Raw genomic sequence first — 54,688 nt, forward strand, 5'->3', positions numbered from 1 at the left:
GCAGACCAAAACCCCTGACTCCATAGCCGCCGTCGGTCAGGCTCCAGACCGCCCACGATCACGTGGAATCGGCGCCCACCATCGCCTGGAATGGGCGCCCACGATCACTGGAATGCGCATTCAGGTCGAAGATACTTAGGCTGGTCTCAGGATCTTTTAGCCGAAGCGGGTGGCGGAGGTGTCTTAATGCCAGTGCTTGCCGGTCATGCGCGGTGCCGACTTGAAGTCGATGTACAGGCTGTTTGCGCCCCGTGTCACGGCGTTGTCGAGGTTAGCGAAGAAAGATCGGCCGTGGCGACGGCATGCTGCGGTCGGCCGTGGGGGCACGCGGTTGAACGGCCCAATTTTCAACTGCCGAAACGGTCTCCCCGCTCCGGGCAAGAGGCGCCAGGAGCGGGCACTGATTCATCGCCAGAAAACGGACCCTTAAGCGCCGTTCTGGATGAAACTCCTGAGCACATCAATCAAGCGACCACCACCTCGGCGTGGGAGAATGCATCCTGGAAGGCAGGGGTCAGGAGTAAACACCAGAGCGATTCGATGTGGGGCTAGAGCAGCAGAAGGCGTAGCACCCAATCAGAACCGTCCTCGCCACCGGCGAACACCCAAAGTGGGGCCGAGAGTAGGGCCGAGGCAGTCATAACCTTAAGATTTCAAATGAAATCACCATCTTAAGGTAGGGTGGTGGCGGAGACGGAGTCCCCCGAACTACAATCCAATGACAGTCAGCACTGACTTTTAGATGCCTGATTTTCCTTTGATAATTGTCACGAATTACCCGCCAACCGTCCACCCACGTTCCATTGCGTTCCCATAAAACCGGCGTATCATTGGGGAACTGTTATGGGAACGAAGGTCTGGGCCATGCCTCGCAAGGTGACGAACGCCCTCACGGCGCTAACGGTGAAGGCGGCCTCGCCCGGCCGTCATGCTGATGGCGGTGGTCTGCATTTGCTGGTGAAGACAACGGGCGCGCGTTCCTGGGTCTTTCGCTTCATGCTGCAAGGCAAGTCGCGCGACGTCGGGTTAGGGCCAGCATCGGGCCAAGACGCCATCAAGCTTTCAGAGGCTCGGGATCTGGCGGCGGCGCTCCGCCTCAAGGTCAAGGCCGGTGTCGATCCACTCGATGAGCGCGACACGCTAGCCGCAAAAGCCCTTGCGGCCGCTCAGGCCGCAAAGGTGGCGGGATATTCGTTTCGGGCTGCTGGCGGGGCCTATATTGCCACCAATGAGCCAAGCTGGCGCAACGCCAAGCATCGCCAGCAATGGGCCAACACCCTGACCACCTACGTCTATCCGGTGATCGGTGACATGCCGGTCAGTCAGGTCGATACGGCCCATGTGCTGTCGATCCTTGAGCCGATCTGGGAGGCGAAGCCCGAAACCGCCAGCCGGGTGCGTGGCCGGATCGAAACCATCTTGGACTCAGCCAAGGCGCGCGGCTATCGCGAGGGCGGAAACCCCGCCCGCTGGCGTGGCCATATCGCCCAGATCCTGCCACCGCGTACCCGCCTCTCCCGTGGTCACCACCGCGCCTTGCCCTATGAGAGCGTCCCGGCGTTCGTGACACGCCTTGCCGACCGCAAGGCCATGGCGGCGCTTGCGTTGGAATTTACGATCCTGACGGCGGCGCGGACGGGCGAGGTCATCGGCGCGACGTGGAGCGAGCTTGATCTGGCCAAGGCGATCTGGACGATCCCGGCGGCGCGCATGAAGGCTGGCAAGGAACACCGGGTTCCCCTGTCAGTGCGAGCGCTGGCGATCCTTGAGAAAGCCAAGATCGACGGCTCTGACTTCCTGTTCACGGGCGACAGTGGCGGCAAGCTATCGGGCATGGCCATGACCATGCTGTTGCGTCGGATGGACGTCGACTGCACCGCGCACGGCTTCCGGTCTGGCTTTCGCGATTGGGCGGCGGAGCGCACCGCCTATGCCCATGAAGTCTGCGAAATGGCACTGGCCCATGTCATCGGAAACAAGGCCGAAGCCGCCTATCGGCGCGGCGACCTGTTTGAAAAGCGCCGCCGACTCATGGACGATTGGGCGGCCTATTGTGTCGGCGACGGCGCGGCTGGAGCAAAGGTGACGCCAATCCGGGGAGCAGCGGCGTGAGCGATTGCAACGCCATTGCCCTGCCCTAACACAGCGGATGCATTTTGAAGCGCTCATCGAAACGCTACGGGGGGATGAATGAGCTTTGCCGATGATGCCGAATTTGCCGCGTTCATCGGCGGGGATCATCGGTTGCTAATGGTGACGGTGGACGCGGTTACCAAGGCCCTGCCTGGATCAACCCCACCACTGCGACCACACTTGGATATGAACTGGCTGGCAATGGCCGTAAGGCGCTCGCTCGCCATCACAATGAGAAACACAACTGACGGTCCCGAGCAGATCTCTAATGCCGAAATTCGCGCCAAACTGAAGCGGCTCGCAAACAAAGCAGGATCAACTTGGCTGGAGTTATTTCAATGTGATCAGGCTGTTCGCGACCGCCTATGGAGCCATGCTTGGCACCATTCGGATGGCGAAGACGGGGAAGACCTCAGCGATGGCATCGTTATGGGCGGGCCCTCCGACTATCGCCGCTTCAATGCGGCCTTAGCGGAACTCGATTGGCTGGCAAACTTCATGCGGCGGGCTGCAGAAGGGACTGAAAGCCAGCCTGGCCCTTGGAGGTTTTCAGTGCAAAAGCGGATACGAATAGAGCGAGGGCAATACCTTGCTCGGATATTTGAGGCCGCATTTGACGCCAAGGTCTCGGCCAACAATTTCCCAAGTGACAAACGGCACAAGCAGCCGACAGCGTTCATGGAATTTTACAGGGCGATGGTGACTTTGGCATTCGGCGAGGCGGAAACATTAAATCTGGCTGAAGTCGTCAAAGAGGCTTGTCGGCTACACCAACTTCAGCAGGCTCAATTCGCCGAAGGTATAATTTCCGGCCTGTAGTGGGGTGTGAATCGCTTCTTGTTAAGCCGAGAAGCTCCCCACCATTGGCCAGTTGGTCAGCGGTATATCCCTAGGCGTCCGCACATGTCGTGGACGGCAATATGGATGCCCCTACCGTGACCAAAGCTTACGGCACACTTGCTGAGGCGATCCAGTTTTCGGGAATGTCCCGAACCTCGATCTATGACGCACTTAAACGCGGCGATCTGACGGCCCGGAAGGCCGGTCGTCGCACCCTGATTACCTTTGCCGATATTGAGGCCTATCTGGCCAGCCTGCCCCAATACAAGGGAGGTGCATGAGCCATGGCCTTTATGGTGCAAGACCCGGCCGTGCAGGGCCGGGCCTCGCTAGATCCGTTTTCGACGTTCGGCTCTGGCGACATTTCTATCGCTTCACCCCGCCGGGTGCAAATGCTGGCGGCGAAACATCGCCTCTCGCCTGCGCTGGCCAGACAGGTCGTTTGGCTCTGCTACGGGGAGTGCTGGCATGACTAGCGCCACGCTTCCCAACCACCGCGCGGCGGCCTTGGCACTTCTAAGCGGCGCGTTCGGGCTAGACCGTAAGGAAGCCGGGTTCCTCGGTCATGTCTGCGTCGCGGACGCCTTGAGCCCGCGCCAATGGGCATGGCTTGAAAAACTGTTAGCTCGCTGCGGCCTGCCCGGTCCGGACCTTGGGGGCGCGCAATGACCTGCTATCCCAACGCCCCCGGGCACCGGCGAGTTGACACCTCAGTTGCTGCTGCAAATGACTTGGCACCCAAGCTGGGTCGACTTCAGCAGATGGCCGAGGAGGCTATTCGGGACGCTGGATTTATCGGCTTCACCGCCGACGAGCTCGCCAGCAAGCTCAAGGTGTCGCGGTACACAATCCAGCCGCGAACCTCAGAACTGAAGCTGAAGGGCCTGATCTGCGACAGCGGCCAACGGCGATCAAATGAGACGGGCAAGAAAGCCATTGTCTGGGTTTCAGCCGATCTCGGCGGAGAACCGGGGGTCAAGAAATGACGAGTGCCGCCGCGCGAAACCCGCGCAACCGGGCTCGGCGTGGCGGCTCTTTGAAACTTCACCGGGGCGGTGGTTTCGGTGAAGTTTTAAAGTTGCAAACAGTAGCAAAAAGTCATGCGCCGCAAGGCGTTGCCGCTCTACTGTGCGAGCGGATTGTCCCGCCTATTATTATAGGTGTTGGACCCAATTTGGTTCGCAAGGCCGGTCGAGGCGGAGCCCGCAACCGCGCCGACCGCGTGAGCCATGCACTGACCACCGCCCAGGTGGCAAACCTTTTGGATGCGATCGACCACGCCAAGGCCGTTGGCTTACCCTTAAACCGCATGATCACGATCCACTGGAAGTCAGCGGGTGTTCCACAGCATGGCATTGCCAAGGCAACCGGGCGCTTCACTGATCTGCTGTCGAAATGCCTCGCAAGGCATGGACACCGGGCGGCGTGGGTCTGGGTGCATGAGAACGGCGACTTCAAAGGGTGGCATTGCCATTTGCTGGCCCATGTCCCGCCCGTCGCTGTCAGGCAGATCAGCAAGCTTCAAAAGCGTTGGCTGCGATCAATCACTGGACGCCCCTACAGGGCAAGGGTGATCCATAGCAGGCCCATTGGAGGCCGCTTGGGGGCAGAGACGTCGATCCCGGCCGTTCATGCCTTCAATCTCGAAATAGCCGCCTCTTACATCCTGAAGGGCGCTCAACCCTCCGCGCTGGATCTCTTCGCATTGAGGGGAAGCGCTCCCGGCGGTCTCATCGTCGGAAAGCGCTGCTCGACGTCATCCAACATTGGCGCGGCGGCCCGAAAATCATGGAACCTCGAATGCCAAGGAAGGTAGCGACCAACCCGTCTTTGGTTATGGGGCTCGCAGGGGCCGATCCCGGCCGACCAGTTCACCGGCGAACCGAAGCTCATCCAATCGACTACATGTTGAGCCCGGCCGTGCGTCAAAGACTACGCTCCGCCAACTCGACTTCGAGGGTGGAAGCGGCTGTGGCGACGTTCTCCAAAGGGTTGGCTGCGCAATAGTTGTCCATCCAACCCTGCAGCGCCTCATACTCGACGGTCTTAAGCATGTTTCCCTTTCGCACGTATGCGGCCCGCGAAAGGTAGCCAGAGACCCAGATCATTGCCGTCATGGGAAAGAGGCTATTGGAATCTTTCCTCTCGGACGTGTATTTACCGCAGCTCATGGTCCCGTGCCCGATGATGCTCTTCACCGGGCCCTGAGTGCTCTGCGCGCTGGCCGGCGTGGAGAGGAGCGTGAATAAAATCGCCGAAGCTGCAACCGCCTTGATCATCCCGCCGCCCTCATAGCCGCATTCATCTGGCCCCGCGCCGATTCCAACCGGGCCTTGGTCGTTGGCTCGCCCTGGTCGCGAACGGCCTTCGCCGACTTCAGGTTCAGGGTCGCCGTCTTGAGCCCCATGATCAAGCTGTTCTTGGTCGAGGGAAAGCCGCGCCGCAGGACGGTCGCCGTCTCGCGTGGGGGCATATCCTTTCGGCACAAGGGCGCAGCTACTGGTCGCGTGGACTACGCCGCGACCAAGGGAGCCAAGGGAGCCAAGGGCAGGCCCTGAGCGATCCGACGGGCCATCTAAAATAGATAAGTTTTGATAAGGTCGGGGCGGTGGTTCGCAGCCGAGTTTCTGCCCACATCGCGCGCGTGCGCGTTATCTATCGCCCGCGATTACAGCTGACGGAACGCGGCTTGGCCTGCACCCATCCTCGCGTGCGGCTCAAGCTAAGTAGCCACACGAAGAGTTTTCGGACGCAGTTGTAACCCATCCACACGCGCCCGGGCTGCGGGCCAGATCAGAGGCCAATCCTACAGGCGGACCATCAGAGCTTTGGTTTGCCTTGATCAAACAGACAGGCGGCGAATCGCGCTTCAGGCGCGCGGCATGACGTATTGCAACGCCGGGCCCATTGGGGAGCGATTATGGGAACAGCTTGATTACTTGATAATAAATCAAAGAAAATCAGTGGGTAGTGGCGGAGACGGAGGGATTCGAACCCTCGATACCCTTTTGGGGTATGCCGCTTTAGCAAAGCGGTGCCTTCAGCCTCTCGGCCACGTCTCCTCCTGAGAGGAGCGGCTGGATAGCCTGTTCGCGGCGACATGACAATCACGCGTAAGCGGAAATCGGTGCGTTAACGTGAAGCTCAGACGGCGACGCTAGGATGAACGCTGTTTTACCGGTTCAGAGCCCATGTCGCCCGTCATCACACGTGATCTCCAGGCCCCGAACACCGCGAACCCCGGCTGCCCTGCCGAGGGGAAAACGGATCCCGCCGCGACGCGCGACCTGTCCGCTCGACACTCGCCTTCCAGCGCGCGGCGCGGCCCTTTCCGTCCTGAGCAGCTGGTGCCGGCTCGCGCCCGCATCGAGGCTCGCGCCCTGGCGCGCGCCTTTCGCGGCGTCGATGGACTTGTGGCCGCCGGGTTCTGCGCGGCCATTTTCTGGGTTCAGGCACAGCGCTCGGGAGACGCTTTACTCGCCGTTAACGCCGCCGCAGCCCTGAGCGCGGGCGTCGTGGCGCTGCTCACGTCGCTGCGCGCGCTTGACGCCTATGTTTTCGCGCGACGGGAGCCCCTGCCCCGCCATCTGCTGCGTGTCGTCGCCGCCTTCGGGGCCGCCGCGACAGTCGTTCTGGCGGTCAACACGATCTGGCCGGCCCTGCCGACAAGCTCGTCGTTTCCGGTTCTCGCCTTCATGGGCCTGGTTCCTCTTTTGACGGTGCTTCACACGACGTGGTGGAATCTGATCGCCCAAGGCCGCCGCCAGGGTCGGCTGACCCCCAACATCGTGGTGGTCGGCGCCACGGCAAACGCCCAGCATCTGATCGAAGCCGCCCTGCGGACGGGTGAGGTCAATGTGCTGGGCATTTTCGACGACCGCCTGGATCGCGCGCCCGAGAACCTGCTGGGCGTGCCTGTGCTGGGCGACACATCGGCCCTGATCGACCACCGCGTTATGCCCTATGTCGACCGTGTGGTGATCGCGGTGACCTCGACCGCGCAAGGCCGGGTGCGGCAACTGGTCGACAAGCTCGACGTCCTGCCCAATCCTATCAGCCTGTTCGTCGATGTCGGCCGCGACGCCGATAGAGACGCCGCCATCTCCCGCATCGCCGACGCCGCCCTGACCGAGCTTTCGGGCGCGGAGATCGACGCGCGTAAGGCCTTCATCAAGCGCCTGCAGGACCTGGTCGTCGGGATCGGCGGCCTGATCGTCGCTGCTCCGGTGATGGCCATCGTCGCGGTCGCAGTGCGCCTGGATAGCCCGGGTCCGATCTTCTTCCGCCAGCGTCGCCTCGGCTTCAACAACGAGGAGATCCTCGTCTGGAAGTTCCGGTCGATGCGCCACGAAATGGCCGACGCCAAGGCCGCGCGCCAGATCAGCGCCAATGACGACCGGGTCACCAGGGTTGGCAAGTTCATTCGCAAGACCAGCCTCGACGAGCTGCCGCAGCTGTTCAATGTGCTGCGCGGCGAGATGTCGATCGTCGGGCCTCGCCCGCACGCGGTCGGAATGAAGACCGGCGACATCGAGTCGGCCAAGCTGGTCGAACAATACGCCCACCGGCACCGCATGAAGCCGGGGGTCACGGGCTGGGCGGCCATCAACGGCTCGCGTGGGCCAGTCGATACGCCCCAACTGGTGCGCGACCGCGTCGCGCTGGACGTCGACTATATCGAGCGCCAGTCGTTCTGGCTGGACCTGTACATCATCGTCATGACCATCCCCTGCCTTCTCGGGGATCGATCGACGGTGCGCTGAGACAGGCGATGTTCTGGCGCGGCGTCCTCGGCTACCTGCCGGTCAATATCGCCCAAGGCGTGGTCGGCCTGCTGACCATCGTCCTGTTCACGCGGGTGCTGACGCCCGAGGAATACGGCGCCTATGCCTTGGCCTTCTCGGCATTGAGCCTGACCCAGACCATTCTGCTGACCTGGTCGGAGGCGGCCATGGCCCGATTCTTCGCGGCGAGGGCGGAGGATGGCCGGCTCCCCGACCACTTCACGACGCTGTATCGCCTGTGGGGCGCCTGCGCCCTGGCGACGCCGGTGATCGCCGCCATCGTCCTGTCCGTCCTGCCTCTGGACGCGCCGATGAAGGTCGCCCTGGCCGCCGCATTCGCCGCCGTCGTCGCCAAGAGCCTGACCAAGCTGTCCCAAGAACGCCGGCGCGCGGCCGGTGAAGTTTCCGGCGCGGCTCTGCTCGACATCGTCCAGACTGTCGGCGGCTTCGCGCTGGGCCTGATCCTGGCGCTTGTCGGTCTGGGCGGCGCGGCCCCTTTGCTGGGCATGGGCGCGATCTCGCTGCTGTGCCTGGTGTTTGTGTTGCCTACGGACCTGGGGCGGATGCGCGGCGGCCGGTTCGACCATGTCATGGCTCGCGATTACGCCACCTATGGCGTGCCGGTGGCGCTGTCGCTGATCCTCGCCTTGGTGCTGTCGATCACTGACCGGTTCCTATTAGCGGCCTATCTCGGCGAAGCCACGGTGGGAGTCTATCACGCCGGCTATTCGCTCGGCAGCCGGACCCTGGACGTGGTGTTCATCTGGCTCGGCATGGCTGGCGGCCCCGCCCTGGTCTCCGCGCTCGAGCGTGGCGGCCCATCGGCCCTGAAGGACGCCGCTCGCGAGCAGGCCTCTTTCATGGCCTTGTTGACCCTGCCGGCTGCGACCGGTCTGGCCCTGGTAGCCCCGTCTCTGGTTGAGCTGATGGTCGGCGAGTCCCTGCGCGCCGGCGCGGCTCAGGTGGTGCCGTGGATCGCCGCCAGCGGCTGGCTGTCGGGCGTCACGACCTACTATCTGCTGCAAGCCTTCACCCTGGGCCGCCGCACGCCGATGCTGATCGCCGCCATGGCGATCCCTGCGCTGGTCAATCTGATCCTCAACCTTTTGCTGATCCCGCGGTTCGGACTGGATGGCGCGCTGTGGGCGACAACCGCCAGCTACGGCGGCGGCGCGGTCGCGGCCTGGGCCTTGGGCCGAAGCGCCCAATCCCTGCCCATCCCATGGGACACCTTGGCGAAGGCCGGCGGCGCCTGCCTGCTGATGGCCGGTGCCGTGCTGATCCTGCCCTCGCCGGGCGGAATTCTCGAACTGATCCTGAAAGCCGGCGTCGGGGCCGCTGTCTATGGCGGCGTGGTGCTGGGATTCAATGTAGACGGTCTGCGTGGCAAGCTTTCCGGCCTTGCCCGGCGAAAGGCGCGTCCGGTATGACCTCCACGGCCAACGAGATCGTCGTCAACAACGCCGCCTGGGCGAACGCCACGCCGCGCCTGTCGGTGCTGATCCCAACCTTCCGCGACGATCCATCGGCCCTCCTCAAGGCGCTGGACGACCCGTCAACGCGCGCCGAGATCATCGTGCTGGACGACGGCAGCGGCGACGAGGCCTTGGCCAAGCGCATCGCCGGCCGGATCGAGCGCTTGCGCCTGCCCGCGCGATTGATCCGGCTGACGTCGAACCAGGGCCGCGCGAAGGGCCGCAATCGCCTGGCCAGTCACGCCCGCGCCGGTCACTTCCTGTTCCTCGACAGCGACATGCTGCCGAACCCCGAGAATTTTCTGGCACGCTGGGCCGCCTTGGCCGAGGGCGAGAACACGCCCATCGCCTTTGGCGGCTTCACGCTAGAGCAGACACCGCTGCGGCCCGAGCATGCCCTGCACCGGGCCATGGCGCTGAAGAGCGACTGCACCCTGGCGCCCGAGCGCGCCAAATCGCCCGAAAAGCACGTCTTCACTTCCAACCTGCTGGTCCGTCGCGACGTGTTCGAGACGGTCGAATTCGACGAGGGCTTCACCGGCTGGGGCTGGGAAGATGTCGAGTGGGCCATGCGTGTGGGTCGCCATCATCCGATCCTGCACATCGACAATTCGGCCACCCATCTGGGCCTGGACACCGCCTCGGCCATGGCGGCCAAGTACGAGCAGTCGGCGTCGAACTTCGCGCGCGTGGTCAGCGCCCATCGCGACATCGTCAGCGCCTATCCCAGCTACAGGGTGGCCCGGGCGCTCAAGCCGTTTCCCGGTCGCGACATCTGGCGACCGATGCTGAAGGCCTTCGCCCTGAACGAGGCCGCACCGACGTCGTTGCGCGCCTTTGCCATGCGGCTCTACCGCGCCGCTCTCTATTGCGAGGCCGTCTGATGCAAGTTTCCCACGACAGGGTCGATGCCTACGAGCCGGACCGCACCCTCAAGGGCAAGCTGCGTCGCCGCCTGATCCGCCTGGCCCATCGCCGTCCGGCCCGCGTGAAGCTGGAGCGGCCGATGGTGTCGTTCAGCTTCGACGACGCGCCCGCCACCGCCTGCGAAGCTGGAGCCAAGGTGCTGGAAGCGCGGGGTCTACGAGGGACCTATTATTTCGCCGCCGGTCTGACGGGTCGTGACGGCCCCATGGGCCGCTTCGCCACCAGCGAGGACGCCGCGCGCCTGCACGCCGACGGCCATGAGATCGGCTGCCATACCTTCTCGCACCTCGACTGCGGTCAATCCTCGCAAGAAGCCACCCTCGCCGATATCGATCAGAACGCCGCCGCGCTGAAATCCTGGGGCGCCGGTGAGCCGGTCAGCTTCGCCTACCCCTATGGCGACGTCGGTTCGGGCGCCAAGACGCTGCTGGCCGAGCGGTTCAAGACCGTGCGCGCCCTGCATCACGGCCTGATCGCCAATGGCGCGGACCTGAATCAGGCCCCCGCCGTGGGGATCGAGGGCGAAGATGGCGAGGCCGTCGCCTTGAAATGGCTGGATCGCGCCCACGCCCGCAAGGCTTGGCTGATCCTCTACACCCACGATGTGTCTACGACCCCGTCCCGGTGGGGTTGCTCAGTCGAGGCTCTGGAGCGCTTGGTCGATGGCGCGATGAACGCTGGTTTCGACGTGGTCACCGTCGCCGAAGGCGCTCGCCGGATAGGGCTCTGACCCTTCGACACCCTCCGTCTACGGAGCGCTCGCAGCGAGCCCACTGAAAACTATTGCCGGGCGCGGCGTCAACCGCGCTCTTGTTGCCTATCCGAGAAGGCCAGTTTGGCCGCGAAGGCCACAAAAAGGGCCCAACGGAAGTCGTTATAGACCACCGCTATGCTCTCGGTCAGCGACACGAGGGTGAAAACCATCAGAAACGGGAAGACGAGCAACGCCCCGCGCTCGCGGAATACAGCGATGATCGCCAGGGCCAAGGTCTGGAGGTAAAACAGCCCCCATGCCACAAGGCCAATGATACCCATACCCAGCCACTGCTCGATCCAGGAATTGTGGGCATGGTGAGCCTGGAAGCCGGCGTCCTTGGTGATCCACGCGAACGGACCCCAACCGGACTTGTCGTCCCACACGGCGGCATAACCATAGCCCGTCCAGGGACGTTGCTCGATCTGACGCATGGCCGCGCTCCAGATCTCGGTGCGGCCGGTCAAGGTGGCGTCCTTGCCAAGCAACTCGAAGAAGACGTTCGAAGCGACCAGGAGGAAGCCCCCCAGCAGCATGGCACCGGCGACGCCGGTCCAAGTGATCGCGGAACCCGCCGCCGGGCTGCGCCTGGCGATGAGCACGAAAGCCAAGGCTGCGCCACCGACCACCAGCGAGATCAGGGAGGTCTTGGAGGTCGACATCAGCACCAGCACCAGCGCCAGTCCCGCGAATAGCCACCAGAGCTTGGCCCGTCGCGGGTTGAGGAGAGCCGCAGCGGAAAGCAGACAGAAACCCAGCGCCATCAGCCCGCCCAGGCCATTCTTCTCCATCCACAGGCCGCGCCACGCCCCGGGGAAAAGCTCGGTCATGACGCCGATGGAGGGCACCGCTAGAGCAGCCACGAAGCTGCCGACGATCAGGACGATAAACGTGGCTCCCACCAGCTCGGCCAGCTCGGCCCACTTGTAGCGTGCGGCAAGGGCGAGGCCGCCCAGGGTGGTGCAGGTCACCGCAAAGGCGCGCCGCGTTGTGACGTCCGGCGCAATCGACCAGGCCGTCGAGCCGATCACGACCAGCATCAGGATGATCAGCAGCGGCTGGCGCAGCAGCACGCGCAGCATGTTTCGCGGATTGAGCGCGATCAGCAGGAAGCCGACGGCATAGGCGGGCAGATAGGCCACGCGCATGAACCCCGCCGCCGACTCGTCGGCGTTCTCGCCAAACAAGGGCAGCGCCCAGCCCCCACTGTAGAGCAGCAGCATGGCGACCGAGGCGCAGAAAATCGCGATCTGGGGCAGGAGGAGCGGCGCCCTCCCCGACGCCGTCACGGGAGGATCGCTCGCAGGAACGCTGGCGGCTCGACCGAAGCCTGGTTGAAGAACACGCCGGCGCAGCGACCGCCGGCCGTGGCTAGGGCGTCCCGAAGCTGGGCTGGTGGTTTCACGTCGGGCTGCTGGGCGGAGACAACCATGACAGTCTGGTCCATGTGCTGGGCCACGGTCAGGGCCGCTTGGGAGCGATCAGTCGACGGACTGTCGACGACGATCACCTCGGCGTGTTGGCGAAGGGCCTGCCAGTACTCCGCCCCGGGGATGATGTGGACCTTCTGACGTCCCCTCAACGCGTCGCGATTGAAGCGCGTGACCCAGAGACGGGGTCCTCCGACGCTGTGGGCGGCCAGATACTTGGCGTCGGGCCAGACGCCGCCGTCTGGCCGGGGCGCGGGCGGCTGCACCGTGAAGAAGGCTGAGCCGTCAGGCGACGCTGCTACCGCCGGTCCCAAGGCGCCGAAGCGCTGGGGATCCAAGGCCATCGTCTGGAATTGCGACGAGGTTGCGAGGTCCATGTCCACCAGCCAGGTCTTGCGACCAGCGCGGGTGGCGGTGAAGCGGGCCAGTTCGCGGGCGATGGTCGAAGTCCCCTCGCCCCTCCGGGCGGCGACGATCTGGATGACGTGCGGACGCCCGGGCGCTGGCGCGCCCAGTGAGCTCCACAACTCCGCCATCTCGGCGTTCAAATCCACCATCCGTCGAATCGCCGCGCGTTCAGGGCTTACAAACTAGCGTCATTCCCTTGGCGCGCGAAAGGCGACCAAAGCACTCACCGCAAAGGGCTCGACACTAGGCTGCGCGCTTGTAGCCGGCGGTGGCGAGCACAGGCAGGTTAAGGGTCCGCGCGGCCGAGGCCGGCGTCTGCAAGCCAGGGCGCAGGAACATCCGGACCAGTCCCGCGCAAAGGGCTGTGAAGGCTGCGAACATGATCGTCAGAGCCAGGATCGGCGTCTTCAGGCTCTTGCCCTTCGAGGGCGCCACGGCGCGCTGGACGATACGGATATTGTCGCTGCTTTCCGACGACATCCGTCGCTGAGCCTCGTCCTGCTGTTCCTTGACGGTGAAATCGCGGACGTTCGACGTCAGCACATCGCGATCGCGGGTCAGCTGGTTGAACTGCGGCTCCAGCTCGGCCAGGCGCATCAGGCGCTGGTTGACGTCCGCGACCTGCTGGACGGCCGTCGCCTGGGACTCGCGCAGCGCCGCCACTTCGGCGCTAAGGTCGTTGCGCGAGGTCTGCAAGGTCTGCCAGATCGGGTTCGGGCCGCTGCGCCGCGCGCCTTCGCCGGCCGTACGGCCAGCGGCGATACCCCTCTCGAGCTGAGCAATCTGGGCGTCGATGTCGCGGACCGGGCTGGCGTCCGGCCGATAGCGCGAGAGCAGGCCTTCGCGATCCAATTTCAACTGGTTGAGCTTCGCGGCCGCCGAGGTGTCGGAGTCGCGATAGAGCACGGTCTCGGCCGGCGTGCGCGCCAGTTCGGTCGAGACCGAAGCCAGACGGGCGACGCGATCCTGAAGCTGAGCCTCGATGGAATATCTCTGCTGCTCGACTTGGCTCTGTAGCTGAGTCAGCGTGGCCTTCTGCGAGGTGAAGTCACCGATGTCGTTGGTGCTCAGGAACGACTGATAGCTGGTGTCGGTCTCTTCGAGCTTTTGCTCGAAGATGTCCTTCTGCCGTTGCAGCACGCGATCATCGGCGCCGATCAACAGGCCCCGGCGATAGGTCAAGTATTCCTCGAGCAGAGTGTTGAGGACCTTCTCGGCCATCTCGGGATGTTCGTTCTGATACGACAGGCGGATGATCGAATTGTCGGGCGCGGTCTCGATCTTCAGGTTGCGCGCGATAGCGTCGCGGCCCAGGGCGATCAGCTTGCGCTTACCTTCCGGCGTGGCGCCCGCGTACTTGGCGGCCTCCGACGGAAACACATTGGCAAAACCAATCTTGCGGATCACCCGCTCGCGCAGCTCGCCGCTGCCCAGGATCTCGGCCTCGGACTGGATCACCTGATCGACATCGGGAACCGCTCCGCGGCCGGCGTCGCCAGCCCGGGGCTCGTAGACATATTCCTGGCCCAGACGGACAAACAGGCTGGATTGGGCGGTGTAGTTCTTCTTCAGGGTCGTCGAAAACGCAAAGCCCAGCACCACAATCACCACGAACACGCCCAACATCAGGAAGCGTTCGCGCCACAACAGGGTGATGAAATCGGTCGGCGCATAGCGCGCACGCGTCGCCCAGTCGCGTTGCGACGGGGGATCATGCGGCACACTGGTCCAGGCGCTCGTCGTCGACATACGAATCCGAAGGGTTCACTCTCGACTTCAAACTGGTCCGCCCGCCCTTAAGGCTTCGTTACCCATTCCTGTTAAGACTTGTCGCATGCAACCGCGCACGCATCTCTCGACGGCCTTGGCCATCATGCTTTTGAGCAGCGGCGTGACCGCCTGCGGCCACGTGGACCACGAGCCTCTTACGCCGGCTCCGCGTCCGAGCGCGAACTTCCCCAATATCGGCTATGCGGACTGGACCGAGCAGGAGCCTTCCTATCGGTTCTATCCCGGCGACGAGGTCGAGGTGACCGTGGCTTCCGCTTCGGAATTGAACAAATCAGCCGTCGTCCAGCCAGACGGGCGGATCGTCCTGCCCCTGCTTGGGCCGGTGATGGCTGCAGATCGTTCGATCTTCGAGCTGGAAGACGCGATCACCGATGCCTATGGCAGCCAGCTGTTGCGGCCGCAGGTACAGGTGTCGGTCAAGGCCACTACGCCCCTGAAGGTATTCGTCGGTGGCGAGGTCGGCAATCCAGGCGTCTACGATATGCCGGGCGACGTGGACGCGCTACGCGCCGTCATCCAGGCTGGCGGCTTCAAGACCTCTTCCAAGCGTAGCCAGGTCGTGATCATTCGTCGCGGCCCGGACGGTCGCGCCATGCTGCGCACGGCGGATCTTCTGAAGGGGATGACCAATCCCGGCGGCGTGGACCTGATTCCGCTTCGCCGGTTCGACATCGTCTATGTGCCGCGCAGCGGCGCAGCCGAGACGGGATTGTTCATGCAGCAGTATTTCCGCGAACTGCTGCCGCTTAACTTCAGCTACGCGATCAACGGCGTCGGCAAGTAGCCTTCGGCGTCGAAGGCCGGACGCTGAACCCGGAAACCGGATTCAGCCGTGGGCCAGCCATTCGCGCGCGGCGCGCTGGGCTTCGGCGACGTCTTCGCTGGCCATCTCTTGCGACAGTTCCTTGCGATAGACCTTGGCTTCGACCGAACCGCGCATGGCCGCCAGGTTGAACAGCATATGCGCCGAGACGTAGTCGACGGGGGCGCCGCCCTGACCGGTCGAATACAGCAGGCCCATGCGGAACAGTTCGTCGCCGGAGGACTCGGGGGTCGGCAGCGGCAGCACGTGGGCAGCCGGCGGTTCGATGCTCATCATCATGGCTTCTTCTCCTCTTCCAGGCCCCTCTGACATTTTGTCGGATCACAGGCCTGAACGCAGAAAAGTCCCCCGCCGCTGAATATATAGTTAAGCGCCGCAACATCATGAATTTAGGGACGAATACATGGTTTCTTCAGGGGTGTTACTCGGCGTAAACGCCTATATACAGCGAGTTAACGCGCTCGCTGTCCGAAGAGCATCTTTCGAGCCTCTTCTGCCGCCTTCCCCGAGGCCTGAAGCCCTCCAGAACGCAGTTCAGCCCCCAGTTTGAAGCCTTTCTGAACGCTTTCGCGGGCGCCGACCCTTTCGAACCACGCCTTCAGGTTCGGGAAGTCTTCCAGGACGATGCCCTGATTTTTGTACGGCACAACCCACGGCCAGCACGCGAAGTCGGCAATGGACAATTGGCCGCAGATGAAATCTCGTCCCGCCAGTTGCTTGTCGAGCACACCATAGAGGCGGTTGGTCTCGTTGGTGTAGCGGACCGCTCCATAGGCGATCTGGCGTTGATCGCTGATGATCGCGGGGGCGTATTGTCGGAAATGATGGGTCTGGCCGGCCATGGGACCCAGGCCGCCCATCTGCCACATCACCCACTGGTCGATATCGACGCGGTCCCGCTCGGTCCCGCCATGGAACTGACCGGTCTTGCGTCCCAGGTACTGCAGGATCGCCCCGGACTCGAAGACCGAGATCGGCTGGCTGTCTGGACCGTCCGGATCGACGATGGCCGGCATGCGGTTGTTGGGGCTGATGGCCAGGAAGTCAGGCTTGAACTGCTCGCCCTTGCCGATGTTCACCGGGATCATCTCGTAGGGCAGGCCCATCTCTTCCAAGGCGATGGAGATTTTCCAGCCATTGGGAGTGGGCCAATAGTGCAGTTCGATAGGACGGTTCATCGGTTTGCTTTCCCGGAAATCTCTGCGTTGGACTCAGCATGGTCGCCGGATCGCTCCGCGCCAAGGGAGCCCCTGCGGAAACAGCGCGTTCGTCTGACAGGGTCATTCAGGCTCGGTTCAGCCGCACCGAATGAAAATGGCTTCAAAGGTCGAGGGACTTGGCGGCGTGAAATCCGCCTGACGAGAAGGAGTGGACGAGATGAAACGTCTGTTGCTCACCATCGCCGCGATCGCTTCGGTGGCCGGACCCATGGTCGTCGTGGCCAGCGACGCGTCCGCTCAGGACCGTGGCCGCTGGGACCGTCACGAGGATCGCTGGGATCGCCGGGAAGATCGGCGTGACTATCGCGAGGATCGCCGCGAAGATCGCCGTGATCGGCGCGAAGATCGTCGGGACGCGCGGGGTCGCTGGGACGGCGGCCGCCACAACGGCTACTATTACGACAACCGCTTCCACTACGGCGCGCCGCCGGTCGCCTATTATGGACGCCCGGGCTATCGCCCAGGCTACGAGTCCTGGCGGCGCGGGGCCTATCTGCCGCCCTATTACCGGGACCGTGGCTATGTGGTGCACGACTACGGGCGTTATCGCCTGCGCGCCCCGCCCCGCGGCTACTATTGGTACCGCACCGGCGACGACTATGTGCTGGCGGCGATCGCCAATGGCCTGATCTTTGACGTGATCGGCGGCCGCTACTAGAGCATTTTCCGATAAGTGTGAAACGGTTATCGGATCGAAAAATGCTCTAAACTTCTGATTTAGAGCCCTTTTCGCCCGACCCTGATGAAGCCATCAGGTCGGAAAGGGCTCTAGCGGCTGAGAAACAAGACACCCCGGAGGAGACCTCCGGGGTGTCTTTGGCCTCTGACCGCTACAGGCCCAGCTTGGACTTCAGCAGTTCGTTTACGGTGGCGGGATTGGCCTTGCCGCCTGTTTCCTTCATCACCTGACCGACGAACCAGCCGATCGCCTGAGGCTTTTCCTTCACGGCCGAGGCCTTGTTGGGATTGGCCGCGATCAGGGCGTCGATGGCCGCTTCGATGGCGCCGGTGTCGTTGATCTGGACCAGGCCGCGCTTCTCGACAATCTCGGCCGGACGCCCTTCGCCGGCCCACATGTGCTCGAAGACCTCCTTGGCGATCTTCGACGAGATCGTGCCATTCTCGATCAGCTCGACCAGCTGGGCGATATCCGACGCGGGGAGCGGTGACTGAGCGATCTCGTGACCGCCCGAAGACAGCTTGGAGAGCAGCTCGTTGGTCACCCAGTTGGACACCAGCTTGGCGTCACGCCCTTTCGCGGCGGCCTCGAAGTAGTCCGCGCGGTCGCTCTCGATGATCAGCACGCCGGCATCATAGGCCGACAGGCCGTACTGGCTCTGCAGACGGGCCTTCTTGGCGTCTGGCAGTTCCGGCAAGGTCTCCTCGATCTTCTTCACCCAGTCGGCGTCGAGGATCAGCGGCAGCAGGTCCGGATCGGGGAAGTAGCGATAGTCGTGCGCCTCTTCCTTGGACCGCATCGAGCGGGTCTCGAGCTTGGTCGGATCGAACAGACGAGTCTCTTGGTCGATCTTGCCACCGTCTTCCAGGATCTCGATCTGGCGACGGGCTTCGTACTCGATGGCCTGCTGGATGTAGCGATACGAGTTGACGTTCTTGATCTCGCAGCGCGTGCCCAAATGGCTGAGGCTGCCGGTCTCGCGGAACTTCTCGTAGGCGCCGGGACGGCAGACCGAGACGTTGACGTCGGCGCGAAGGTTGCCCTTGTCCATGTCGCCGTCGCACGTGCCCAGATAGACGAGGATCGTGCGGATCTTCTTCACATAGGATGCCGCCTCTTCCGAGGTGCGCATGTCGGGCTTGGAGACGATCTCCATCAGCGCCGTGCCCGCGCGGTTCAGATCGACATAGGTGGCGTTCGGATCTTGGTCGTGCAGCGACTTGCCGGCGTCCTGCTCCAGATGCAGGCGCTCGATCCGCACGTCGAAGGTCGTGCCGTCGTCGCGTTCGACGGTGACGACGCCCTCGCCGACGATCGGCTGGTCGAACTGGCTGATCTGATAGCCCTGCGGCAGGTCGGGATAGAAGTAGTTCTTGCGGTCGAAGCGGCTCTTCAGATTGATCTGCGCTTTCAGGCCCAGACCCGTCTTGACCGCCTGCTCGACGCAGAAGCCGTTCAGCACCGGCAGCATGCCGGGCATGGCCGCGTCCACCAGGCTCACCTGCTCGTTGGGGCCCGCGCCAAAACCGACGGCGGCGCCGGAGAACAGCTTGGACTTGCTGGCGACCTGGGCGTGGATCTCGAGGCCGAGAACGATTTCCCAGGGACCGGTGCGACCTTGAATGGTTTTGGAATCTTGCGTCATGCGCCTCTCTTACACCGACCGCGCCATGGCCGAAAACCCTTAGGCCGCAGGGTTTCGACCCAATGCGCCAGCGCCCCCGGCGGATAGGCTGGCCCCCATGCCTCGGGCTGTCTCGCCCGAGCGCGGCGCCAAAACCAAATAAGGCGCCTTCTTGTCAGAAACGGCGCCATTCCGTGGTCTGCGGAACCTCGCCGGCGCCGAACGGTTACCTTCCTTGAGAAATAAAGCTGAGGAGGACATCATGCCCGCTTTTAATCAAACCCTGAATCTCGACTCTATCGACACTGTCGATACGAGCCGTCCGCGCGCCGAGATCAGGTCTGCGCCCGTGTCCGCTACGACGGATGCTTCACCGTTGTTCCCCGCCGCGCCAGTCTATGCTCGCACCCCCCAGAAGAAAGCGTCCAGCAATCTTGCGCTGCTGGTTGGCGCTCCCGTGGTGCTGATCGCCGCCGGCGCCCTTGCCTGGTCGATGATGGCTAGCCCGGATCAGGCGCCAGCCCTGACCGAAAAGCCGGCACAGATGGCTGTCGCTGACACGGCGCCACTGACCCCGCCCCTGGCCCCAGCCGCCATGCCAGCTCCAGAACCGGTTCAAACGGCCGTCGCCTCACCTGTGCCGCTCGCCACCGCCCCGGCTCGGCTCCGCGCCGCGCCTCGCGCCACGGCCGCCCGCCGCGCCGCGCCCGCTGCAGCCGTGACGGCCCCCGACGCCACTACGGCTTCAGCCAATGTGAGCGCGACGGTGCCCGCGCCGGCGGTGGCCCCAGAACCGGCTCCGATCGTGATCGCGGCTCCGGTCGCCCCCACACTGACCGTGACCCCGGTCACGCCGATCGATCCGCAGTAACGGATCGAGCGTAGCGAAGAAGGGCGGCTCCTCGCGGGGCCGCCCTTTTTATTGGATCACCACCAGCGGGCAGCCTTGGCGTTGAAGCCGGCCGCCTTTTCCAGCGCTCCGGCCACCGAGAACACCGTTCCCTCGTCCAGCGGCTTCCCGATGATCTGCAGACCTAACGGAAGCCCGTTGGCGTCCAGGCCGGCCGGCAGCGAAAGACCCGGCAGACCCGCCAGATTGGTCGTCACCGTGAACACGTCGTTCAGGTACATGGCGATGGGATCGCTCGAGTTCTCGCCCAGTCCGAACGCCGCCGACGGCGCCGTCGGGGTCAGGATGGCGTCGCAACGCTCCCAGGCCTTGTCGAAGTCCTCAGCGATACGGCGACGCACCTTCAGGGCCTTCAGGTAGTAGGCGTCGTAATAGCCGGCGCTCAGCACATAGGTGCCGATCATGATGCGGCGCTTGACCTCGTCACCGAAACCCTCGGCCCGGGTGTTTTCATAGACCTCTGTGAGATTGGCGCCCTGCGCCCGCAGGCCATAGCGCATGCCGTCATAGCGGGCGAGGTTCGACGACGCCTCGGCCGGGGCCACGATGTAATAGGCCGGCAAGGCGTATTTGGTGTGCGGCAGGGAGATGTCGACGATCTCGCAGCCGGCTTCCTTCAGCCAGGCGACGCCGTCTTCCCACAGCTTCTCGATCTCGGCCGGCATGTTGTCGACACGGTATTCCTTGGGAATACCGATCTTCAGACCCTTGATCGACTTGCCGACAAACTGGCTGAAATCCGGAACCGGCACGTCGAGGCTGGTCGAGTCCTTGGGGTCGTGACCGCACATCGAGGTCAACAGCAGGGCTGCGTCTTCGACGGTCTTGGCGATCGGGCCGGCCTGGTCCAGCGAGCTGGCGAAGGCCACGACGCCCCAGCGCGAGCAGCGGCCATAGGTCGGCTTGATCCCCACCGTGCCGGTAAAGGCGGCCGGCTGGCGGATCGAGCCGCCGGTGTCGGTGGCGGTGGCGCCCAGGCACAGGTCGGCGGCCACCGCGGCGGCTGAACCACCCGACGAGCCGCCGGGAGTCAGGGCCTTGTTGCTGGCCGTCGAGCGCCAGGGATTGGTCACCGGACCATAGGCGCTGGTCTCGTTGGACGAGCCCATGGCGAACTGGTCCAGATTCAGCTTGCCCAGCATCACCGCGCCATCGCGCCACAGCTGGCTGGTGACGGTAGATTCGTATTCGGGGACGAAGCCTTCGAGGATCTTTGAGGCGGCCGTGGTCTGGACGCCCTGGGTGCAGAACAGATCCTTGACGCCCAGCGGCGCGCCGTCCAACGGACCGGCCACGCCAAGCGCGCGGCGAGCGTCCGAGGCGGCGGCCATCGACAGCGCCTGCTCCGGCGTTTCGACGATGAAGGCGTTCAGAGCGCGCGCGGCCTCGATGGCCTCGATATGGGCCGTGGTCAGCTCGACCGAACTGAATTCACCCTTTTCCAGGCCATCCATTGCGCCCTTAAGGGTCAGGGAAGTCAATGAGGTGGAGTTGGGGGCGCTCATTATTCGACAACCTTGGGCACGACGAAGAAGCCGTCGACGGACTTGGGGGCGTTGGAGGTGATTATCGAGGCGTCGCCGCCCATGGTCACTACGTCGTCGCGCAACGGGGCGCCGGCGCCCACGACGCTGGTCAGCGGCTCAACACCATCGGTGTCGACCTCGGCCAACTGCTCGATCCACGCCATGATGCCGTTCAGTTCCTGGGCCAAGGGCTCCAGACGATCTTCGGGCGTAGCGATCCGCGCGAGCCGCGCGACCTTGCGCACTGTGGCGACATCAATGGCCATGGGGGCCTCCTGAATTCCAAGCGCGTGGGTTAGCCGTCAGAGGGGCGCTTTGACAAGGGTTCCCTGCTTCGGAGGGGGGCCTTGTTTGTAGGGGTTCCCTTGTTTGGAGGGCGCCTCCCCGTGTTATGAGGAGCGATGCCCGTTCTCGACATTGAAGACTTCGCCGCCGCTCTCCCCGACTACCTGCCGATTGTCGGGCTGGATCCGGGCGAGAAGACCATCGGCGTGGCCGTCTCCGACGTCACCCTGACGGTCGCCAGCCCCCTGGCCCTGATCAGGAAAACCAAGTTCAGCGAGGACGCCGCGACCCTGTTCCAGCTGATGGGCAGCCGCAAGGCGGCCGGGATCGTCATTGGCCTGCCGATGAACATGGACGGCACCGAGGGCGTCCGCTGCCAGTCCAACCGGGCGCTGGGCCGCAACCTGCTGCGTCTGCAGCCGCACGTGCCGATCACCTTCTGGGACGAGCGCCTCTCCACCGCCGCCGTGACCCGGGTGCTGATCGAGGAACATGACGTCAACCGCAAGCGCCGCGCCGAGGTGGTCGACAAGATGGCCGCTGGCTGGATTTTGCAGGGCGCGCTGGAGCGGATGCGGGGGATACGGGAAGCGGCGGGCAAGGTTTGATCGGCAGATCCTCCCCCTGAAGGGGGAGGTGGTCGCGTAGCGACCGGAGGGGGAAGTCGCGAGGCGTTCATGGCATCCCCTCTCCGTCGGCTTCGCCGACACCTCTCCCACGAGGAGAGGATCTTCGACACGGCTTCGCAGCCTCGCGCGGGAACCGCCGAGTTGGTGGAAGGGTCGCGGAGCGTCCGGACCACGTCCGGAGTTGAATAGAAATAACCGTTTCGACGAAGCCGTCCGCTCCGCGCGACCGTTATCTATCAGCGTCCCGTCGGGTGGCCCTGTTGAGGCCTTACCGGGAGCCGAGCCGTTCCGTTTCCGGAACCGCTCGACGGTCGGAGCAGACGGGCCCTTGCGGACTATCACGCCTGTTTGTCTCCATCCACGCCAACGGCGGGCGGGTCCTGCAACGCCAGGATCCCCGGACCGGTCGAGTATCCCCCTCGACCCCAGCCCCGCTCGATCACCCCCCGCCGCCGCATCGGTCGCTGGCCTTGCGCCCTTCCCCTGCGACGAGGTGGGTCAAGAATACAGGAGGTTTTATGGCGGCTGCGTCGATTGTCGGGATGCCCGTCTGGGTCCTCCCCCTGAAGGGGGAGGCGGCCGAAGGCCGGTGGGGAACACCGCATTGATTCAGCGGGACTTCCCCCTCCGATCGCTTCGCGATCTCCTCCCCCGTTAGGGGAGGACTTAGACGCCGATCCCCGTGCCCATCCGGGGATAGCGCGATCCCGATCCCCATGGTCGCACCCTCCACCTTCCCTCTCCCGGCAAAGCCGCCTAAGACACCGTTTCATGACGGCCAAGCCCCATGATCCCGCCCGCGTCGCCCTCGACGCGATCCGCGCCCGCGCCTTTGCGTTCCCAAAGCGCCATTTCCTGTCCGCCGGCGACCTCAACGCCCCGCAAGCCGCCGACCTGCTGGACCTGGCCGAGGCCTTCGTCGCCTTCAACCGCCAGACCTCCAAGTCGCTGGACCTGCTCAAGGGCCGGACGCTGATGAACCTGTTCTTCGAGAACAGCACCCGCACCCAGTCCAGCTTCGAGATCGCCGGCAAGCGCCTGGGCGCCGACGTCGTCAATATGAGCCCGCGCACCTCGTCGATCACCAAGGGCGAAACCCTGATCGACACCGCCGTGACCCTGAACGCCATGCGGCCCGACCTGCTGGTGGTGCGCCACGCTTCGTCAGGCGCGGCGTCCCTGCTCAGCCAGAAGGTCAGCGGCCATGTCATCAACGCCGGCGATGGTCAGCACGAACACCCGACCCAGGCCCTGCTGGACGCCCTGTCGATCCGCCGCGCCTTTGGCCGGGTTTCGGGCCTGACGGTGGCGATCTGCGGCGACGTGCTGCACAGCCGCGTGGCCCGCTCCAACGTGTCCCTGCTGCACACCCTTGGCGCCAGCGTGAGGCTGGTTGGCCCCGCCACCCTGATGCCGGCCCAGGCCGAGCGCTGGGGCGTCACCGTCCACCACGACATGAAGTCGGGCCTGGCCGGTGTTGACGTGGTGATGATGCTGCGCCTGCAGCTGGAGCGGATGCAGGGCGGCTTCGTGCCCTCGACCCGCGAATATTTCCGCTTCTATGGCCTGGACCGCGAAAAACTGGCCCGCGCCGCGCCGGGCGCCAAGGTCATGCACCCCGGCCCGATGAACCGGGGCGTGGAGATTGACAGCGACGTCGCCGACGATCCGGCCGTCAGCCTGATCCAGGACCAGGTCGAGATGGGCGTCGCCGCCCGGATGGCGGTTCTCACCAGCCTCGCCACGCGCCTGGAGGCCGACCAATGAACGCCCCCCAGCCGCTGGCCTTCACCAATGCCCGCTTGGTCGATCCCGAGAGCGGCTATGACGGCCCTGGCGGGGTCATCGTCTCCGAGGGCGTGATCGCCGACGTCGCCAAGGGCCGCGAGTTCGGCAAGCTCACCAAGGGCGTCCGGGTTATCGACTGTGGCGGGGCCCTGCTGGCGCCGGGCCTGATCGACCTGCGGGTCAAGACCGGCGAGCCCGGCGCCGAGACCAAGGAAACCCTGGCCTCGGCCGCTCGCGCCGCCGCCGCCGGTGGCGTGACCTCGATCGTCGTCCAACCCGACACCGACCCGGCCATCGACGATCCCAGCGTGGTTGACTTCATCCTGCGCCGGGCCCGCGACATCGACAGCGCCCGCATCCTGTGCGCTGGCGCGGCGACCAAGGGCCTGCGCGGCGAGCAGATGGCCGAGATCGGTCTGATGCGCGAGGCAGGTTGCGTCTACATCACCGACGCCGACAAGCCGATCGTCGACTCCAAGGTGTTTCAGCGCATCCTGACCTACGCCAAGGGCTTCGACACCCTGCTGGCCCACCGTCCGATGGACATGTGGCTGGCCAAGGGCGGGGCCGCGATCAGCGGCGAATTTGCTGGCCGGATGGGCCTGCCCTCGATCTCGCCGATGGCCGAGCAGATCATGCTGGAGCGCGACATCGCGCTGCTGGAGGCCACCGGCGGCCGCCTGCTGGTCGACCAGATCACCAGCGCCGGCGCGCTGGAGACCCTGGCGCGCGGCAAGGCTCGCGGTTTGCGTCTGCACGCCAGCGTGTCGATCAACCACCTGTCGTTCAACGAGCTGGACATCGGCGACTACCGAACCTTTGCCAAGGTCACCCCGCCCCTACGTGGCGAGGACGACCGACAGGCACTGATCGAAGCGCTCGCATCGGGTCTGATAGACATCGTCGTCAGCGCCCACGCCCCCGCCCCGGCCGAGGACAAGCGCCTGCCGTTCGACGAGGCGGCGCCAGGCGCCATCGGCGTCGAAACCCTGCTGCCGGCCCTGCTGTCGCTCTATCACGACGAACGCCTACCGCTTGTGGATCTGATCCGCGCGGTGACCTTGGCCCCTGCTGAGCTACTGAACCTGCGCGGCGGCCGCATCGCGCCCGGCGCGCCGGCCGACCTGGTGCTGTGCGACATCGACGCGCCGATCATCGTGGATGCCGGGAAGCTGCTGTCGAAGTCCAAGAACTCGCCGTTTGACGGCCGGCGGCTGCAGGGACAGGTGCTGATGACGCTGGTCGATGGGCGGGTTGTGCACCGGGCCGAGGGGTAGAGACCCGCCCTTCTCCCCCTGCGGGAGAAGGTGTCGCCGTAAGGCGACGGATGAGGGGTCGCGCGGACAGATCGAGTGGACCCCTCATCCGTCCGCTCCGCGGCCACCTTCTCCCGCAAGGGGAGAAGGATCAGCGGCGCGTTTTGCCCCCGCCCCGAGTCTGCTGCTACACCTTCCCCACTCGCAACTCTTGCGTAGCGGTTGAAATCGCGCGCAACTCGCCTTAGGGTCGAAACGTGCAAGATCTCGCTCAAGCCGTCTATCTCACGCTCGGTATCGCCGTGGTCGGAGGCTACCTCCTCGGCTCGATCCCATTTGGCCTGATCGCCATGCGACTGGGCGGGGCGGGCGACATCCGCAAGATCGGCTCCGGCAATATCGGGGCGACCAATGTGCTGCGCTCAGGTCGCAAGGACCTGGCGGCCATCACCCTGATCGGCGACGCCGGCAAGGGCGTGCTGGCCGTGCTGCTGGCCCGCTGGCTGACGAACGACACCGCCGCCATTGTCGCCCTGGCGGGCGGCTCGGCGTTCCTCGGCCACCTCTTTCCGGTGTGGCTGAAGTTCAAGGGCGGCAAGGGCGTGGCCACCTTCTATGGCGTGTTGCTGGCCGCCGCATGGCCTGTGGGCGTGCTGGCCGCCATCGCCTGGCTTGCCATGGCGGCCCTGTTCCGCATCAGCTCGCTGGCCGCCCTGACCGCCGCCGCCCTGGCCGCGCCGTTCGCCCTGGCGACAGACCAGCCCTATGCCATGCTGGTGCTGGCCCTGTTCATGGCCGTGCTGATCTTCGTTCGCCACCGCGAGAACATCGCCCGCCTGCTGAAGGGGCAAGAGCCCAGGATCGGCGGCAACAAGAACAAGCCCGATCCCGCATGACCCTGGTTTTTGCATGACTCTGGGCCGCCTCTCGGACATCCAGCGCCTGGCCTGGCTTCGGCTGGCGCGCACCGAGACGGTCGGCCCCGTCGCCTTCGACCATCTGCTGACCCGCTACGGCACGCCCGAGCGGGCCCTGAGCGCCCTGCCCGACCTCTCCCGCAGCGGCGGTCGCGCCACGTCTTTGACCCCGCCGCCCCGTGACGTGATCGAGCGCGAACTGGAAACCGGCGCGGCCATGGGGGCCCGGTTGCTGTGCGGCTGCGAGCCGGACTTCCCCGCCCGCCTTGCCGCCCTCGATCCGCCGCCGCCGGTGCTGTGGGCGCTCGGCCGCGCCGAACTGCTGCCCCAGCCCAGCGTCGCCATCGTCGGAGCCCGCATCGCCTCGGCCGCCGGCCAGCGCTTTGCCCGTCAGCTGGCCGCCGAACTGGGCGAGGCCGGCCACGTCATCGTCAGCGGCATGGCGCGCGGCGTGGACGGCGCGGCCCATGAGGGCTCAATGCGCACAGGCTCGGTCGCCGTGCTGGGCGGCGGTGTCAGCGACATCTATCCGCCCGAACATGCGTCGCTCCATACCCGCCTCGCCGTTGAAGGCTGCGTGGTCTCCGAAAGCGCGCCCGACCGCCGCGCCCAGGCCAAGGACTTTCCGCGCCGCAACCGCATCATCTCGGGCCTGTCGCTGGGTGTCGTGGTGGTCGAGGCAGAGCTGAAGTCCGGCTCGCTGATCACCGCCCGCCTGGCCGCCGAACAGGGCCGAGACGTCTTCGCAGTGCCTGGCTCGCCGCTGGATCCCCGCGCCAAAGGACCCAATGATCTGATCCGGCAGGGCGCGATCCTGTGCGAGAGCGCCGAGGACGTGCTGCGTTCCCTCTCGGGTCACACCCACCTTCGCGAACACGATCGGACCTATGACGTGGAACCCGAAACGGACGTCGATTTCGACGCCCTGCGCGAACAGCTGGCCGCCCTGCTGTCGCCAACGGGCGTGTCTCGCGACGAACTGGTCCGTGCGACGGGCGCTCCGACCTCGGCAGTGATGGCGGCGCTGGTCGAACTGGCTCTGGCCGAGCGGGCGCTCCTGCTGAGTGGCGGGATGGTGTCGGGCGCCTGATGCGCCGGCATCGCCCAATTGCAATAGGTACGGATTACCAGTGCCATTGCTGTTGAGTTTGAATGGGATTTGGAGAAGGCGCGGAGCAATCTCGTCAAGCACGGCATAGCCTTGGAAGATGCCCGATACGCCGTCCTTGATCCGCGACGCATTGAGATTGTCGATGATCGCCTCGACTACGGCGAAGAGCGCGTCCAGATCACCGGCGCGTGCTTCGGGGACATATTGCTGGTCGTCACCGTCTCACACGCCGAGGATCACTACAGGATCATCTCGGCCAGGCCAGCCACGCGCTTGGAACGCATGAGGTATCTTCGTCATGACACTGACTGATCGACCACGCGGAAAGACCGACTGGGTCCGCATCCAGTCCATGACCGACGAGGAGATCACGGCGGCGGCGCTGTCCGACCCGGACGCGCTGCCGATGACCGAGGAACAATTGGCTCGCGCCAAGCGCGTCAATATCGTCAAGGGCATTCGCCAGCGGGTCGGCATGACCCAGGCCGAATTCGCGGCGGCGTTTCAGCTACCGCTGGCGACCGTTCGTGACTGGGAACAGGAGCGCAGCCGACCCGATGCGCCGGCCCGGGCGCTCCTGAATGCTATTGCTCGGGATCCGGAAGTCATGCGCCGACTGATCAACGGCCACGCGGCCTGACCGCCTAGAGCATTTTCCGATAAGTGTGAAACGGTTATCGGATCGAAAAATGCTCTAAACTTCTGATTTAGAGCTCTTTTCGCCCGACCCTGATGAAGCCATCAGGTCGGAAAGGGCTCTAGATGCTCAGATCCACCATCAACCCCGTACCCCGAGCCGGCGCTGCGCGCACGGCGTCGCGCAGGCGGTCGGCGATCTGCGCGCGCTCCGCGTTGGACGTCACCGGCTTGACGGGCTGGATCGGCGAGACATAGGCCTCGGTGGCGATCCGGTTGATGCTCGAAACTTGCATAAGCGCCGAAAGGGTTGGGTTCAGTATCCATCATCACCCAGCCAGCCTTAACAATCGGCTACCAAATGACGGGAAACGGCGCCGTTTGTACGGGCTGCGTTGACAGACACCCCGTCGCGCCCCCACTTTCCCGGCGCTCGCCTCCCGGGCGATCCTTCCCCCAGGTACAAGAGTCGTAATGAACGTCGTCGTCGTCGAGAGCCCGGCCAAGGCCAAGACCATCAACAAGTATCTCGGGTCCGACTACACGGTTCTCGCCTCCTATGGTCACATTCGCGACCTGCCGTCGAAGGACGGTTCGGTGGAGCCCGACAACGACTTCGCGATGAGCTGGGAGATCGACGCCAAGTCGTCAAAGCGCGTTTCCGACATCGTCGACGCGATGAAGGGGGCCGACCGCCTGATCCTGGCCACCGACCCCGACCGCGAAGGCGAGGCGATCAGCTGGCACATCCTGGAAGTCCTTCAGAAGAAGAAGGCGGTCAAAGGCATGATCGTCCAGCGGGTCACCTTCAACGCCATCACCAAGGCCTCGGTGCTGGAGGCGATGGCAAATCCGCGCGACATCGACATGGAGCTGGTTGAGGCCTACCTCGCCCGCCGCGCTCTCGACTACCTCGTCGGCTTTACCCTCTCGCCGGTGCTCTGGCGCAAGCTGCCGGGCAGCCGCTCGGCCGGCCGGGTTCAATCGGTCTGTCTGCGGCTGATCGTCGAGCGCGAGATGGAGATCGAGCGCTTCAAGACCCAGGAATACTGGAGCGTCGACGCCGACGTCTCGGCCGGCGCCGATCCGTTCCTGGCCCGCCTGATCAAGCACGAAGGCAAGAAGCTCACCAAATTCGACCTGAACAACGAAGGCTCGGCCCTGGCCGCCAAGGCGGCGGTCGAAAAGGCTGTGTTCAAGATCGCCGCTGTCGAAAAGAAACCCGGCAAGCGCTCGCCCGCCCCGCCCTTCACCACCTCGACCCTGCAGCAGGAAGCCTCGCGCAAGCTGGGCTTTAGCGCCCAGCGCACCATGCAGGCCGCGCAGAAGCTGTATGAAGGCATCGACATCGGCGGCGAGACCGTCGGCCTGATCACCTATATGCGGACCGACGGCGTGTCGGTCGGCCCCGAGGGCATCGCGGAAGCCCGCGACGTGATCGGCAATGTCTATGGCAAGGACTACGTCCCCGAGACGCCGCGCTATTACAAGGTCAAGGCCAAGAACGCCCAGGAGGCGCACGAAGCCATTCGCCCGACCAGCCTGGGCCGCAATCCCGGCTCGCTGCGCCTGGAACCGGATCTGGGCCGCCTGTACGAACTGATCTGGAAGCGGATGATCGCCTCCCAGATGGAAAGCGCCCGCATCGAGCGCACCACGGTCGACATCGAAAGCCACGACGGCCAGACCGGCCTGCGCGCCACCGGCCAGGTCGTGCTCTTCCCCGGCTATCTGACCGTCTATGAAGAAGGCCGCGACGACGACGGCGACGAGGACAGCGCCCGCCTGCCGATGATCGAGGACGGCGCCAGCGCCAAGGTCATCGACGCCCGCGCCGACCAGCACTTCACCGAACCGCCCCCGCGCTATTCGGAAGCCAGCCTGGTCAAGAAGATGGAAGAGCTGGGCATCGGCCGTCCGTCGACCTACGCCTCGGTCCTGACCGTGCTGCGCGACCGCGAATATGTGAAGATGGAGAAGAACCGCTTCATCCCCGAGGACAAGGGCCGCCTGGTCACCGCCTTCCTGGAGCAGTTCTTCCGCCGCTATGTCGAATACGACTTCACGGCGGGCCTCGAAGAGCAGCTGGACCTGGTGTCGGACGGCAAGCTGGACTGGAAACAGTTCCTGCGCGACTTCTGGAAGGACTTCGCCGCCGCCGTCGGCGAGATCGCTGAGCTCCGCGTCACCAATGTGCTCGACGCCCTGAACGACGCGCTGGGTCCGCACATCTTCCCCGACAAGGGCGACGGCTCCAATCCGCGCATCTGCCCCACCTGTGGTAGCGGTCAGCTGTCCTTGAAGGTCGGCAAGTTCGGGGCCTTCATCGGCTGCAGCAACTATCCGGAATGCCGGTTCACCCGCCAGCTCGCCACCTCCTCGGAGGGCGAAGGCGAGGCCGAAGCCGCCGACAAGGAGCTGGGCATCAACCCGGAGACCGGTCGCTCGGTGTGGCTGAAGAACGGCCGCTTTGGTCCCTATGTCGAAGAACCGCCAGCGGCGGAAAGTGGCGACAAACCCAAGCGATCCAGCCTGCCCAAGGGATGGACCCCGGCCGCCGTCGATCTGGAAAAGGCCCTGCGCCTGCTGGCCCTGCCGCGCGAAGTCGGCATGCACCCCGACGACGGCAAGAAGATCACCGCCGGCCTTGGCCGCTTCGGGCCCTTCGTGCTGCACGAGGGCACCTACGCCAATCTGGAAAACCCGGAAGAGGTGTTCGATATCGGCCTGAACCGCGCTGTCGCCCTGCTGGCCGACAAGCGGGCCGGCGGCGGGCGTCCGCAGCGTGGTCAGGCTGCGGCCCTGGCCGATCTGGGCGTCCACCCCGAGGACGGCAAGCCGGTAAAGGTGCTGTCGGGCCGCTTTGGTCCCTATATCAAGCACGGCGACACCAACGCCAATGTGCCCAAGGGCGCCGACCCGGCCGCCCTGACCCTGGCCGAGGCCGTGGTCCTGTTGGCCGAACGCGTCGCCAAGGGCGGCGGCAAGAAGCCGGCGAAGAAGGCCCCAAAGACGACTGCCGCCAAGAAGGCTCCCGCCAAGGCCCCCGCCAAGGCAAAGGCGGCTGCAGACGGCGCTGCTCCGACCAAAAAGGCCCCAGCGAAAAAGCCTGCCGCAAAGAAGGCGGCTCCGAAGAAGGCCGCCGCCAAGAAGCCGGCCAAGGCCCCCACCGAGACAGAGGCCTGACCCTACCCATGATCGAGATCCGGGGTTAGATTGCAGGCATGACGTCTCTTGAGCGCCCCTTGCCCCTGTCCATCGTGGTCTCGGCCCTGATCCTGATCAGCGGCCTGGGCTTCGCCATGGGCCTGACCAATGCGCTGAAGGCCGGCAAGTCCAACACCGCAGCCTCGACCGCGCCCCTGGCCGAGGTGTCGGGCGTGCCGGTCAAGGACGCGGCCCCGGCGCCGCTCTACGAGCCCCCGCCGCCTGAAAAGCCCAAGGTCAAGGCTGTCGAGGTCAAGACCGCCGAGATCGAGGCCCCCGTCGCCGTGATCGAAGCCCCGCCCGCGCCCTCCGAGGCCGCGCCGCCGTCCACCACGGCTCCGCCTGCCCAGCAGCCGCCGCCCCGGTCGATCGAAGACCTCTACTGATCCACCACCGGGAAGGCGCCGTCGCCCAGAGCGGACATGCCGATGGTTCGACTTGGGTGGGAGTCGGACGTCACCGTTGTCCAAGCGCTTAGGCCATCAGCAGGTGGTCGGCAGCGAGTTCGCCACGGTTGATCGCGTAGAAAAGGATCGGGGGAGCGTTGTCGGATCCCTGGACTTTTCGATCGGGCAATTGTTTCGCACCGATCTTCTCCGCCGCCCGGCGTGACCGGAGGTTCGTCTCCCGGATACGGAAAATCACGCGCTCGACGAACAAGAAGGCGTGCGCCAGCATCAGGTGTTTCATTTCACCGTTGTAGCGCCCACCCCAATAGGCGCACCCGAGGAAGGTCCAGCCGACCTCCATCTCGCGCCTGCCGACGAACTGGCTTGAGTAACGCGACCACCCGATAATTCTTTCACTGTCACGCGTAGCCGCGACGAGGGCCCCGCCTGAAGCAAGTCCATCGAGGAAGTAAGCGCGGAACTTCTCCTCCAAATGGAGCTGCAGGTGAGGAAGGCTAGCCCAGACGTCGGGGTCGCGGCCCACCTCGAACAGTCCTTCCCAGTCGTCGAGTCGTGCGGGCCGCAGGGAGATCAGCCCGCCATTCAGCGTCGGTTGATATTCGAACATGATATCGCCTCAGAAGCCTCGCGTTCGCGGGCAGCCACCGGGCTCCGGCGCAGGGATCGATGTCTTCAGGAAGGGGCCCCAAAGGGGGCGGAAGCCCGCGCTCCTGGGAGGCGGCTAAGTACGTCGCAGCAACAGAGGCGAGATCGCGAACACATGTCATCCTTTTCGGGCAGCCCGGGCCAATTTGGCAAAACAATCGGGCCGCGTAACCTCCGCCTCATGTCCCAAAACTCGGACCTTTTCGCCTCCGCAACAAGTGGTTGCGGGCTATCGCGCACGCGGGCCTGGCGACCCGAGGCTGCAGTTGAGAACTATTGCTTCGGAGCGATGCGCTCCATAGTGATCGTTGTTGGCGATGCGGTGAAGAACGATCCCAGTCGGTCCATATCGCCTCGGTCTAATCTCCATTGATTGTAGCGTCTGGAGTGTTCTTCGGATCGCCAATGCTCAAGGAACAGAACCTCACCCACCACGCCAGTGGCATAGATCTCGAATAGATCACATCCCTCAAAGGCGCGCGTCATCGGCGCTTCTAGTTCCATCATGGATTGGAAATCCGCCATACGATCAGGTGCAAGGCGTAGCGTCATTAGAATGATATGGTTGGTCATAAGCTCTTCCAAAAAAGAGTTTGTGATATCAGTGCGACCGCGTAGCCAAAAGTCAGCCAGAGCAAGCTCAAGTCAATCTGGTGACTGACCAATTGCATTGATGTCTGCAAATGGTCGCTAGCGGAAGCCGGTATCTGTGCGGGGAACGGACCTTGCCGTCTTCGCCCAGAGCAGACCAGCAGAATGGCTGACAAGGGTGAAAAGCCGACCTTGGTGCCCAACCCGGTCGAGGCTACGTTAAGCCATGATCACTATCCGCCTTCTGGCGAGCCATGAAGCTGAAGACGCAGCCGAGCTTCATCGAAGAGCCGGAGCGCTTATTCCTGGATACGATACAACGCTACACTCCCCCGAAGAATTTGCTGTGCTTTATCGCGATCACGTTATGGTCGACGGTCCCGTATGGGGAGCTTTCGAGGCCAACTTACTGCGGGGACACCTGGCATTGCTGCCCGGCTGGATCGATCACCTCTACGTGGACCCAGACTTCCATCGGCGCGGGATCGGAAGCGCCTTGGTAGAATTAGCCCAGCAACAGCAATCCGAACTCAGGCTGTACACCTTCCAATCCAACCTCCGGGCTCGGTCGCTTTACGAACGTCATGGGTTCACGGTGGAGGAGCTCACCAATGGCGAGCGGAATGAAGAAAAGATGCCGGACGTGACCTACGCTTGGCGACGCGCTTGAAGGCCGACTAGGGTCGGAGCCTGACCTCTGGTCATCGGTCAGCCAAAGCGCCGCGCGCGATTGTGTCCAGCTTCATTCCCGCGCAACCTAAGCTCAAGCTCTTCGAAGACCCCGGCGCGGAGATTTGCGGCATGGCCAAGCTCGTCTTCGGAATGAACCAGTCGCTGGACGGCTATGTCGATCACATGGCGTTTGGGCCGGACCCTACGCTCTTCCGTCACTTTATCGACCAGGCGCGCGACCAGGCAGGCAGCGTGTACGGGCGCCGCCTCTATGAGATCATGCGCTATTGGGACGAGGAGCATCCCGAGTGGAACGCGGCGCGGCGCGACTTCGCGGCGGCGTGGCGGAGCCAGCACAAATGGGTCGTGTCTCGCTCGTTGAAGTCGGTCGGTCCCAACGCCACGCTTGTCGGGAATGACCTCGAGACGGTGATCGGGGGGCTGAAGGCGACGCTCGTTGGCGAGCGGAGCCTGGGCGATCTTGGTCTGATCGATGAGTATCGCATCTACCTTCACCCCGTTGTGCTGGGTCATGGCTCGCCCTTTTTCGCCGGTCCCAGGCCGCCGCTCCGCTTTGTCGCCAGCGACCGAATTGGCGAGGACGTGATCAGGTTGACCTACGCGCCGGCTTGATCGGGCCACCCGCCCTTTCCGCCTGGTGAGCACCCGCCGAGCAAATCACGACGGGTTCGAGCGTCTTTCCCTTGGCCTTTCGCCCCGCTGCCGGGTTATCCCAGCACATGGCCAAACCGCGCACGCCCAAGTCCTCGAAATTCCCCGCCGCTCCCAAGCCGCCCGCCGGTTTGCCGGATCGCGAGACCCTGCTGGCCTTCCTGCGCAGCGCCGGCGAATCCGGCAAGGCAGACATCGCCCGCCACTTTGGCCTGAAGGGCGCCGACCGCCGGGCCCTGCGCGAGATGCTGCGCGAACTGGAGGCCCAGGGCGACCTGGGCAAGCGCGGCCGCAAGGGCTTCGCCGAAGCCGGCTCGCTGCCGCCCGTGGGCGTGGCCGACGTGGTCGATCGCGACAATGACGGCGACATGTTCGTGCGGCTGACCAAGGCCGGCGAGGACGCGCCGCTGGTGCGCCTGTCGCCCGCCCGCAACGACAATGCCGGCGGCGCGCCGGGCATGGGCGACCGGGTGCTGGTGCGCTTCGAGCGCCTCGAAAACGGCGAGATGGAAGCCCGGCTGATCAAGCGGCTAGGCCAGAGCGCCCACAAGATCCTCGGCGTCATCCGCAAGCATCGCCGCGAGATCCGCGTCGAGCCCGTCGATCGCAAGTCCAAGGAAGTTCTGGTCCTCAACGAACAGGAAGCCAAGGACCTGAAGGACGGCGATCTGGTTCTTGCTCAGGTGGGCTCGGCCTCCGGCCGATACGGCCCCAAGATGGGCAAGGTGCTGGAGGTCGTTGGCCGCGAGGACCATCCGCGCGCCGCCTCGCTGATCGCCATCTACAGCCACGGCATCCCGGTCGGCTTCTCCGAAGAGGCCGAGGCCGAAGCCTCCGCCGCCAAGCCGCCGACCCTGGAGGGCCGCGACGACCTGCGAGACCTGCCGTTCGTGACCATCGACCCTGTCGACGCCCGCGACCACGACGACGCCGTCTATGCCCATCCCGATCCGGACGCCGGTAATGTGGATGGCTGGATCGTCTGGGTGGCCATCGCCGATGTCGCCGCCTATGTGCGCCCAGGCTCGGCCCTGGACCGCGAGGCCCGCGAAAAGGGCAACAGCGTCTATTTCCCCGACCGGGTCGAGCCGATGCTGCCCGAGGTGCTGTCCAACGGCCTGTGCTCGCTGCGTGAGGGCGAAAACCGCGCCACCCTGGCGGTGCGGATGGTGTTCGACTCGGCTGGCCGCAAGAAGAGCCACAGGTTCGTGCGCGGCCTGATGCGTTCGGCTGCCAAGCTCTCCTACGAACAGGCCCAGGCCGCCATCGACGGGACCATCCCGCCGGACGGTCAGGATGGCGACAAGGCCGGTCCGCTGCTGGATCCGATCCTCAAGCCCCTGTGGGCCGCCTTCCGCCTGATGGGCAAGGGCCGCGAGATCCGCTCGCCGCTGGCCATCGAGAGCGACGAGCGCAAAATCGTCATCACCCAGGAAGGCGAGATCGCCTCGATCAACCGTCGCGCCAGCCTCGAAGCCCACAAGCTGATCGAGGAGATGATGATCCAGGCCAATGTCTCGGCCGCCGAGAGCCTGGAAGCCAAGCGCACGCCGCTGATCTATCGCGTCCACGACACGCCCAGCCAGGAGAAGGTGCAGAACCTGGCCGAATTCCTGGCGACGCTGGAGATCAAGTGGAACAAGGGCGAGGCGCCGCAGACGCACCGCTTCAACAAGCTGCTGGACGAGACCCGCGAGGGGCCGCACGCCGCCATCATCAACGAGGTGGTGCTGCGCACCCAGATGCAGGCCCACTATAGCGCCGACAATCTGGGCCACTTCGGCCTGAACCTGGCCAAGTACGCCCACTTCACCAGCCCGATCCGCCGCTATGCCGACCTGATCGTGCACCGCGCCCTGATCCGCGCCCTGAACCTGGGAACCGATGGCCTGACCGACCAGGACATCAGCCAGATCAAGGACACGGCCGAGACCATCACCTATGCCGAGCGCCGGGCCATGGCCGCCGAGCGCGACGCCACCGACCGCTATATCGCCGCCTTCCTGTCCGACCGCGTGGGGGCGACCTTCGAGGGGCGGATCACCGGCGTCACCCGCTTTGGCCTGTTTATCAAGCTGAACGAGACCGGCGCCGACGGCCTGATCCCGATCTCGACCCTGGGCCAGGAGTTCTTCGTCCACGACGAGCGCATGCACGCCCTGGTCGGCGAGCGCACCGGCAAGCGCTGGCCGCTGGGCCTGGCGGTCGAGGTCAAGCTGGTCGAGGCCACGCCGGTGACCGGCGGCCTGCTGTTCGAGATGCTGAGCGAGCCGGTGGCGGCTGACCCGAATGCGCCGAGGCCAAGGCTTGGCGCTCGGCGTCAGGCAGCGGTCAAGCCGCGCGGCGGGTTGCCGAAGGGCGTGCGCAGGGGCCAGCGCCGGTAGCTGCTCCCCCAGAGGGTGTCTACTACGGCAGCGCCGCGATCGCCGCCTCCAGCCGGTCCGCCATCATTCGCTGATCCCGGACCGATGGATGCCCGTGGCATGCGGTCTGTTCCATGCCCGTAATCCGCACCGCCAGCGCGCCCGTTCGATCCGCCACCTCGGCGACGTCCTCGGCGAAGGTGTCGCCGGAGATCAGCAGGAACCGCGCGCCGGGCCGTCTGGCCGCCAGGCCCTGGACGAAGGCGACATAGGCGTCGCGATAGTCCGCGCGCAGGGCGGTCTCGTCTGCCCAGGCCTCGCCGGGATGGAGCGGCGTCGAGAAGTCGTTCGTCCCCAGGCCGACCACGACCAGATCCGGCTTCCAGACCTCGCTCGGCTCGATCCGTGGCTCGGCCAGGCCCGGGATCACCCGGGGGAAAAGCGCGGGCAGGGGCTCGCCGGGTGCAAGGCCATCATAGTTGCGCACCACGCCTCGGCCCGAGAAGGCGACGATGCGGTAGTCGGCGTCCAGGCGGCGGGCCAGGATCGGCCCGAAGGCCTGGCTGGTGTCGGTCAGGTCGTGGACCTGCTGCTCTGTGCAGTCGCGGCTCTGGGAGCGAACGCCGTAGCCCACGGTGTGGGAGTCGCCGACAAACTCGATCCCTCGCGGGCGAGCCTTGGGCGGCAAGGCGCGGCCGCCCTCGCCCGTCTGGAAGCCGATGAAGCGGGCCTCGCCGGACTGGCTTTCGGTCAGCTTGTCCAGGCGCACGACGTGCTCGCCAGGGCCGAGGTCGCCGAGGGTCAGGCGGGCCGTCCCACCCCTGATCTCGCCGCGAGCCTGGCCATCGATGCTGACCGCCAGGATGTCGGCGCCCGGCTCGACCGCGATCTCGACCGAGGGACCGGTGAACCGCCCCTCGAAATAGACCCCCGGCCAGCCGAAGCGGTAGCCGCCCGCCTCGGCCAGAACGACGCGACCGCCGACATGGGGCGTGATCGGCGCCTGGGCCGCGGCGGGTGTCGTTACGGCCAGCAGCGCGGCGAGGAGCAGGAAACGCATGTTCCTCTGTCTCATGCGAAACGGCACGGGCACAAGACGCCGGCGCGGCGGGGCATACGGCGCCTTTGGGTCTGAACCACCTCCCCCCGAGGAAGACGATCGGCTACATCATCCCGATGCGCCCTGAACTCGACCAATTCCACGCCATCGCCATCAGCCGTCTGGCCCACCAGCTGAAGAGCGAAGGCCGCTCAGTCATCCACATGGAGTTCGGCCAACCTTCGACCGGCGCGCCCAAGGCGGCCATTGAACGCGCCCATCATGTGCTCGACACCGATGGTCTGGGCTACTGGGAGAGCCCGGCCCTTAAGGCGCGCATCGCCCGGCACTATGACGACAAGCACAGCGTCAGGATCGACCCCGAGCAATTGATCCTGACCTGTGGCGCTTCACCGGCTTTGGTGATGGCCCTGGCGTCCTTGTTCCAGGCCGGCGACCGCGTGGCGCTGGCTCGCCCCGGCTATGTCGCCTATCGCAATGTGCTCAAAGCCCTAAACATGGTTCCGGTCGAGATCGCCTGCGGGCCGGAGGATCGCTACCAGCTGACCGCCGCCCATCTGGCGGCGCTCGATCCCGCCCCGGCCGGCGTCATCGTCGCCAGCCCCGCCAATCCGACCGGCACCATCATCGCCGACGACGAGATGGCCGCCATCGCCGCCGTCTGCCGCGAGCGCTGTATCCGCATCGTCAGCGACGAGATCTATCACGGCCTCAGCTATGTCGGCCCGGCCCGCTCGATGCTGGAGTTCGAGCCCCAGGCCCTGGTGGTCAACAGCTTCTCGAAATATTTCAGCATGGTCGGCTGGCGGCTGGGCTGGCTGCTGTCGCCGCTGGACCACGTCCACCGGGCGCGGGCCTATATGGGCAACCTGTTCCTGACCGCCCCGTCGCTGAGCCAGCACGCCGGCCTGATCGCCATGGATTGCACAGGCGAGCTGGACGGTCATGTCGAGGTCTATCGCCGCAATCGCCAGCTTCTGCTCGACGCCCTGCCCGCCCTGGGCCTGGCCAATATCGCGCCGCCGGACGGGGCCTTCTATATCTATGCCGACATCGGCCACCTGACCGATGACTCGATGGCGTTTTGCAAACAGCTGCTGACCGACACGGGCGTCGCGACGGCTCCGGGCATCGATTTCGATCCGGTCGATGGCCACCACTTCATCCGCATCAGCTTCGCGGTCTCGACGGCAGAGGTCGAGGAGGCTCTGCGGCGGATGGTTCCGTGGTTTGCGGCGCGGGTGGCGCACAAATAGATCCTCTCCCTGAAGGGAGAGGTGTCGGCGCAGCCGACGGAGAGGGAAGTTCAACGGAACGGCAGCGCCACTTCCCCCTCCGGTCGCTTTGCGACCACCTCCCCCGCTGGGGGGAGGATTTACTTCTTCTCCAGATAATCCAGCGCCATGAATACCTCGGCCTTCACGCCGGTTTCCAGCACCGCCTCGTCGATGTCGAAATAGGGCGAGTGGTTGGCCGGGGCTCCCGCCGCCGGGACGCTGGCCGGGCGACCGCCCAGCTGGATGAACACACCCGGGACCTTTTGGGCGTACATCGAGAAGTCCTCGGCCCCGGTCACCAGGGCGGCGTTGTCGTCGACCTTGCCGGGCGAGGCCTTGGACAGCGACGCCTTCACCCACTTGGACAGGTCGGGATCGTTGTAGGTCACCGGATAGGGCTGGGTGAACACCGCCTGCGCCTTGGCCCCGTAGCGGTCGCCGATGGCGGCGACACTCTTCTGGATCCTGGCGATCAGGTCTTCGCGGCGATCGGTCGAGAAGGTCCGCATGGTGCCGCCCATCACCAGATCTTCCGGGATGATGTTCTGGCGCATGCCCATATTGATCGTCGCGATGGTCACGACGGAGGGCGACACCCCGACATCGACCTGACGGGCGGCGATCTGGTTCATGGCCTGGATGATGTCGGCCGCGATGCTGGCCATGTCGATGCCGGCCCAAGGGCGCGCGCCGTGGGTCTGCTTGCCCTTCACGGTGATCGCGATGCGGTCCGAGCTCGCATAGAAGCCCATCGGCCGATAGTTCAGCAGGTGGGCGTCGGCCGGGCCGATGTGCAGGCCGAAAATGGCGTCGACCTTGGGCTGGTCCAGCGCCCCGTCGCGGATCATCAGCTTGGCGCCGCCTTCCTCGCCGGCCTGGGGGCCTTCCTCGGCAGGCTGGAAGATCAGCACCACCGTGCCCTTGATGTCGGCCTTCACGCCGGCCAGCACGGTGGCGGTTCCCAGCAGCATGGCCACGTGGGTGTCGTGGCCGCAGGCGTGCATGACGGGCACGGTGCGGCCTTCCCAGGTGGCGGTGACCTTGGAAGCGAACGGCAGGCCGGTCTTTTCCTCGACCGGCAGAGCGTCCATATCGGCGCGCAGGGCCACGACCTTGCCGGGCTTGCCGCCCTTGAGGATCCCGACCACGCCGGTCTTGCCCACGCCCTCGCGGACCTCGAAGCCCAGGGCCTTCAGCTCCTTGGCGACGATGGCGGCGGTGCGGACCTCCTGGTTGCCGAGCTCCGGATGCTGATGAATGTCGCGGCGCCAGGCGATGACCTTGGGCTGTACGGCCTTGGCGGCCGCCTCGACCTTGGCGGCGGAAGGCGCGGCCAGGGCTGGCGCGCCGAAAGCCAGGCCAGCCATGATCGCCAGCGTCGAAACTCGTCCAAACATGCGCGCCATTCCCTCTTGAAAGCCGGTGGAGATTGGGGTGCTTGCATCCGGGCGGTCAAGCTGACGTAACGTGCGCCTTTGCGAATGGCGCGATCGGGCTAAGCTTGGACCATGGACGAGCCCATCGACGCCAAATTCGACACCATCAACGACGCCGCCGTGCGCGAGCCCGGCACGGGCGTGCTACGGCCGCGCCACGCCGCTACGCTGATCATCGTCCGCACCGACGCCGCCAAGCCGCGCCTGCTGATGGGACGCCGTGCCGGTGGTCACGCCTTCATGCCCGACAAGTGGGTGTTTCCCGGCGGACGCGTGGATCGCGGCGACTATCGCGCGCCCTCGGCCAGCGAACTTACACCGGATGTCGCCGCGCGCCTGACCCACGAGCCGCGCCACGCCAGCCCCGCTACCTTGGCCCGCGCACTGGGCCTGGCGGCCATCCGCGAGACCTTCGAGGAAACCGGTTTGCTGCTGGCCCGTCCCGCGCCCTCACGACCCGCCGCCGGGGCCTGGCGGCCGTTCCCGGCCCAGGGAGCCCTGCCCGATCTGGCGCCGCTGGCCTTCGTGGCCCGGGCGATCACCCCGCCCTATCGCACGCGGCGCTTCGACGCCCGGTTCTTCATGGCCCCGGCCGAGGCCCTGCTCAGCTTGGAGCGTCAGCCCGACTGCGGCGAGCTGGACGAGATCGCCTGGGTGGATTTCGACGAGGCCATGGCCCTGGACCTGCCCAACATCACCCGCTTCGTGGTCGCCGAGATTGGCCAGAGGCTGAAGGATGCTGGACGTCCCGCGCCCTTCATGCGCTTCCTTAACGGCGCCCGGAACCTGACCTATGTCTGAGCCGGCGCAATTCGGGGGGACCGACATGCCGGCCGGGCTCCCTGGATCCACGATTATTGGCTGGATCTAGGGCCAGATCGGCGGTCAGGCTTGAGCGGTGGATTATCCCGACGTACCGCACCCACTGGCAATTGACTTTGGCGATTTGATGAGTATGTTCCGCGCCTCTCATTTCCAACGCGCGGGTACCCTGCGCGATATCGCAGGGATTCTCTCATGGCCAAACCGGCTTCAATCAAGATCCGCCTGAATTCGACGGCGGACACCGGCTTCTTCTACGTGACCAAGAAGAACGCCCGCACCAAGACCGAGAAGATGGTGCTGAAGAAGTACGATCCGGTCATCCGCAAGCACGTCGAATTCAAGGAAGGCAAGATCAAGTAGGGTCTGCCTGACAGCTACGACACAGCAAAACGCCCGGCTAGCGATAGCCGGGCGTTTTTGATTCATCCCTCTCCCTGACGGGAGAGGTGGCGCCCGAAGGGCGACGGAGAGGGTAGTGTCAGCTGAGGTTCAGCGTCACTTCCCCCTCCGGTCGCTACGCGACCACCTCCCCCTTCAGGGGGAGGATTTTCCGGCTAGAGCATTTTCCGATAAGTGTGAAACGGTTATCGGATCGAAACATGCTCTAAACCTCTGATTTAGAGCCTTTTTCGCCCGACCCTGATGAAGCCATCAGGTCGGAAAGGGCTCTAGCAATCGTGCCCGCTGCCCAACGGTCGGCACCGCCCGTCAACATCCGCTGGCGCCATCACCCCCGTGACCGCCGCTATGGTCGGCGCGATATCCACAGTATCCAGAGGCAGGATGCGTTCGCGGGGCGTCCCGTCCTTCCACCAGAAGATGATCGGCACCCGGCGGTCATAGTCCCACGGGCTGCCGTGGGTGGAGACATAGGTCGTCCCGGCCGAGGCCGGCACGAGGTCCGGCTTGAAGGCGATCACGATATCGCCCGAGCGGCCCGGATAGGCGCTGCGGCGCATGCGTTCGCGGACGGAGATCTCTTCGGGCGAGGTGTCCGCAGGCTCCGGGGCGAGGGTCAGCAGGGTGTTGACGTCGAACGCCTCAACCACCTCGGGCTGGCGCGAGATCAGCGCCAGGGCCGCGGCGGTGATCCGCATGTGCTCAGCCGGCGGCAGGGTCTTCTTGTCGGGACCGACCACATCGATGGTGTTGATGCCGCCCTCGGCGACCAATGGATCGTAGGACAAGCTCAGATCGGCACGCAGCGTGGCGTTCAGCTTGCCGAGCCAGGCCTTGGTGGCGATGCGGTCGGTGTCATAGCCCTCAGCGCGCAGGCGCTCGGGCATGTCGGCGGCGCCATGGTCGGCGGTCAGCACCACCAGCACCCCGCCCTTGGCCTTGCCGACCTTGTCGAGGAACTCGCCCAACCGGTCGTCGAGGAGAGCGATCTGGTCGCACATCTCCGGTCCCCGAGTGCCATAGCGGTGGCCGATATAGTCGGTGGCCGACAGGCTGACGGTCAGCACATCGACTTGCGGTCCATCGCCCAGGCCATAGGCGGCGCGCAGTTGAGCCGCCAGTTCTAGCGTGACTTGGTCAAGATAGGGGCTGGAGCCCAGGTCGCGCAGCTTGCCGGCCTCGTCGTCCGCGACAGGGATAGGCAAGGCCGCGCGCCACTTGCGGCCGCCGGTCTCATAGTCGGCTTCCAGAGCCTTGCAGCGCTTGGCCGAGCCGCGACCCAGGGCGTCCAGCGGGCTCCTGGCGTAGTCCCACACGAACGGGTGCTTCTTGAGGTCGGCCAGCATCCTGGCGTTGAAGGCGGCGACGGGCTTCAGGCGCGCCTCGGCGGTCTCCCCCGGCGGCACGAAGGTGGTGAAGCCAAAGCCCGGCTGCAGCCAGAAGGCGCCGTCGGCCCTGTGGCCGGCCATGGTGATCGCGCCGCGATCCTTGCCCGACACGCCAAACACCCGGCTGGTCGGCGAGACGGCCTTCAGCCAGTCGCCATAGGTGGTGGCGACCATGTTCCTGGGGCTGACCGCGCGGCCCTTGGGGTCGTGAGCCAGAACGACGCTGTCGTCGCCGAGGCAATAGACCTGCTTGCCGAGGCTGGCGTCATACCAGTCGTTGGCGCTGATGCCGGTCTTGTTGGGGTGCTTGCCTGTCAGCAGGGTCGAATGCCCCGGACAGGTCTCGGTCATGGCGTGCGACTGATAGCCGTTGGGATAGACCACGCCCTCTCGCGCCAGCTTGCCCAGGCCGCCGGTGAACTCGGCCCGGTGCTGAGCGAAAAGGTTGGCGCTGAACTGGTCGATCGAGATCACCACCACCAGCTTGGGATCGGGCCTGGCGACCGGCGCGGCCTGAACGGAGGCGGCGAGGCCAAGGGATAGAGCCGTCGCAGCGGCGAGCGCAGTAAGCGGATTATTCATTCAGGCAAATTGCCTGAACGCGCAGCTCACGCAAGTTTCGAAGATCATCCGATGACGGAGAAACAGTCGAGAGGCCGAAAAGCCGTCAGGCGACGCGGCCTACCACCGCATTACGGCCGGAAGCCTTGGCTTCGTAGACGCCCTCGTCGGCCCGCTTGAGCAGGGCCTCGGGGCTGTCCTTTTCGCCAAGCGTCGCCGACACGCCGATAGAGATCGTAACGGTCAGCAGTTCCTTGCCCTGCGCCACCCGGAAGGGCGAGCCAGACACGTGCATGCGTATCCGCTCGGCGATGCGCATGGCGTCTGCCAGTTGGGTGTCGGGCATAATCACCGTGAATTCCTCGCCACCGTAGCGGCAAGGCAGGTCGATGGCGCGGACGTTTGAGGCCAGACGCACGGCGAACTCGCGCAGCACCTCGTCGCCGACGTCGTGGCCGAAGGTGTCGTTGATCTTCTTGAAGTGGTCGATGTCGATCAGCAGCGCCGCGACAGGATCGCCGCCCAAGGTGGCGCGCTGGACCAGCGAGTCGAGCTGGCCTGTCATGTAGCGGCGGTTGTGGAGGCCTGTGAGCTGATCGGTGACCGCCAGTTCCAGGCTGTGGTCGAGATTGTTGCGCAGATAGTCGGTGTAGCGCTTGCGCTGGATCTGGGTCTTGACCCGAGCGGACAGTTCTTGCGGATCGATCGGACGCGGCAGGATGTCGTTGACGCCGATTTCCAGCGCCTTGACCATCCGATGGCGCTCGTCGGGATCGACCATGGCCAGCACAGGCAGGTGCCGCGTGCGCTCGTTCGACCGCAACGAGGCGGCGAAACGCAGGCCGTCGAAGCCCTTGGCCGCGCCGTTGATGATCACCAGGTCGACCGGCCCGCCGGCGCTGATCCGCGCCTTTTCCGGATCGGACTCGACCACGGGGCGGTGTTCGATGCTCAGCTCAGCGGCAATCCGCTGAGCCTGGCGTTCGTTGTCGTCGACGATCAGCACCCGGCCGCCCAGGCCGTCGAGGCGCGAGGCGGCGCCGGCGATCACGCCCATCCGGCGGCCCGAGGCCTCGCGCTGGCGTAGTTCGTCGATGACCAGTTTCAGGCGGGTCAGGCTGCGCACGCGGGCAAACAGCATCACGTCGTCGATAGGCTTGGTCAGGAAGTCAGAGGCGCCCGCCTCCAGGCCCTGGATGCGGTCGGCGCGACCGTCCAGCGCCGTGACCAGCACCACCGGGATGTGGCGGGTGATCGGGTCTTCCTTCAGGCGCTTGCAGACGGTGAAGCCGTCCATGCCGGGCATCATCACGTCCAGCAGGATGATGTCGGGCAGGTCGTTGGCCGCCATCGCCAGGGCCGTGGGGCCGTCGTTGGCGGTCGAGACCTGATAATATTCGGCCGAAAGCTTGGCCTCGAGCAGGCGAACATTGGCTTCGATGTCGTCTACGACGAGGATGCGCGCGCTCATGCCGGCGTCTTGTCCAGCAGGCGCTTGATGGTGTCCAGGAAGTGGGCCACCGAGATCGGCTTGGAGATGTAGGCCTCGCAGCCGCCCTCCCGGATCCGTTCCTCGTCGCCCTTCATAGCGAAGGCCGTGACCGCCACCACGGGGATGTGCGCCAGGTCCTCGTCTTCCTTGAGCCACTTGGTGACCTCGAGTCCCGAGATCTCCGGCAGCTGGATATCCATGAGAATCAGGTCGGGGCGGTTTTCCCGGGCGATCGATAGCGCCTGCAGACCCTCGCGAGTCTGCAGGGTCTCGTAACCCTGGGCTTCGAGCAGATCATGAAAGAGCTTCATGTTCAGCTCATTATCCTCCACGATGAGGACCTTCTTCGTCATCCTGACCCCGACCATACGGCCCGTGGCGACGCCTGAGGGATTCGCGCCGCTTCTGTCTTCCAGATCGCACGGATATCCTTAAGCCCGCGCTAATCGCGTTAACACCGGTCGATTGCAGATCATGGAACTCAGTTACTCCGATATCGAAGCCTGCACGATCGATCCCGTAGCGCCGCTGGTGATCGTCGATGTGGACGAGGTTCTTGCGCAGTTCATGCGTGGGTTCGGATCGTTTATTGGCCGGCATGGCTTTGAGCTGCGGGTCGATCGCTTCGCCCTTTTTCAGAATATCTACCGCCCCGGCGAGGCCGATCACCTGGATCTGATCGCGGGAAAGGTCCTGTTCGACGACTTCTTCCGCGACGGGGCAGACGACCTGTTTCCGGCCGAGGGCGCGGCCGAGGCCCTGGCCGACCTGTCGACCCGTGCGGGGGTAGTGATCCTGACCAACGCGCCCGAGCATGGCCGCCTGGCCCGCGCCAAGTGGCTGAAGACCCACGGCTTCGACTATCCGCTGGTGATCAACAGCGGTCCAAAAGGCCCGTCGGCGGCCAAGCTTTCGGCTCTGACGACCGGCCCCTCGGTCTTCATCGACGACCTTCTGCCGCAGCTGGAATCGGTGGCGGCCAGCGCGCCCGGCGTGACCCGCTTCCAGATGGTCAGCGACGAGCGCCTGCGTCCCCTTGCCCCCAGCGCCCCGGACCGCCACACGCGGATCGACCACTGGCCCCACTTGAAGACCGCAATCGAGGCGCGACTGTTCGCATGATCCGTTTCGGCGTCGATTTCGGCGGCACCAAGATCGAGGCCGCCGCCCTGGACGGCGACGGCCATTTCGTGGCCCGCGTGCGCAAGCCCAACCCGGGAAACTATGACGAGGCCCTTGAGGTCGTCTCCGACCTGCTGGTCGACGCCGAGTGTATGGCCGGCGCCAAGGCGGGACGGCTGGGCATGGGCATTCCCGGCTCGATCTCGCCCCGCACCGGCCTGATCCGCAACGCCAACAGCGTCTATCTGAACGGCCGCCCCTTCGAGCAGGACCTGATCGCGCGCCTTGAACGTCCTGTGCGGCTGGCCAATGACGCCAACTGCCTGGCCCTGTCGGAGGCAGCCGATGGCGCGGGCGCAGGACAAGGCGTGGTGTTCGCCGCCATCCTGGGCACCGGTTGCGGCGGCGGTCTCGTCGTCGATGGGCGGATCATCGAAGGCCGCAACGGCATCGCCGGCGAATGGGGCCATACGCCCCTGCCCTGGCCGACTCCCGAGGAGTATCCCGGCCCCGCCTGCTGGTGCGGTCGCAAGGGGTGTCTGGAGAACTGGATCGCCGGTCCCGCCTTCTCCCGCGACGCCGGTCATCCTACCGGCCAGGCAACCATGGCGGCCATTGAGGTCGGCGATGCTTCGGCCATGGCGGCGCTGGACCGCTATATCGACCGAACGGGCCGGGCTCTGGCGGCCATGTGCGACCTGCTCGACCCGGACGTGATCGTGCTGGGCGGCGGCATGTCGAACGTCGAGGCCCTGTACGACCGCCTGCCCGCCGCCATTGCCCCGCACGCCTTCTCCGACACGTTCGAGACCCCCGTGCGCAAGGCGATGCACGGCGACAGCTCCGGCGTACGCGGCGCGGTCTGGCTGTGGCCTCTAGAGGCCTGACATGAAGGCCCTGTGCCGCGACTGCGACTGGACTGGCGAGGCAAAAGCCCCGCGCTGTCCGTCCTGCGGCTCGCCACGCACAATCTTCCACGAGGAGCTGGCCTCGCTGTCGATGGCGCATCTGGATTGCGACGCCTTCTACGCCTCGGTCGAGAAACGCGACGATCCCACGATCCGCGACAAGCCGGTGATCGTGGGCGGCGGCAAGCGCGGGGTGGTCACCACTGCCTGCTACATCGCCCGCATGAGCGGCGCCCGTTCGGCCATGCCGATGTACAAGGCGCTGAAGCTGTGCCCCGACGCCGTGGTCATCAAGCCCGACTTCGCCAAGTATAAAACCGCGAGCCGCCACATCATGGGCAAGCTGGAGGCCCTGACCCCGCTGGTCCAACCCCTGTCGCTGGACGAAGCCTGGATCGACCTGTCGGGCACTGAGCGCCTGCATGGCGCGCCGCCGGCAGTGATGCTGACCCGTCTGCAGCGCGAGATCGAAGCCGAGATCAATCTGACGGTCTCGATCGGTCTGGCCCCCAACAAGTTCCTGGCCAAGATCGCCTCGGAACTGGACAAGCCGCGCGGCTACTCGGCGATCGGCGCGGCGGAAGCGAAAGATTTCCTGGCCGGCAAACCGGTCTCGATCCTGCCTGGCGTTGGCCCCGTTACTGTTACCGCCTTGGCTTCCGAAGGCTTCCGCACGGTCGGCGACATCGCCGCGGCCGACCTGAAGCATCTGGCCAAGGTCCTGGGCTCCAGTGGCCTGCGCCTGCACCGTTTGGCCCAGGGTCAGGACGCCCGCGCCGTCGATCCCGACCAGAGCCGCAAGACGATCAGCGCTGAAACCACCTTCAACGACGACCTCTTCAAACGCGAGGATCTGGAGGATCAGCTGTGGCCTCTGTGCGAGCGCGTGGCCAAGCAGGCCCGTGCCGAGGGCGTGGCCGGACGGGTGGCGACGCTGAAGCTTCGCACGCCCGACTTCAAGGTCCACACCCGTCGCCGCACCCTGGCGGTGCCGACGCAAACCGCCCGCACCCTGTTCCAGGTGTCGCGCGAGTTGCTGGCCGCCGAGCCGGGCGGAACCTACTACCGGCTGATTGGGGCCGGCCTGACCGAGTTCGTCCCGGCCGAGGGCGCCGCGGACGATTTCTTTGCCGGCGATGAGCGCCGGGCGCTGAAAAGCGAGACAGCCATCGACGCCCTGCGCGGCAAATACGGCTCAGGCGCCGTGGTCACCGGACGAGCCCTCAAGCAACGGTGAGTTGGATCCACCGGGACACCACCCCTTGCGCGACGAAGCGACGCGCCCCATTTCGGCTCCTCGCCAAGGAAGCCGTCTCGGTGCGGCCTCCAGTTCTCCCAATCGTGAAGCCATTTTCCAGGGCGCCCCTGTGTTAAAGCGGCGCAGTGGCGTGTGGGCCTCTTCCAAAGCCCGCGCGTTTCCATATCTAATCCTATGTAAGGCGGGCGGTTCGGCCCGCCGGGAGAAAACGGTCAATGGCCGAGCGAAAGCAAGGCGGACAAGGTAACGGATCTGGTTCTTCGGTCGTCACTGAGGTGAAGCCGAAGATACAGAAGCCTTCGCTCTATCGAGTACTGATTCTGAATGACGACTACACGCCGATGGAATTCGTCGTGTACGTGCTTGAACGCTTCTTCAACAAATCACGCGAAGATGCGACCCGGATCATGCTGCTGGTTCACCAACACGGTGTTGGTGTGTGTGGCGTCTATACCTACGAAGTCGCTGAAACGAAGGTTGCCCAGGTCATCGACTCGGCGCGCCGTCATCAGCACCCCCTGCAGTGCACCATGGAAAAAGACTGAGGAGCCTCCCCCCATGCCCTCGTTTTCGCGCCCTCTCGAAGAATCTCTCCACCGCGCCGTGGCCTACGCCAACCAGCGTAAGCACGAGTATGCGACCTTGGAGCACCTGCTCCTCTCCCTCACCGACGACGATGACGCCGCCGGGGTGATGCGCGCCTGCGACGTCGATCTCGTCGCCTTGAAAAAGAGCCTGGCCAACTATCTCGACGTCGAACTGGCCTCGCTGGTCGTCGATGACGAGGAGGACGCCAAGCCAACCGCCGGCTTCCAGCGCGTGATCCAGCGCGCCGTGATCCACGTGCAGTCGTCGGGCCGCGAGGACGTCACCGGCGCCAATGTGCTGGTCGCCATCTTCTCCGAACGCGAAAGCCACGCCGCCTACTTCCTGCAAGAGCAGGACATGACGCGCTATGACGCGGTGAACTTCATCGCCCATGGCATCGCCAAGAAGGCCGGCGCGTCCGAGCCCAAGGCCGTCAAGAGCGCCACCAACAGCACCACCGAGGACGACTCCGAGAAGCCCAACACCAAGACCGGTGGCGAGGCTCTGGAAGCCTATTGCGTTGATCTCAATGAGAAGGCCCGTCAGGGCAAGGTCGACCCGCTGATTGGCCGCGCCAGCGAGGTGGAACGCGCCATCCAGATCCTGTGCCGCCGCACCAAGAACAACCCGCTCTTGGTTGGGGAACCCGGCGTCGGCAAGACCGCCATCGCCGAAGGCCTGGCCCGCAAGATCATCACCAACCAGGTTCCCGAAGTCCTGGCCGGCGCCACCATCTTCTCCCTCGACATGGGCGCGCTGCTGGCCGGCACCCGCTATCGCGGCGACTTCGAGGAACGCGTCAAGCAGGTGGTCAAGGAACTCGAGAACCACCCTAACGCGGTGCTGTTCATCGACGAGATCCACACTGTGATCGGCGCCGGCGCGACCAGCGGCGGGGCGATGGACGCCAGCAATCTTCTTAAGCCCGCCCTTGCCTCCGGCTCGCTGCGCTGCATGGGTTCGACCACCTACAAGGAGTTCCGTCAGCACTTCGAGAAGGATCGGGCTCTGGTCCGTCGCTTCCAGAAGATCGACGTCAACGAGCCGACCGTGGAAGACACCATCAAGATCCTCAAGGGCCTGAAGAGCTACTACGAGGACTTCCACAAGCTGAAGTACACGAACGAGGCCATCAAGGTCGCCGTCGAGCTGTCGGCCAAGTACATCACCGACCGCAAGCTGCCCGACAAGGCGATCGACGTGATCGACGAGGCCGGCGCCGGTCAGATGCTGCTGCCCGAGAACCGTCGCAAGAAGGTTTTGGGCGTCAAGGAGATCGAAGCCGTCGTGGCCAAGATCGCCCGCATCCCGCCAAAGTCGGTGTCGAAGTCCGATACCGAGGCGCTGAAGGAGCTGGAAACGGATCTGAAGCGCTCGGTGTTCGGCCAGGACGACGCGATCGCGCAGCTGTCTTCGGCTATGAAGCTGGCGCGCGCCGGTCTTCGCGACGCGGACAAGCCCATCGGCTCTTTCCTGTTCAGTGGCCCCACCGGCGTCGGCAAGACTGAAGCCGCCAAGCAGCTGGCCTCGACGCTGGGCATCGAGATGATCCGCTTCGACATGTCCGAGTACATGGAGCGCCATACCGTGAGCCGCCTGATCGGCGCCCCTCCCGGCTATGTCGGCTACGACCAGGGCGGCCAACTGACCGACGCCGTCGACCAGCACCCGCACGCCGTGGTGCTGCTCGATGAAATCGAGAAGGCTCACCAGGACGTCTACAACATCCTGCTGCAGGTCATGGACCATGGCGTGCTGACCGACAGCAACGGCAAGAAGGTCGACTTCAGGAACGTCATCCTGATCATGACCACCAATGCCGGCGCCTCGGACGCCCAGCGCCAGTCGATCGGCTTTGGTCGCGAAAAGGTGGTCGGCGAGGAAGAGGCCGCCCTCAAGCGCCTGTTCACGCCGGAATTCCGCAACCGCCTCGACGCGGTCGTGGCCTTCAAGCCGCTGACGCCGGAGATCATCCGCCAGGTCGTGCATAAGTTCGTCATGCAGATGGAGGCCCAGCTGGCCGACCGGAACGTGACCATCGAACTGTCCGACGACGCGGCAGACTGGCTGGCCAAGAATGGCTTCGACGAGCTCTACGGCGCCCGCCCTCTCGGCCGGGTCATCCAGGAGCACATCAAGAAGCCCCTCGCCGACGACATCCTGTTTGGACGTCTGGTGCGCGGCGGCCACGTCAAGATCATCCTCAAGGACAGCAAGATCGACTTCGAGATCGAGAGCACCCCGGAAAAGCCCGGAAAGGCGCCCAGCGCCGGTCAGAGCGAAGCCGAACCGGCCCTGGCCGAGTAGGCTCAAGACCATCGAGAGGCCCGGAGCAATCCGGGCCTCTTTCGATTCCGCTCTCGCGGAATGTGTGGCCAAGAAACGGTGCACGCCGCGAAATCAGGCCGCTCCCGAGGCCAACCAATGGCCGCGTGTCTGGCCATAGACCTGAACAACCTTGCCATCGGCTTCAGTTGCGGCCCTCAGCCAAGTCGAGCCCAGGCGACGCGCGACCGCGATGGACGACGTATTCCCGACGTCGATGCAATGGATGACCTCGGTCCACCCCAACGTGTCGAACGCCCAGCCCGTCGCGGCGCGCGCGCTCTCGGTGGCGTAGCCCTTGCCCTGAGCCGCGCCGGCGAACGCCCAACCTATCTCGGTTCCGATAGCGCCCTCGGGCAGCCAGGGACCCACGCGCCCGACCCAGGTCCCGCAATGCTTCTCGATAACCGAGAACAGGCCGCAGCCTCGGAGCGTCCACATACCGGCGGCCGTGGCGAGACCGAGCCAGGCCTGTTCGCGGCCCTTCGCGCCGCCGATGTATCTGGTGACGCGCTCATCGGCGTCGAGCGCCGCCCAGCCGTCGAGATCGCCCTCCACCGGCGGACGCAGGATGAGCCGGGTTGTTTCGAGGCGCGGGCCGATCAAGACGAGGCGTTTCGCTCCCTCATCGCCGCCACCTCGCGCCAGATGCGGAATAGATACTCCACGCTGGCCGCCGTGCCGAAGAAGCCGATCGTATAGGCCAACCCATGGGCGCCATTCGACAGCATCTGGACGATGGATCCATGCTCCGCCACCGCCATGGCCTGCTGATGCAGCCACAGCGCGTACAAGGCCGCGACGACGTCGCCGCAGAGATGCAAAAGGCCGGCGGCAACGATCAGACGAGTCACGGGGTGGAGCCGTCGAAGCAAAGCCAGGGAACGGTCGGCTGGCGCGATATCCCGGTCAGGCATGCGCCTTCTCCCCAGATGCTTGCAGGTTAAGGTGTTTGAGGCGGCCGTGAACTCTGACGAGGGCTTCGACCCAGAAGGCAGCGCCAGCCATGGCGGCGGCTTCAGCCAGTCCGCGCAGGTTCCGGGACATGGGCTGAATGATCGCGCCAAGCATGGACGCGGGTTCGATCAGTTCGGCATCGTCATGGATGACCCAGGCCACGAGGCCGGCCAGCGAAATGGCCAGGACGCTAAGCTTCAGCATCACGCCCAAGATCATCAGCGATGTAACCGGATGCAGCCGCATGCGAATCCCCCTCCGCACGCTACCTTAACGCGAACGCTCTCGCCGTAAATCCCCTAAAGCGCCGCCGCGATTGTCTCGGCCAGCGCCTTCAGCTCCTCGACATCGGCCATGCCCTCGCCGTGCCGACCCATCGCCTCGCCCTCGTAGCGGGGGATGACGTGGAAGTGCAGGTGGAAGACCGTCTGGCCGGCCGGGGCGCCGTTGAACTGGGTGACAATCACGCCGTCGGGCTTGAGGGCGGCGGTCACGGCGGCGGCGGCTTTCTGGGTGGCGCCGATCAGGCGGCCCAGGGTCTTGGCCTCGGCTTCCATCAGGTTGCGAGCCTTGGACGTCTTCGAGATCACCAGCATGTGGCCACGCGCCTGGGGGAAGACGTCCATGAAGGCCAGGACCTGATCGTCCTCGAACACCTTCACCGCCGGCATTTCGCCCCGGACGATCTTGGCGAAGATGTTGTCGGGGTCGTAGGTTCCGTGAAGGCTCATGGCCGTCTCCTGTTCAGGGCGACGTCGTATCAAACCACGGGGGAGGCGCAAGCCATGGGTATCAGGACCGGCGATCCGGGCGAGCATCTGACCGAACGCCAGAAGAAGTGGTTGCTCCGGCAAGCCTGGGAGCATTCCTGATCAAACCGTGTGGCTGATGGCGGCGTAGAACATCTTCGCCTCGTCGGCGATGATATTGGCCTTGTCAGTTCCGTTGATGATCCGGCGCGCGTTCACCCAATCGCCCTTCGTCGCATTGAAGTAGCGCCCGAAGCCTACACCGGTGAACGAGCCTTGCTCCATGCCCAGGAACATCACGGGCACGGCGTTCGACAGCTTCAGGGCCAGATCGGGATCGGCCACCATGTCGGCGCCCAGCTTGGCGGACATCTTCTGGTAGTTGTCCTTCCAGGTCAGTTGAACCAGGCCTCGCCCGTAATAGACATGGCCATGAGGACCGGTCGGGATGCCATAGGCCTTGCCCTTGCCCCGGCCATATTCGCGGATCGGACCAAAGGTCTTGTCGGTCTCATGGTAGGCGGTGCCCAGGGCATAGGCCAGCCAGCGATCATCCTTGGCCGCCAGACGGGCGTCCCAATAGTCGAGGATCTCGGTCAGGCCATTGAACTGCGACGGCTTGAGCTTGCCGCCAAACAGCTGCGCCCTGACGAATGAAAAGAAGAATTCCCGGTTCATGATCACGCCCCCGCGTTTCAGATCGGGAAGGTAAACACACGTCAGGATGGTAATCTAGACTTTCCGAAACGGAGAGTATTCCTCGGACAGCATTTCCATCTCGGCCCCGACCGCCTCGCGCTCGCGCTCGAGATACCGCGCCACCGGCTCGCGCAGCATCGGGTCGGCGATCCAGTGGGCCGAATAGACGGCGCTGGGCAGATAGCCACGGGCGATCTTGTGCTGGCCCTGGGCGCCGGCCTCGACACGCGGCAAGCCCAGGCGGATCGCGTGCTCGATGGCCTGATAGTAGCAAAGCTCGAAATGCAGGAACGGCACGTCCTCGGCGCAGCCCCAGTGGCGGCCATACAAGCAGTCGCGGCCCAGCAGGTTCAGCGCCCCGGCGATCCACGGCCCGCCCGGCCGGCGCGCCATCACCAGCAGCACCTTGTCGGCCATTCGCTCGCCCAGCAGCGAATAGAATTTCCGGTTCAAATAGGGCCGACCCCACTTGCGGCTGCCGGTGTCCATGTAGAAACCGAAGAAGGCGTCCCAGTGCTCTTCGGTCAGCTCATCACCCGTCAGGGCGACGATCTCCAGACCGTCCTGAGCGTCGCGCCGCTCGCGGCGAATGGTCTTGCGGCGGTTGGACGACAGGGCCGCCAGGAAGTCGTCAAAGGTCGCGTAGCCGTCGTTTTCCCAATGATATTGCTGGTCCTGCCGAAGCAATAGGCCCCGCTGTCCCATCCAGGCCCACTCGTCGGCGTTCGGGAAAGTCACGTGCAGCGACGAGGCGCCCATGCGCTCGCACAGGGTCAGGGCGCCGCCCAGCAGGGCCGAGCGGCCATCGTCGGCGTCGATGCCGGGCCGGACGATCAGGCGGGAGCCTGTCACCGGCGAGAATGGCGAGGAGCACTGGAGCTTGGGATAATACTGCCCGCCGGCCCGCTCATAGGCGTCGGCCCACGAGTGGTCGAAGACGTATTCGCCCTGGCTGTGGGACTTCAGATAGAGCGGCATGACGCCGGCCACCCCACCGTCCTCGTCTTCGACCGACAGGTGCTGCGGCGCCCAGCCGGTTCGGGCGGCGACGCAGCCGCTTTCCTCCAGGATCGACAGGAAGTCGTAGCTGACAAAGGGATCGCCCGTCGGCGCGGCGCAGGCGTCCCACGCCTCACGG

Annotated in this window: 56 protein-coding genes and 1 tRNA gene (1 of these 57 cut by a window edge); 32 read left to right on the forward strand and 25 right to left on the reverse strand. The window is 65.1% G+C overall.

The genetic code is table 11. The features are described 5' to 3' along the window. Nucleotides 1-864: 864 nt before the first annotated feature. The 5 genes from ACP69S_RS15820 (at nucleotide 865) to ACP69S_RS15840 (ending at nucleotide 4,789) form a co-directional block, all read left to right on the forward strand. Nucleotides 865-2,112 (forward strand): tyrosine-type recombinase/integrase, encoded by a 1,248-nt coding sequence (locus ACP69S_RS15820; protein WP_425998818.1) that lies wholly within the window; start codon nucleotides 865-867, stop codon nucleotides 2,110-2,112. Nucleotides 2,113-2,190: 78 nt separating this feature from the next. Further along, nucleotides 2,191-2,952, forward strand: coding sequence for a hypothetical protein (locus ACP69S_RS15825; protein ID WP_425998819.1), 762 nt, complete (start codon nucleotides 2,191-2,193; stop codon nucleotides 2,950-2,952). Nucleotides 2,953-3,068: 116 nt separating this feature from the next. Continuing rightward, nucleotides 3,069-3,254 carry a helix-turn-helix domain-containing protein gene (locus ACP69S_RS15830; protein ID WP_425998820.1) on the forward strand — a complete coding sequence of 62 codons (186 nt, stop codon included), beginning with the start codon at nucleotides 3,069-3,071 and terminating at the stop codon, nucleotides 3,252-3,254. Between the two features lie 384 nt (nucleotides 3,255-3,638). Then, nucleotides 3,639-3,959, forward strand: coding sequence for a hypothetical protein (locus ACP69S_RS15835; RefSeq protein WP_425998821.1), 321 nt, complete (start codon nucleotides 3,639-3,641; stop codon nucleotides 3,957-3,959). Next, the gene (locus ACP69S_RS15840) at nucleotides 3,956-4,789 is read left to right on the forward strand and encodes a hypothetical protein (RefSeq protein WP_425998822.1); all 834 of its coding nucleotides are present in this window, start codon (nucleotides 3,956-3,958) and stop codon (nucleotides 4,787-4,789) included. The genes ACP69S_RS15835 and ACP69S_RS15840 overlap by 4 nt, the downstream gene beginning before the upstream one ends. Nucleotides 4,790-4,898: 109 nt before the next feature. On the opposite strand, the gene ACP69S_RS15845 is transcribed toward ACP69S_RS15840, so the two are convergent. From ACP69S_RS15845 to ACP69S_RS15855, 3 genes are all read right to left on the reverse strand, one after another. Continuing rightward, nucleotides 4,899-5,252 (reverse strand): hypothetical protein, encoded by a 354-nt coding sequence (locus ACP69S_RS15845; RefSeq protein WP_425998823.1) that lies wholly within the window; start codon nucleotides 5,250-5,252, stop codon nucleotides 4,899-4,901. Continuing rightward, a complete protein-coding gene (locus tag ACP69S_RS15850) occupies nucleotides 5,249-5,446 on the reverse strand; it encodes a hypothetical protein (RefSeq protein ID WP_425998825.1) in 198 nt (65 codons plus the stop codon). Before ACP69S_RS15850 ends, ACP69S_RS15845 begins: the two co-directional genes overlap by 4 nt. Before the next feature lie 498 nt (nucleotides 5,447-5,944). Beyond that, nucleotides 5,945-6,035: transfer RNA gene (locus ACP69S_RS15855), tRNA-Ser, on the reverse strand. Between the two features lie 225 nt (nucleotides 6,036-6,260). On the opposite strand from ACP69S_RS15855, the gene ACP69S_RS15860 reads away from it, so the two are divergent. From ACP69S_RS15860 to ACP69S_RS15875, 4 genes are read left to right on the forward strand one after another with little or no spacing between them, the layout of a single operon-like run. Continuing rightward, entirely contained in the window at nucleotides 6,261-7,736 is a 1,476-nt protein-coding gene (locus ACP69S_RS15860; protein ID WP_425998952.1) for an undecaprenyl-phosphate glucose phosphotransferase, read from the forward strand. An 8-nt stretch (nucleotides 7,737-7,744) separates the two neighbouring features. Further along, a complete protein-coding gene (locus ACP69S_RS15865; RefSeq protein WP_425998826.1) occupies nucleotides 7,745-9,187 on the forward strand; it encodes an oligosaccharide flippase family protein in 1,443 nt (480 codons plus the stop codon). Then, on the forward strand, nucleotides 9,184-10,116 hold the full coding sequence (locus ACP69S_RS15870) for a glycosyltransferase family 2 protein (RefSeq protein WP_425998828.1): 933 nt from the start codon (nucleotides 9,184-9,186) through the stop codon (nucleotides 10,114-10,116). The genes ACP69S_RS15865 and ACP69S_RS15870 overlap by 4 nt, the downstream gene beginning before the upstream one ends. After that, a complete protein-coding gene (locus tag ACP69S_RS15875) occupies nucleotides 10,116-10,889 on the forward strand; it encodes a polysaccharide deacetylase family protein (RefSeq protein WP_425998830.1) in 774 nt (257 codons plus the stop codon). Before ACP69S_RS15870 ends, ACP69S_RS15875 begins: the two co-directional genes overlap by 1 nt. A gap of 68 nt (nucleotides 10,890-10,957) precedes the next feature. On the opposite strand, the gene ACP69S_RS15880 is transcribed toward ACP69S_RS15875, so the two are convergent. The 3 genes from ACP69S_RS15880 to ACP69S_RS15890 all read right to left on the reverse strand — a co-directional run bounded on the left by ACP69S_RS15880 (nucleotide 10,958) and on the right by ACP69S_RS15890 (nucleotide 14,500). Continuing rightward, on the reverse strand, nucleotides 10,958-12,136 hold the full coding sequence (locus tag ACP69S_RS15880; RefSeq protein WP_425998954.1) for an O-antigen ligase family protein: 1,179 nt from the start codon (nucleotides 12,134-12,136) through the stop codon (nucleotides 10,958-10,960). 62 nt (nucleotides 12,137-12,198) lie between these two features. Beyond that, on the reverse strand, nucleotides 12,199-12,900 hold the full coding sequence (locus tag ACP69S_RS15885) for a sugar kinase (RefSeq protein ID WP_425998832.1): 702 nt from the start codon (nucleotides 12,898-12,900) through the stop codon (nucleotides 12,199-12,201). 94 nt (nucleotides 12,901-12,994) lie between these two features. Continuing rightward, the gene (locus ACP69S_RS15890; protein WP_425998834.1) at nucleotides 12,995-14,500 is read right to left on the reverse strand and encodes a GumC family protein; all 1,506 of its coding nucleotides are present in this window, start codon (nucleotides 14,498-14,500) and stop codon (nucleotides 12,995-12,997) included. Between the two features lie 85 nt (nucleotides 14,501-14,585). Between ACP69S_RS15890 and ACP69S_RS15895 the strand changes: the two genes are divergently transcribed. Next, nucleotides 14,586-15,326 (forward strand): polysaccharide biosynthesis/export family protein, encoded by a 741-nt coding sequence (locus ACP69S_RS15895; protein ID WP_425998836.1) that lies wholly within the window; start codon nucleotides 14,586-14,588, stop codon nucleotides 15,324-15,326. Between the two features lie 42 nt (nucleotides 15,327-15,368). Here ACP69S_RS15895 and ACP69S_RS15900 read toward each other — a convergent pair whose 3' ends face one another. Continuing rightward, entirely contained in the window at nucleotides 15,369-15,644 is a 276-nt protein-coding gene (locus ACP69S_RS15900) for a sel1 repeat family protein (protein ID WP_425998837.1), read from the reverse strand. Between the two features lie 173 nt (nucleotides 15,645-15,817). Next, nucleotides 15,818-16,543, reverse strand: a complete 726-nt coding sequence (locus ACP69S_RS15905) for a glutathione S-transferase N-terminal domain-containing protein (protein WP_425998838.1) — start codon at nucleotides 16,541-16,543, stop codon at nucleotides 15,818-15,820. Between the two features lie 199 nt (nucleotides 16,544-16,742). Between ACP69S_RS15905 and ACP69S_RS15910 the strand changes: the two genes are divergently transcribed. Further along, a complete protein-coding gene (locus tag ACP69S_RS15910; protein WP_425998840.1) occupies nucleotides 16,743-17,243 on the forward strand; it encodes an RcnB family protein in 501 nt (166 codons plus the stop codon). Between the two features lie 172 nt (nucleotides 17,244-17,415). Here the strand turns inward: ACP69S_RS15910 and gatB are convergent, their stop codons facing one another. Beyond that, nucleotides 17,416-18,909, reverse strand: a complete 1,494-nt coding sequence (gatB, locus tag ACP69S_RS15915; protein WP_425998842.1) for an Asp-tRNA(Asn)/Glu-tRNA(Gln) amidotransferase subunit GatB — start codon at nucleotides 18,907-18,909, stop codon at nucleotides 17,416-17,418. 241 nt (nucleotides 18,910-19,150) lie between these two features. Between gatB and ACP69S_RS15920 the strand changes: the two genes are divergently transcribed. After that, nucleotides 19,151-19,759, forward strand: a complete 609-nt coding sequence (locus ACP69S_RS15920; RefSeq protein ID WP_425998844.1) for a hypothetical protein — start codon at nucleotides 19,151-19,153, stop codon at nucleotides 19,757-19,759. Between the two features lie 56 nt (nucleotides 19,760-19,815). On the opposite strand, the gene gatA is transcribed toward ACP69S_RS15920, so the two are convergent. Next, entirely contained in the window at nucleotides 19,816-21,303 is a 1,488-nt protein-coding gene (gene gatA / locus ACP69S_RS15925) for an Asp-tRNA(Asn)/Glu-tRNA(Gln) amidotransferase subunit GatA (protein WP_425998846.1), read from the reverse strand. Further along, nucleotides 21,303-21,590 (reverse strand): Asp-tRNA(Asn)/Glu-tRNA(Gln) amidotransferase subunit GatC, encoded by a 288-nt coding sequence (gatC, locus tag ACP69S_RS15930; protein WP_425998848.1) that lies wholly within the window; start codon nucleotides 21,588-21,590, stop codon nucleotides 21,303-21,305. Before gatC ends, gatA begins: the two co-directional genes overlap by 1 nt. A 135-nt stretch (nucleotides 21,591-21,725) precedes the next feature. On the opposite strand from gatC, the gene ruvX reads away from it, so the two are divergent. From ruvX to ACP69S_RS15965, 7 genes are all read left to right on the forward strand, one after another. Further along, nucleotides 21,726-22,217: a Holliday junction resolvase RuvX gene (gene ruvX, locus ACP69S_RS15935; RefSeq protein ID WP_425998849.1), complete on the forward strand. Its 492-nt coding sequence runs from the start codon at nucleotides 21,726-21,728 to the stop codon at nucleotides 22,215-22,217. 792 nt (nucleotides 22,218-23,009) lie between these two features. Then, a complete protein-coding gene (locus ACP69S_RS15940; protein ID WP_425998850.1) occupies nucleotides 23,010-24,005 on the forward strand; it encodes an aspartate carbamoyltransferase catalytic subunit in 996 nt (331 codons plus the stop codon). After that, nucleotides 24,002-25,303: a dihydroorotase gene (gene pyrC, locus ACP69S_RS15945; RefSeq protein ID WP_425998851.1), complete on the forward strand. Its 1,302-nt coding sequence runs from the start codon at nucleotides 24,002-24,004 to the stop codon at nucleotides 25,301-25,303. Before ACP69S_RS15940 ends, pyrC begins: the two co-directional genes overlap by 4 nt. A 236-nt stretch (nucleotides 25,304-25,539) precedes the next feature. Next, nucleotides 25,540-26,178: a glycerol-3-phosphate 1-O-acyltransferase PlsY gene (plsY, locus tag ACP69S_RS15950; protein WP_425998853.1), complete on the forward strand. Its 639-nt coding sequence runs from the start codon at nucleotides 25,540-25,542 to the stop codon at nucleotides 26,176-26,178. Nucleotides 26,179-26,191: 13 nt separating this feature from the next. Further along, nucleotides 26,192-27,289 (forward strand): DNA-processing protein DprA, encoded by a 1,098-nt coding sequence (dprA, locus tag ACP69S_RS15955; protein WP_425998855.1) that lies wholly within the window; start codon nucleotides 26,192-26,194, stop codon nucleotides 27,287-27,289. A 69-nt stretch (nucleotides 27,290-27,358) separates the two neighbouring features. Next, nucleotides 27,359-27,622, forward strand: coding sequence for a BrnT family toxin (locus ACP69S_RS15960; protein WP_425998857.1), 264 nt, complete (start codon nucleotides 27,359-27,361; stop codon nucleotides 27,620-27,622). A 40-nt stretch (nucleotides 27,623-27,662) separates the two neighbouring features. Further along, entirely contained in the window at nucleotides 27,663-27,950 is a 288-nt protein-coding gene (locus ACP69S_RS15965; protein WP_425998859.1) for a helix-turn-helix domain-containing protein, read from the forward strand. A gap of 118 nt (nucleotides 27,951-28,068) precedes the next feature. Here ACP69S_RS15965 and ACP69S_RS15970 read toward each other — a convergent pair whose 3' ends face one another. After that, nucleotides 28,069-28,242, reverse strand: a complete 174-nt coding sequence (locus ACP69S_RS15970; RefSeq protein ID WP_425998861.1) for a hypothetical protein — start codon at nucleotides 28,240-28,242, stop codon at nucleotides 28,069-28,071. A 178-nt stretch (nucleotides 28,243-28,420) separates the two neighbouring features. Here ACP69S_RS15970 and topA point away from each other — a divergent pair, with 178 nt between their 5' ends. Beyond that, nucleotides 28,421-31,132, forward strand: coding sequence for a type I DNA topoisomerase (gene topA, locus ACP69S_RS15975; protein ID WP_425998863.1), 2,712 nt, complete (start codon nucleotides 28,421-28,423; stop codon nucleotides 31,130-31,132). Between the two features lie 38 nt (nucleotides 31,133-31,170). Then, nucleotides 31,171-31,539: a hypothetical protein gene (locus tag ACP69S_RS15980; RefSeq protein WP_425998865.1), complete on the forward strand. Its 369-nt coding sequence runs from the start codon at nucleotides 31,171-31,173 to the stop codon at nucleotides 31,537-31,539. Between the two features lie 88 nt (nucleotides 31,540-31,627). On the opposite strand, the gene ACP69S_RS15985 is transcribed toward ACP69S_RS15980, so the two are convergent. Continuing rightward, the gene (locus ACP69S_RS15985; RefSeq protein ID WP_425998867.1) at nucleotides 31,628-32,170 is read right to left on the reverse strand and encodes a GNAT family N-acetyltransferase; all 543 of its coding nucleotides are present in this window, start codon (nucleotides 32,168-32,170) and stop codon (nucleotides 31,628-31,630) included. 311 nt (nucleotides 32,171-32,481) lie between these two features. Then, entirely contained in the window at nucleotides 32,482-32,781 is a 300-nt protein-coding gene (locus tag ACP69S_RS15990; RefSeq protein ID WP_425998869.1) for a putative quinol monooxygenase, read from the reverse strand. Nucleotides 32,782-33,025: 244 nt separating this feature from the next. Here ACP69S_RS15990 and ACP69S_RS15995 point away from each other — a divergent pair, with 244 nt between their 5' ends. From ACP69S_RS15995 to rnr, 3 genes are all read left to right on the forward strand, one after another. Further along, nucleotides 33,026-33,469: a GNAT family N-acetyltransferase gene (locus tag ACP69S_RS15995; protein WP_425998870.1), complete on the forward strand. Its 444-nt coding sequence runs from the start codon at nucleotides 33,026-33,028 to the stop codon at nucleotides 33,467-33,469. Between the two features lie 131 nt (nucleotides 33,470-33,600). Further along, complete coding sequence (locus ACP69S_RS16000; protein ID WP_425998871.1) at nucleotides 33,601-34,104, forward strand: dihydrofolate reductase family protein; 504 nt, start codon at nucleotides 33,601-33,603, stop codon at nucleotides 34,102-34,104. 107 nt (nucleotides 34,105-34,211) lie between these two features. Beyond that, entirely contained in the window at nucleotides 34,212-36,527 is a 2,316-nt protein-coding gene (rnr, locus tag ACP69S_RS16005; protein ID WP_425998872.1) for a ribonuclease R, read from the forward strand. Nucleotides 36,528-36,549: 22 nt separating this feature from the next. On the opposite strand, the gene ACP69S_RS16010 is transcribed toward rnr, so the two are convergent. Then, nucleotides 36,550-37,566 (reverse strand): SGNH/GDSL hydrolase family protein, encoded by a 1,017-nt coding sequence (locus tag ACP69S_RS16010; RefSeq protein ID WP_425998874.1) that lies wholly within the window; start codon nucleotides 37,564-37,566, stop codon nucleotides 36,550-36,552. A 116-nt stretch (nucleotides 37,567-37,682) separates the two neighbouring features. Between ACP69S_RS16010 and ACP69S_RS16015 the strand changes: the two genes are divergently transcribed. Then, nucleotides 37,683-38,822: an aminotransferase class I/II-fold pyridoxal phosphate-dependent enzyme gene (locus ACP69S_RS16015; protein ID WP_425998877.1), complete on the forward strand. Its 1,140-nt coding sequence runs from the start codon at nucleotides 37,683-37,685 to the stop codon at nucleotides 38,820-38,822. A gap of 119 nt (nucleotides 38,823-38,941) precedes the next feature. On the opposite strand, the gene ACP69S_RS16020 is transcribed toward ACP69S_RS16015, so the two are convergent. After that, on the reverse strand, nucleotides 38,942-40,240 hold the full coding sequence (locus ACP69S_RS16020; RefSeq protein WP_425998879.1) for an amidohydrolase: 1,299 nt from the start codon (nucleotides 40,238-40,240) through the stop codon (nucleotides 38,942-38,944). 111 nt (nucleotides 40,241-40,351) lie between these two features. Here ACP69S_RS16020 and ACP69S_RS16025 point away from each other — a divergent pair, with 111 nt between their 5' ends. Together ACP69S_RS16025 and rpmG are read left to right on the forward strand one after the other, a co-directional pair. Beyond that, complete coding sequence (locus tag ACP69S_RS16025; RefSeq protein WP_425998881.1) at nucleotides 40,352-41,080, forward strand: NUDIX hydrolase; 729 nt, start codon at nucleotides 40,352-40,354, stop codon at nucleotides 41,078-41,080. Between the two features lie 216 nt (nucleotides 41,081-41,296). Beyond that, on the forward strand, nucleotides 41,297-41,464 hold the full coding sequence (gene rpmG, locus ACP69S_RS16030; RefSeq protein ID WP_007673017.1) for a 50S ribosomal protein L33: 168 nt from the start codon (nucleotides 41,297-41,299) through the stop codon (nucleotides 41,462-41,464). A gap of 308 nt (nucleotides 41,465-41,772) precedes the next feature. On the opposite strand, the gene ACP69S_RS16035 is transcribed toward rpmG, so the two are convergent. The 3 genes from ACP69S_RS16035 to ACP69S_RS16045 all read right to left on the reverse strand — a co-directional run bounded on the left by ACP69S_RS16035 (nucleotide 41,773) and on the right by ACP69S_RS16045 (nucleotide 45,297). Next, nucleotides 41,773-43,473, reverse strand: a complete 1,701-nt coding sequence (locus ACP69S_RS16035; RefSeq protein WP_425998883.1) for an alkaline phosphatase family protein — start codon at nucleotides 43,471-43,473, stop codon at nucleotides 41,773-41,775. Nucleotides 43,474-43,558: 85 nt separating this feature from the next. Next, the gene (locus tag ACP69S_RS16040) at nucleotides 43,559-44,923 is read right to left on the reverse strand and encodes a PleD family two-component system response regulator (protein ID WP_425998885.1); all 1,365 of its coding nucleotides are present in this window, start codon (nucleotides 44,921-44,923) and stop codon (nucleotides 43,559-43,561) included. Then, nucleotides 44,920-45,297, reverse strand: a complete 378-nt coding sequence (locus ACP69S_RS16045; RefSeq protein WP_425998887.1) for a response regulator — start codon at nucleotides 45,295-45,297, stop codon at nucleotides 44,920-44,922. The genes ACP69S_RS16040 and ACP69S_RS16045 overlap by 4 nt, the downstream gene beginning before the upstream one ends. Before the next feature lie 121 nt (nucleotides 45,298-45,418). On the opposite strand from ACP69S_RS16045, the gene ACP69S_RS16050 reads away from it, so the two are divergent. From ACP69S_RS16050 to clpA, 5 genes are all read left to right on the forward strand, one after another. Continuing rightward, complete coding sequence (locus tag ACP69S_RS16050) at nucleotides 45,419-46,066, forward strand: hypothetical protein (RefSeq protein ID WP_425998889.1); 648 nt, start codon at nucleotides 45,419-45,421, stop codon at nucleotides 46,064-46,066. Continuing rightward, complete coding sequence (locus tag ACP69S_RS16055; RefSeq protein WP_425998891.1) at nucleotides 46,063-46,953, forward strand: ROK family protein; 891 nt, start codon at nucleotides 46,063-46,065, stop codon at nucleotides 46,951-46,953. Before ACP69S_RS16050 ends, ACP69S_RS16055 begins: the two co-directional genes overlap by 4 nt. 1 nt (nucleotide 46,954) lies before the next feature. Next, nucleotides 46,955-48,211, forward strand: coding sequence for a DNA polymerase IV (locus ACP69S_RS16060; RefSeq protein ID WP_425998893.1), 1,257 nt, complete (start codon nucleotides 46,955-46,957; stop codon nucleotides 48,209-48,211). Between the two features lie 236 nt (nucleotides 48,212-48,447). Then, complete coding sequence (gene clpS, locus ACP69S_RS16065; RefSeq protein ID WP_425998895.1) at nucleotides 48,448-48,777, forward strand: ATP-dependent Clp protease adapter ClpS; 330 nt, start codon at nucleotides 48,448-48,450, stop codon at nucleotides 48,775-48,777. Nucleotides 48,778-48,790: 13 nt separating this feature from the next. Beyond that, nucleotides 48,791-51,127, forward strand: a complete 2,337-nt coding sequence (gene clpA, locus ACP69S_RS16070; RefSeq protein ID WP_425998897.1) for an ATP-dependent Clp protease ATP-binding subunit ClpA — start codon at nucleotides 48,791-48,793, stop codon at nucleotides 51,125-51,127. A 93-nt stretch (nucleotides 51,128-51,220) separates the two neighbouring features. Here clpA and ACP69S_RS16075 read toward each other — a convergent pair whose 3' ends face one another. The 6 genes from ACP69S_RS16075 to ACP69S_RS16100 all read right to left on the reverse strand — a co-directional run. Further along, entirely contained in the window at nucleotides 51,221-51,751 is a 531-nt protein-coding gene (locus ACP69S_RS16075) for a GNAT family N-acetyltransferase (protein ID WP_425998898.1), read from the reverse strand. After that, the gene (locus ACP69S_RS16080; protein WP_425998900.1) at nucleotides 51,748-52,062 is read right to left on the reverse strand and encodes a hypothetical protein; all 315 of its coding nucleotides are present in this window, start codon (nucleotides 52,060-52,062) and stop codon (nucleotides 51,748-51,750) included. Before ACP69S_RS16080 ends, ACP69S_RS16075 begins: the two co-directional genes overlap by 4 nt. Further along, nucleotides 52,055-52,348 (reverse strand): hypothetical protein, encoded by a 294-nt coding sequence (locus tag ACP69S_RS16085; RefSeq protein ID WP_425998902.1) that lies wholly within the window; start codon nucleotides 52,346-52,348, stop codon nucleotides 52,055-52,057. Before ACP69S_RS16085 ends, ACP69S_RS16080 begins: the two co-directional genes overlap by 8 nt. A 53-nt stretch (nucleotides 52,349-52,401) precedes the next feature. Further along, nucleotides 52,402-52,833, reverse strand: a complete 432-nt coding sequence (locus ACP69S_RS16090) for an HIT family protein (protein WP_425998904.1) — start codon at nucleotides 52,831-52,833, stop codon at nucleotides 52,402-52,404. Nucleotides 52,834-52,974: 141 nt separating this feature from the next. After that, nucleotides 52,975-53,529, reverse strand: coding sequence for a glycoside hydrolase family 19 protein (locus ACP69S_RS16095; RefSeq protein WP_425998906.1), 555 nt, complete (start codon nucleotides 53,527-53,529; stop codon nucleotides 52,975-52,977). A 54-nt stretch (nucleotides 53,530-53,583) separates the two neighbouring features. Further along, on the reverse strand, nucleotides 53,584-54,688 hold the 3' portion of the coding sequence (locus ACP69S_RS16100; RefSeq protein WP_425998908.1) for a GNAT family N-acetyltransferase. It continues 53 nt past the right edge of the window; the window shows 1,105 of its 1,158 coding nt (coding positions 54-1,158); the start codon falls outside the window, past its right edge; its stop codon occupies nucleotides 53,584-53,586.

The sequence above is a fragment of the Caulobacter sp. DWR1-3-2b1 genome (assembly GCF_049895765.1).
In the GTDB taxonomy this organism is placed as follows: Bacteria; Pseudomonadota; Alphaproteobacteria; order Caulobacterales; family Caulobacteraceae; genus Caulobacter.

Bases quoted from the DNA above. Each gene is read 5' to 3' on its own strand.
- ACP69S_RS15820 (WP_425998818.1), top strand. From the start codon at position 865: ATGCCTCGCAAGGTGACGAACGCCCTCACGGCGCTAACGGTGAAGGCG.
- ACP69S_RS15825 (WP_425998819.1), top strand. From the start codon at position 2,191: ATGAGCTTTGCCGATGATGCCGAATTTGCCGCGTTCATCGGCGGGGAT.
- ACP69S_RS15835 (WP_425998821.1), top strand. From the start codon at position 3,639: ATGACCTGCTATCCCAACGCCCCCGGGCACCGGCGAGTTGACACCTCA.
- ACP69S_RS15840 (WP_425998822.1), top strand. From the start codon at position 3,956: ATGACGAGTGCCGCCGCGCGAAACCCGCGCAACCGGGCTCGGCGTGGC.
- ACP69S_RS15845 (WP_425998823.1), bottom strand. From the start codon at position 5,252: ATGATCAAGGCGGTTGCAGCTTCGGCGATTTTATTCACGCTCCTCTCC.
- ACP69S_RS15850 (WP_425998825.1), bottom strand. From the start codon at position 5,446: ATGCCCCCACGCGAGACGGCGACCGTCCTGCGGCGCGGCTTTCCCTCG.
- ACP69S_RS15865 (WP_425998826.1), top strand. From the start codon at position 7,745: ATGTTCTGGCGCGGCGTCCTCGGCTACCTGCCGGTCAATATCGCCCAA.
- ACP69S_RS15870 (WP_425998828.1), top strand. From the start codon at position 9,184: ATGACCTCCACGGCCAACGAGATCGTCGTCAACAACGCCGCCTGGGCG.
- ACP69S_RS15875 (WP_425998830.1), top strand. From the start codon at position 10,116: ATGCAAGTTTCCCACGACAGGGTCGATGCCTACGAGCCGGACCGCACC.
- ACP69S_RS15880 (WP_425998954.1), bottom strand. From the start codon at position 12,136: ATGCTGCTGCTCTACAGTGGGGGCTGGGCGCTGCCCTTGTTTGGCGAG.
- ACP69S_RS15885 (WP_425998832.1), bottom strand. From the start codon at position 12,900: ATGGTGGATTTGAACGCCGAGATGGCGGAGTTGTGGAGCTCACTGGGC.
- ACP69S_RS15890 (WP_425998834.1), bottom strand. From the start codon at position 14,500: ATGTCGACGACGAGCGCCTGGACCAGTGTGCCGCATGATCCCCCGTCG.
- ACP69S_RS15895 (WP_425998836.1), top strand. From the start codon at position 14,586: ATGCAACCGCGCACGCATCTCTCGACGGCCTTGGCCATCATGCTTTTG.
- ACP69S_RS15900 (WP_425998837.1), bottom strand. From the start codon at position 15,644: ATGATGATGAGCATCGAACCGCCGGCTGCCCACGTGCTGCCGCTGCCG.
- ACP69S_RS15905 (WP_425998838.1), bottom strand. From the start codon at position 16,543: ATGAACCGTCCTATCGAACTGCACTATTGGCCCACTCCCAATGGCTGG.
- ACP69S_RS15910 (WP_425998840.1), top strand. From the start codon at position 16,743: ATGAAACGTCTGTTGCTCACCATCGCCGCGATCGCTTCGGTGGCCGGA.
- gatB (WP_425998842.1), bottom strand. From the start codon at position 18,909: ATGACGCAAGATTCCAAAACCATTCAAGGTCGCACCGGTCCCTGGGAA.
- ACP69S_RS15920 (WP_425998844.1), top strand. From the start codon at position 19,151: ATGCCCGCTTTTAATCAAACCCTGAATCTCGACTCTATCGACACTGTC.
- gatA (WP_425998846.1), bottom strand. From the start codon at position 21,303: ATGAGCGCCCCCAACTCCACCTCATTGACTTCCCTGACCCTTAAGGGC.
- gatC (WP_425998848.1), bottom strand. From the start codon at position 21,590: ATGGCCATTGATGTCGCCACAGTGCGCAAGGTCGCGCGGCTCGCGCGG.
- ruvX (WP_425998849.1), top strand. From the start codon at position 21,726: ATGCCCGTTCTCGACATTGAAGACTTCGCCGCCGCTCTCCCCGACTAC.
- ACP69S_RS15940 (WP_425998850.1), top strand. From the start codon at position 23,010: ATGACGGCCAAGCCCCATGATCCCGCCCGCGTCGCCCTCGACGCGATC.
- pyrC (WP_425998851.1), top strand. From the start codon at position 24,002: ATGAACGCCCCCCAGCCGCTGGCCTTCACCAATGCCCGCTTGGTCGAT.
- dprA (WP_425998855.1), top strand. From the start codon at position 26,192: ATGACTCTGGGCCGCCTCTCGGACATCCAGCGCCTGGCCTGGCTTCGG.
- ACP69S_RS15965 (WP_425998859.1), top strand. From the start codon at position 27,663: ATGACCGACGAGGAGATCACGGCGGCGGCGCTGTCCGACCCGGACGCG.
- ACP69S_RS15970 (WP_425998861.1), bottom strand. From the start codon at position 28,242: ATGCAAGTTTCGAGCATCAACCGGATCGCCACCGAGGCCTATGTCTCG.
- topA (WP_425998863.1), top strand. From the start codon at position 28,421: ATGAACGTCGTCGTCGTCGAGAGCCCGGCCAAGGCCAAGACCATCAAC.
- ACP69S_RS15980 (WP_425998865.1), top strand. From the start codon at position 31,171: ATGACGTCTCTTGAGCGCCCCTTGCCCCTGTCCATCGTGGTCTCGGCC.
- ACP69S_RS15985 (WP_425998867.1), bottom strand. From the start codon at position 32,170: ATGTTCGAATATCAACCGACGCTGAATGGCGGGCTGATCTCCCTGCGG.
- ACP69S_RS15990 (WP_425998869.1), bottom strand. From the start codon at position 32,781: ATGACCAACCATATCATTCTAATGACGCTACGCCTTGCACCTGATCGT.
- ACP69S_RS15995 (WP_425998870.1), top strand. From the start codon at position 33,026: ATGATCACTATCCGCCTTCTGGCGAGCCATGAAGCTGAAGACGCAGCC.
- ACP69S_RS16000 (WP_425998871.1), top strand. From the start codon at position 33,601: ATGGCCAAGCTCGTCTTCGGAATGAACCAGTCGCTGGACGGCTATGTC.
- rnr (WP_425998872.1), top strand. From the start codon at position 34,212: ATGGCCAAACCGCGCACGCCCAAGTCCTCGAAATTCCCCGCCGCTCCC.
- ACP69S_RS16010 (WP_425998874.1), bottom strand. From the start codon at position 37,566: ATGCGTTTCCTGCTCCTCGCCGCGCTGCTGGCCGTAACGACACCCGCC.
- ACP69S_RS16015 (WP_425998877.1), top strand. From the start codon at position 37,683: ATGCGCCCTGAACTCGACCAATTCCACGCCATCGCCATCAGCCGTCTG.
- ACP69S_RS16020 (WP_425998879.1), bottom strand. From the start codon at position 40,240: ATGTTTGGACGAGTTTCGACGCTGGCGATCATGGCTGGCCTGGCTTTC.
- ACP69S_RS16025 (WP_425998881.1), top strand. From the start codon at position 40,352: ATGGACGAGCCCATCGACGCCAAATTCGACACCATCAACGACGCCGCC.
- rpmG (WP_007673017.1), top strand. From the start codon at position 41,297: ATGGCCAAACCGGCTTCAATCAAGATCCGCCTGAATTCGACGGCGGAC.
- ACP69S_RS16035 (WP_425998883.1), bottom strand. From the start codon at position 43,473: ATGAATAATCCGCTTACTGCGCTCGCCGCTGCGACGGCTCTATCCCTT.
- ACP69S_RS16040 (WP_425998885.1), bottom strand. From the start codon at position 44,923: ATGAGCGCGCGCATCCTCGTCGTAGACGACATCGAAGCCAATGTTCGC.
- ACP69S_RS16045 (WP_425998887.1), bottom strand. From the start codon at position 45,297: ATGACGAAGAAGGTCCTCATCGTGGAGGATAATGAGCTGAACATGAAG.
- ACP69S_RS16050 (WP_425998889.1), top strand. From the start codon at position 45,419: ATGGAACTCAGTTACTCCGATATCGAAGCCTGCACGATCGATCCCGTA.
- ACP69S_RS16055 (WP_425998891.1), top strand. From the start codon at position 46,063: ATGATCCGTTTCGGCGTCGATTTCGGCGGCACCAAGATCGAGGCCGCC.
- ACP69S_RS16060 (WP_425998893.1), top strand. From the start codon at position 46,955: ATGAAGGCCCTGTGCCGCGACTGCGACTGGACTGGCGAGGCAAAAGCC.
- clpS (WP_425998895.1), top strand. From the start codon at position 48,448: ATGGCCGAGCGAAAGCAAGGCGGACAAGGTAACGGATCTGGTTCTTCG.
- clpA (WP_425998897.1), top strand. From the start codon at position 48,791: ATGCCCTCGTTTTCGCGCCCTCTCGAAGAATCTCTCCACCGCGCCGTG.
- ACP69S_RS16080 (WP_425998900.1), bottom strand. From the start codon at position 52,062: ATGCCTGACCGGGATATCGCGCCAGCCGACCGTTCCCTGGCTTTGCTT.
- ACP69S_RS16085 (WP_425998902.1), bottom strand. From the start codon at position 52,348: ATGCGGCTGCATCCGGTTACATCGCTGATGATCTTGGGCGTGATGCTG.
- ACP69S_RS16090 (WP_425998904.1), bottom strand. From the start codon at position 52,833: ATGAGCCTTCACGGAACCTACGACCCCGACAACATCTTCGCCAAGATC.
- ACP69S_RS16095 (WP_425998906.1), bottom strand. From the start codon at position 53,529: ATGAACCGGGAATTCTTCTTTTCATTCGTCAGGGCGCAGCTGTTTGGC.